This window comes from Streptomyces sp. NPDC058579 (assembly GCF_042718575.1).
Lineage (GTDB): Bacteria > Actinomycetota > Actinomycetes > Streptomycetales > Streptomycetaceae > Streptomyces.
On the sequence record NZ_JBHXPI010000043.1, the window covers coordinates 1 to 53,551 of the forward strand.

General features: G+C 72.3%; 54 protein-coding genes, 7 tRNA genes and 1 pseudogene. 22 read left to right on the forward strand and 40 right to left on the reverse strand.

Annotated elements, in window-relative coordinates; all coding sequences use genetic code 11:
* Positions 1-138: 138 nt before the first annotated feature.
* Together ACFWRO_RS31085 and ACFWRO_RS31090 are read right to left on the reverse strand one after the other, a co-directional pair.
* Positions 139-210, reverse strand: a tRNA-Val gene (locus ACFWRO_RS31085).
* 39 nt (positions 211-249) lie between these two features.
* The gene (locus tag ACFWRO_RS31090) at positions 250-705 is read right to left on the reverse strand and encodes an SRPBCC family protein (protein WP_384516071.1); all 456 of its coding nucleotides are present in this window, start codon (positions 703-705) and stop codon (positions 250-252) included.
* Positions 706-789: 84 nt separating this feature from the next.
* Between ACFWRO_RS31090 and ACFWRO_RS31095 the strand changes: the two genes are divergently transcribed.
* Entirely contained in the window at positions 790-3,225 is a 2,436-nt protein-coding gene (locus ACFWRO_RS31095) for an SCO7613 C-terminal domain-containing membrane protein (RefSeq protein WP_384516073.1), read from the forward strand.
* Positions 3,226-3,286: 61 nt separating this feature from the next.
* Here ACFWRO_RS31095 and ACFWRO_RS31100 read toward each other — a convergent pair.
* Both ACFWRO_RS31100 and ACFWRO_RS31105 read right to left on the reverse strand, forming a co-directional pair.
* Positions 3,287-3,361, reverse strand: a tRNA-Val gene (locus ACFWRO_RS31100).
* Between the two features lie 54 nt (positions 3,362-3,415).
* Positions 3,416-3,838 (reverse strand): TIGR02611 family protein, encoded by a 423-nt coding sequence (locus ACFWRO_RS31105; protein ID WP_384516076.1) that lies wholly within the window; start codon positions 3,836-3,838, stop codon positions 3,416-3,418.
* A 189-nt stretch (positions 3,839-4,027) separates the two neighbouring features.
* Here ACFWRO_RS31105 and ACFWRO_RS31110 point away from each other — a divergent pair, with 189 nt between their 5' ends.
* Both ACFWRO_RS31110 and ACFWRO_RS31115 read left to right on the forward strand, forming a co-directional pair.
* Entirely contained in the window at positions 4,028-4,441 is a 414-nt protein-coding gene (locus ACFWRO_RS31110; RefSeq protein WP_015032345.1) for an SsgA family sporulation/cell division regulator, read from the forward strand.
* 222 nt (positions 4,442-4,663) lie between these two features.
* Positions 4,664-5,221: a CGNR zinc finger domain-containing protein gene (locus tag ACFWRO_RS31115; protein ID WP_384516078.1), complete on the forward strand. Its 558-nt coding sequence runs from the start codon at positions 4,664-4,666 to the stop codon at positions 5,219-5,221.
* An 18-nt stretch (positions 5,222-5,239) separates the two neighbouring features.
* On the opposite strand, the gene ACFWRO_RS31120 is transcribed toward ACFWRO_RS31115, so the two are convergent.
* Complete coding sequence (locus ACFWRO_RS31120) at positions 5,240-5,407, reverse strand: hypothetical protein (RefSeq protein ID WP_384516211.1); 168 nt, start codon at positions 5,405-5,407, stop codon at positions 5,240-5,242.
* Between the two features lie 107 nt (positions 5,408-5,514).
* A complete protein-coding gene (locus ACFWRO_RS31125; RefSeq protein WP_384516081.1) occupies positions 5,515-5,940 on the reverse strand; it encodes a hypothetical protein in 426 nt (141 codons plus the stop codon).
* 258 nt (positions 5,941-6,198) lie between these two features.
* On the opposite strand from ACFWRO_RS31125, the gene ACFWRO_RS31130 reads away from it, so the two are divergent.
* Positions 6,199-6,714, forward strand: coding sequence for a DsbA family protein (locus ACFWRO_RS31130; protein WP_384516084.1), 516 nt, complete (start codon positions 6,199-6,201; stop codon positions 6,712-6,714).
* A 25-nt stretch (positions 6,715-6,739) separates the two neighbouring features.
* On the opposite strand, the gene ACFWRO_RS31135 is transcribed toward ACFWRO_RS31130, so the two are convergent.
* The 3 genes from ACFWRO_RS31135 to ACFWRO_RS31145 are packed head-to-tail and all read right to left on the reverse strand — an operon-like array spanning position 6,740 to position 9,507.
* Positions 6,740-7,573 (reverse strand): GNAT family N-acetyltransferase, encoded by an 834-nt coding sequence (locus tag ACFWRO_RS31135; RefSeq protein WP_384516087.1) that lies wholly within the window; start codon positions 7,571-7,573, stop codon positions 6,740-6,742.
* Positions 7,574-7,615: 42 nt separating this feature from the next.
* Positions 7,616-8,446, reverse strand: a complete 831-nt coding sequence (locus ACFWRO_RS31140) for an aminotransferase class IV (RefSeq protein ID WP_384516090.1) — start codon at positions 8,444-8,446, stop codon at positions 7,616-7,618.
* Positions 8,443-9,507 carry a chorismate-binding protein gene (locus ACFWRO_RS31145; RefSeq protein WP_384516092.1) on the reverse strand — a complete coding sequence of 355 codons (1,065 nt, stop codon included), beginning with the start codon at positions 9,505-9,507 and terminating at the stop codon, positions 8,443-8,445. Before ACFWRO_RS31145 ends, ACFWRO_RS31140 begins: the two co-directional genes overlap by 4 nt.
* A gap of 244 nt (positions 9,508-9,751) precedes the next feature.
* Between ACFWRO_RS31145 and ACFWRO_RS31150 the strand changes: the two genes are divergently transcribed.
* The 5 genes from ACFWRO_RS31150 to ACFWRO_RS31170 all read left to right on the forward strand — a co-directional run bounded on the left by ACFWRO_RS31150 (position 9,752) and on the right by ACFWRO_RS31170 (position 10,248).
* A tRNA-Gly gene (locus ACFWRO_RS31150) sits at positions 9,752-9,824 on the forward strand.
* A gap of 38 nt (positions 9,825-9,862) precedes the next feature.
* Positions 9,863-9,936 (forward strand) — tRNA-Cys (locus ACFWRO_RS31155).
* Between the two features lies 1 nt (position 9,937).
* Positions 9,938-10,009: transfer RNA gene (locus ACFWRO_RS31160), tRNA-Val, on the forward strand.
* A gap of 39 nt (positions 10,010-10,048) precedes the next feature.
* A tRNA-Val gene (locus tag ACFWRO_RS31165) sits at positions 10,049-10,120 on the forward strand.
* A gap of 53 nt (positions 10,121-10,173) precedes the next feature.
* Positions 10,174-10,248, forward strand: a tRNA-Val gene (locus tag ACFWRO_RS31170).
* 59 nt (positions 10,249-10,307) lie between these two features.
* Here the strand turns inward: ACFWRO_RS31170 and ACFWRO_RS31175 are convergent.
* The 4 genes from ACFWRO_RS31175 to ACFWRO_RS31190 form a co-directional block, all read right to left on the reverse strand.
* Positions 10,308-10,607 (reverse strand): zf-TFIIB domain-containing protein, encoded by a 300-nt coding sequence (locus tag ACFWRO_RS31175; protein WP_384516095.1) that lies wholly within the window; start codon positions 10,605-10,607, stop codon positions 10,308-10,310.
* Between the two features lie 40 nt (positions 10,608-10,647).
* Positions 10,648-11,703: a phosphotransferase family protein gene (locus ACFWRO_RS31180; RefSeq protein WP_384516097.1), complete on the reverse strand. Its 1,056-nt coding sequence runs from the start codon at positions 11,701-11,703 to the stop codon at positions 10,648-10,650.
* 386 nt (positions 11,704-12,089) lie between these two features.
* Entirely contained in the window at positions 12,090-12,257 is a 168-nt protein-coding gene (locus ACFWRO_RS31185) for a hypothetical protein (protein WP_384516100.1), read from the reverse strand.
* Between the two features lie 132 nt (positions 12,258-12,389).
* Positions 12,390-12,644 carry a hypothetical protein gene (locus ACFWRO_RS31190; protein WP_384516102.1) on the reverse strand — a complete coding sequence of 85 codons (255 nt, stop codon included), beginning with the start codon at positions 12,642-12,644 and terminating at the stop codon, positions 12,390-12,392.
* A gap of 195 nt (positions 12,645-12,839) precedes the next feature.
* Between ACFWRO_RS31190 and ACFWRO_RS31195 the strand changes: the two genes are divergently transcribed.
* Positions 12,840-13,982, forward strand: coding sequence for a serine/threonine-protein kinase (locus tag ACFWRO_RS31195; RefSeq protein WP_384516105.1), 1,143 nt, complete (start codon positions 12,840-12,842; stop codon positions 13,980-13,982).
* A gap of 46 nt (positions 13,983-14,028) precedes the next feature.
* Here ACFWRO_RS31195 and ACFWRO_RS31200 read toward each other — a convergent pair whose 3' ends face one another.
* From ACFWRO_RS31200 to ACFWRO_RS31240, 9 genes are all read right to left on the reverse strand, one after another.
* Positions 14,029-14,847 (reverse strand): TrmH family RNA methyltransferase, encoded by an 819-nt coding sequence (locus ACFWRO_RS31200; protein ID WP_384516108.1) that lies wholly within the window; start codon positions 14,845-14,847, stop codon positions 14,029-14,031.
* A 73-nt stretch (positions 14,848-14,920) separates the two neighbouring features.
* Positions 14,921-16,177 carry a uroporphyrinogen-III C-methyltransferase gene (gene cobA, locus ACFWRO_RS31205; protein WP_384516110.1) on the reverse strand — a complete coding sequence of 419 codons (1,257 nt, stop codon included), beginning with the start codon at positions 16,175-16,177 and terminating at the stop codon, positions 14,921-14,923.
* Between the two features lie 343 nt (positions 16,178-16,520).
* The gene (gene cobT / locus ACFWRO_RS31210; protein ID WP_384516113.1) at positions 16,521-19,826 is read right to left on the reverse strand and encodes a nicotinate-nucleotide--dimethylbenzimidazole phosphoribosyltransferase; all 3,306 of its coding nucleotides are present in this window, start codon (positions 19,824-19,826) and stop codon (positions 16,521-16,523) included.
* A gap of 304 nt (positions 19,827-20,130) precedes the next feature.
* Entirely contained in the window at positions 20,131-21,333 is a 1,203-nt protein-coding gene (gene cbiE, locus ACFWRO_RS31215; RefSeq protein WP_384516116.1) for a precorrin-6y C5,15-methyltransferase (decarboxylating) subunit CbiE, read from the reverse strand.
* A gap of 71 nt (positions 21,334-21,404) precedes the next feature.
* Positions 21,405-22,040 (reverse strand): GNAT family N-acetyltransferase, encoded by a 636-nt coding sequence (locus ACFWRO_RS31220; RefSeq protein WP_384516118.1) that lies wholly within the window; start codon positions 22,038-22,040, stop codon positions 21,405-21,407.
* 180 nt (positions 22,041-22,220) lie between these two features.
* Positions 22,221-23,078 (reverse strand): MetQ/NlpA family ABC transporter substrate-binding protein, encoded by an 858-nt coding sequence (locus tag ACFWRO_RS31225; protein WP_384516121.1) that lies wholly within the window; start codon positions 23,076-23,078, stop codon positions 22,221-22,223.
* 79 nt (positions 23,079-23,157) lie between these two features.
* Entirely contained in the window at positions 23,158-23,826 is a 669-nt protein-coding gene (locus ACFWRO_RS31230) for a methionine ABC transporter permease (RefSeq protein WP_384516124.1), read from the reverse strand.
* Entirely contained in the window at positions 23,823-24,917 is a 1,095-nt protein-coding gene (locus tag ACFWRO_RS31235) for a methionine ABC transporter ATP-binding protein (protein WP_384516127.1), read from the reverse strand. The genes ACFWRO_RS31230 and ACFWRO_RS31235 overlap by 4 nt, the downstream gene beginning before the upstream one ends.
* A gap of 342 nt (positions 24,918-25,259) precedes the next feature.
* Positions 25,260-25,907, reverse strand: a complete 648-nt coding sequence (locus ACFWRO_RS31240) for an HAD-IA family hydrolase (RefSeq protein ID WP_384516129.1) — start codon at positions 25,905-25,907, stop codon at positions 25,260-25,262.
* Positions 25,908-25,978: 71 nt separating this feature from the next.
* On the opposite strand from ACFWRO_RS31240, the gene ACFWRO_RS31245 reads away from it, so the two are divergent.
* Positions 25,979-26,341, forward strand: a complete 363-nt coding sequence (locus tag ACFWRO_RS31245) for a hypothetical protein (protein ID WP_384516131.1) — start codon at positions 25,979-25,981, stop codon at positions 26,339-26,341.
* Positions 26,341-26,772: a hypothetical protein gene (locus ACFWRO_RS31250; protein ID WP_384516133.1), complete on the forward strand. Its 432-nt coding sequence runs from the start codon at positions 26,341-26,343 to the stop codon at positions 26,770-26,772. Before ACFWRO_RS31245 ends, ACFWRO_RS31250 begins: the two co-directional genes overlap by 1 nt.
* 3 nt (positions 26,773-26,775) lie before the next feature.
* Here the strand turns inward: ACFWRO_RS31250 and ACFWRO_RS31255 are convergent, their stop codons facing one another.
* The 3 genes from ACFWRO_RS31255 to ACFWRO_RS31265 form a co-directional block, all read right to left on the reverse strand.
* Positions 26,776-27,258: a GNAT family N-acetyltransferase gene (locus ACFWRO_RS31255; protein WP_384516136.1), complete on the reverse strand. Its 483-nt coding sequence runs from the start codon at positions 27,256-27,258 to the stop codon at positions 26,776-26,778.
* A 17-nt stretch (positions 27,259-27,275) separates the two neighbouring features.
* Positions 27,276-27,818 carry a sigma-70 family RNA polymerase sigma factor gene (locus tag ACFWRO_RS31260; RefSeq protein ID WP_384516139.1) on the reverse strand — a complete coding sequence of 181 codons (543 nt, stop codon included), beginning with the start codon at positions 27,816-27,818 and terminating at the stop codon, positions 27,276-27,278.
* 139 nt (positions 27,819-27,957) lie between these two features.
* Positions 27,958-29,148, reverse strand: coding sequence for a glycerophosphodiester phosphodiesterase (locus ACFWRO_RS31265; RefSeq protein WP_384516142.1), 1,191 nt, complete (start codon positions 29,146-29,148; stop codon positions 27,958-27,960).
* A gap of 228 nt (positions 29,149-29,376) precedes the next feature.
* Here ACFWRO_RS31265 and ACFWRO_RS31270 point away from each other — a divergent pair, with 228 nt between their 5' ends.
* A complete protein-coding gene (locus ACFWRO_RS31270) occupies positions 29,377-30,048 on the forward strand; it encodes a lysophospholipid acyltransferase family protein (protein WP_362004647.1) in 672 nt (223 codons plus the stop codon).
* A gap of 72 nt (positions 30,049-30,120) precedes the next feature.
* Here the strand turns inward: ACFWRO_RS31270 and ACFWRO_RS31275 are convergent, their stop codons facing one another.
* From ACFWRO_RS31275 to ACFWRO_RS31290, 4 genes are all read right to left on the reverse strand, one after another.
* Positions 30,121-31,665 carry an MFS transporter gene (locus tag ACFWRO_RS31275; protein WP_384516144.1) on the reverse strand — a complete coding sequence of 515 codons (1,545 nt, stop codon included), beginning with the start codon at positions 31,663-31,665 and terminating at the stop codon, positions 30,121-30,123.
* A complete protein-coding gene (locus ACFWRO_RS31280; RefSeq protein WP_384516146.1) occupies positions 31,662-32,213 on the reverse strand; it encodes a TetR/AcrR family transcriptional regulator in 552 nt (183 codons plus the stop codon). The genes ACFWRO_RS31275 and ACFWRO_RS31280 overlap by 4 nt, the downstream gene beginning before the upstream one ends.
* A 178-nt stretch (positions 32,214-32,391) precedes the next feature.
* Complete coding sequence (argH, locus tag ACFWRO_RS31285) at positions 32,392-33,819, reverse strand: argininosuccinate lyase (RefSeq protein WP_384516149.1); 1,428 nt, start codon at positions 33,817-33,819, stop codon at positions 32,392-32,394.
* A gap of 82 nt (positions 33,820-33,901) precedes the next feature.
* Positions 33,902-35,095 (reverse strand): argininosuccinate synthase, encoded by a 1,194-nt coding sequence (locus ACFWRO_RS31290; protein WP_384516152.1) that lies wholly within the window; start codon positions 35,093-35,095, stop codon positions 33,902-33,904.
* A 188-nt stretch (positions 35,096-35,283) separates the two neighbouring features.
* Here ACFWRO_RS31290 and ACFWRO_RS31295 point away from each other — a divergent pair, with 188 nt between their 5' ends.
* Together ACFWRO_RS31295 and ACFWRO_RS31300 are read left to right on the forward strand one after the other, a co-directional pair.
* On the forward strand, positions 35,284-36,693 hold the full coding sequence (locus ACFWRO_RS31295; protein ID WP_384516154.1) for an MFS transporter: 1,410 nt from the start codon (positions 35,284-35,286) through the stop codon (positions 36,691-36,693).
* Between the two features lie 70 nt (positions 36,694-36,763).
* Positions 36,764-37,108 (forward strand): annotated as a pseudogene (locus ACFWRO_RS31300) (pyridoxamine 5'-phosphate oxidase family protein); the annotation flags it as partial.
* Between the two features lie 64 nt (positions 37,109-37,172).
* Here ACFWRO_RS31300 and ACFWRO_RS31305 read toward each other — a convergent pair.
* Genes ACFWRO_RS31305 through argC form a run of 5 tightly spaced genes read right to left on the reverse strand, consistent with a single transcriptional unit; the run spans position 37,173 to position 42,057 of the window.
* Positions 37,173-37,709: an arginine repressor gene (locus ACFWRO_RS31305; protein ID WP_362004631.1), complete on the reverse strand. Its 537-nt coding sequence runs from the start codon at positions 37,707-37,709 to the stop codon at positions 37,173-37,175.
* A 7-nt stretch (positions 37,710-37,716) separates the two neighbouring features.
* Positions 37,717-38,964, reverse strand: a complete 1,248-nt coding sequence (locus ACFWRO_RS31310; RefSeq protein WP_384516157.1) for an acetylornithine transaminase — start codon at positions 38,962-38,964, stop codon at positions 37,717-37,719.
* On the reverse strand, positions 38,961-39,869 hold the full coding sequence (gene argB, locus ACFWRO_RS31315) for an acetylglutamate kinase (RefSeq protein ID WP_384516160.1): 909 nt from the start codon (positions 39,867-39,869) through the stop codon (positions 38,961-38,963). Before argB ends, ACFWRO_RS31310 begins: the two co-directional genes overlap by 4 nt.
* Positions 39,866-41,032: a bifunctional glutamate N-acetyltransferase/amino-acid acetyltransferase ArgJ gene (argJ, locus tag ACFWRO_RS31320; RefSeq protein ID WP_384516163.1), complete on the reverse strand. Its 1,167-nt coding sequence runs from the start codon at positions 41,030-41,032 to the stop codon at positions 39,866-39,868. Before argJ ends, argB begins: the two co-directional genes overlap by 4 nt.
* A complete protein-coding gene (argC, locus tag ACFWRO_RS31325) occupies positions 41,029-42,057 on the reverse strand; it encodes an N-acetyl-gamma-glutamyl-phosphate reductase (RefSeq protein ID WP_384516166.1) in 1,029 nt (342 codons plus the stop codon). The genes argJ and argC overlap by 4 nt, the downstream gene beginning before the upstream one ends.
* A gap of 97 nt (positions 42,058-42,154) precedes the next feature.
* Between argC and ACFWRO_RS31330 the strand changes: the two genes are divergently transcribed.
* Together ACFWRO_RS31330 and ACFWRO_RS31335 are read left to right on the forward strand one after the other, a co-directional pair.
* A complete protein-coding gene (locus ACFWRO_RS31330; RefSeq protein WP_384516169.1) occupies positions 42,155-42,823 on the forward strand; it encodes a helix-turn-helix transcriptional regulator in 669 nt (222 codons plus the stop codon).
* 32 nt (positions 42,824-42,855) lie between these two features.
* A complete protein-coding gene (locus ACFWRO_RS31335) occupies positions 42,856-43,332 on the forward strand; it encodes a DUF3291 domain-containing protein (protein ID WP_384516172.1) in 477 nt (158 codons plus the stop codon).
* 13 nt (positions 43,333-43,345) lie between these two features.
* Here the strand turns inward: ACFWRO_RS31335 and ACFWRO_RS31340 are convergent, their stop codons facing one another.
* Together ACFWRO_RS31340 and ACFWRO_RS31345 are read right to left on the reverse strand one after the other, a co-directional pair.
* Positions 43,346-43,762, reverse strand: a complete 417-nt coding sequence (locus tag ACFWRO_RS31340; RefSeq protein WP_384516174.1) for a VOC family protein — start codon at positions 43,760-43,762, stop codon at positions 43,346-43,348.
* A gap of 47 nt (positions 43,763-43,809) precedes the next feature.
* Complete coding sequence (locus tag ACFWRO_RS31345; protein ID WP_362004610.1) at positions 43,810-44,223, reverse strand: helix-turn-helix transcriptional regulator; 414 nt, start codon at positions 44,221-44,223, stop codon at positions 43,810-43,812.
* Positions 44,224-44,440: 217 nt separating this feature from the next.
* Here ACFWRO_RS31345 and ACFWRO_RS31350 point away from each other — a divergent pair, with 217 nt between their 5' ends.
* The 3 genes from ACFWRO_RS31350 (at position 44,441) to ACFWRO_RS31360 (ending at position 47,485) form a co-directional block, all read left to right on the forward strand.
* Positions 44,441-45,211 carry a YqjF family protein gene (locus ACFWRO_RS31350; RefSeq protein ID WP_384516178.1) on the forward strand — a complete coding sequence of 257 codons (771 nt, stop codon included), beginning with the start codon at positions 44,441-44,443 and terminating at the stop codon, positions 45,209-45,211.
* 75 nt (positions 45,212-45,286) lie between these two features.
* Complete coding sequence (locus tag ACFWRO_RS31355) at positions 45,287-45,766, forward strand: RNA polymerase sigma factor (protein WP_384516181.1); 480 nt, start codon at positions 45,287-45,289, stop codon at positions 45,764-45,766.
* A gap of 93 nt (positions 45,767-45,859) precedes the next feature.
* Positions 45,860-47,485: an ABC-F family ATP-binding cassette domain-containing protein gene (locus ACFWRO_RS31360; RefSeq protein ID WP_384516184.1), complete on the forward strand. Its 1,626-nt coding sequence runs from the start codon at positions 45,860-45,862 to the stop codon at positions 47,483-47,485.
* A gap of 32 nt (positions 47,486-47,517) precedes the next feature.
* Here ACFWRO_RS31360 and ACFWRO_RS31365 read toward each other — a convergent pair whose 3' ends face one another.
* From ACFWRO_RS31365 to ACFWRO_RS31375, 3 genes are all read right to left on the reverse strand, one after another.
* The gene (locus ACFWRO_RS31365; RefSeq protein ID WP_384516187.1) at positions 47,518-48,684 is read right to left on the reverse strand and encodes a methyltransferase; all 1,167 of its coding nucleotides are present in this window, start codon (positions 48,682-48,684) and stop codon (positions 47,518-47,520) included.
* 107 nt (positions 48,685-48,791) lie between these two features.
* Positions 48,792-49,367 (reverse strand): histidine phosphatase family protein, encoded by a 576-nt coding sequence (locus ACFWRO_RS31370; RefSeq protein ID WP_384516189.1) that lies wholly within the window; start codon positions 49,365-49,367, stop codon positions 48,792-48,794.
* 207 nt (positions 49,368-49,574) lie between these two features.
* The gene (locus ACFWRO_RS31375; RefSeq protein ID WP_384516192.1) at positions 49,575-51,014 is read right to left on the reverse strand and encodes a PLP-dependent aminotransferase family protein; all 1,440 of its coding nucleotides are present in this window, start codon (positions 51,012-51,014) and stop codon (positions 49,575-49,577) included.
* Between ACFWRO_RS31375 and ACFWRO_RS31380 the strand changes: the two genes are divergently transcribed.
* Together ACFWRO_RS31380 and ACFWRO_RS31385 are read left to right on the forward strand one after the other, a co-directional pair.
* Positions 51,013-51,948: a DMT family transporter gene (locus tag ACFWRO_RS31380; protein WP_384516194.1), complete on the forward strand. Its 936-nt coding sequence runs from the start codon at positions 51,013-51,015 to the stop codon at positions 51,946-51,948. The two genes, ACFWRO_RS31375 and ACFWRO_RS31380, sit on opposite strands and share 2 nt — an antisense overlap.
* Positions 51,949-52,047: 99 nt before the next feature.
* On the forward strand, positions 52,048-52,242 hold the full coding sequence (locus ACFWRO_RS31385) for a DUF1918 domain-containing protein (protein WP_362004589.1): 195 nt from the start codon (positions 52,048-52,050) through the stop codon (positions 52,240-52,242).
* A gap of 36 nt (positions 52,243-52,278) precedes the next feature.
* On the opposite strand, the gene ACFWRO_RS31390 is transcribed toward ACFWRO_RS31385, so the two are convergent.
* Positions 52,279-53,547 carry a glycoside hydrolase family 10 protein gene (locus tag ACFWRO_RS31390; RefSeq protein ID WP_384516197.1) on the reverse strand — a complete coding sequence of 423 codons (1,269 nt, stop codon included), beginning with the start codon at positions 53,545-53,547 and terminating at the stop codon, positions 52,279-52,281.
* Positions 53,548-53,551 lie beyond the last annotated feature (4 nt).

The following is a 53,551-nucleotide window of genomic DNA, read 5'->3' on the forward strand; positions in this document are numbered from 1 at the left end:
TTACCCGCCCACGGGGCCCCGGTCTCGGGTGAAGCGGGGGGGGCCGCGCCGCCGGGTGTGGCGCCGGGGGGCTTGGGGGGTCGGTTGCTCTTTTTGGCGTTTGGCGGTCCCTTCTGGCCCGGCCCCGGCCTCTCCCGGTGGGCGATACTGGGATCGAACCAGTGACCCCTTCGGTGTGAACGAAGTGCTCTCCCGCTGAGCTAATCGCCCGGGAACGGGTTGAACCATACAGGTTTCCGCGCCCCTCCTTCAAATCCTTCGAACCGCGCGCAGTCGGGCCGCCAGACCGCGTCGGCCCGCGCGCATCATCAGCGCGTGGTTGGCGCGGAAGACGGGCCGGCCCGGGACCGCGAACCGGCGCATCAGGGGGCTGGTCACCTCGACCTCCTGCTCGTACAACGCGCGCGTGCCCGGGCCGTGGGCCGTCAGGGTCCAGCGCGCCCAGCCCTCCAGATCGCCGCCGAGCGCGACCTCGAGGACGCGGGCGTCGGGGTCGCGGCGCCGGGCCTCGGCGGTGACGAAGAGGTCGTACGGCAGGAAGGAGCGGAACCGGGCGGTGCCGGTGGCCTCGTCGACGGGGACGACCTCGCGGACCTGGGGCCACCAGCTCGGGTACTCCTCGGCGCGTTCCAGTACGGCGAAGACCGCGTCGGGCGGGGCGGCCAACTGCCAGACGCTGCGGAAGCGGTAGCGGCACCAGTCCATGACCCCAGTGTGTACGTACTCAGTCGCGGATATGAGTACCCGCGCGCATGGTTCCGGGGTGTGGTCCGGCGCACACTCCGGGACATGAACACTCCTCTCCCACCCGCCGACGAACTGGTGATCGTCGATCGCGAGCTCGCGCGACTCGACGCCCACCGGTCCCAGTTGCTGGCCCGCCGGGCCTGGCTGCTGCGGGTCCTGCAGGCTCCGGTGCCCTCCCCGGCGACCGGGCCCACGACCGGCCGTCCGGTGGCCGACTCGACCCCGCGCAGCGCGCAGAACGTGCTGCTCACGCTGGGCGGGGTGCTGCTGACGATCGCGGCGCTTGCGTTCACGCTGGTCAGCTGGGGGACGATGGGCATCGGCGGCCGCGCGACGGTCCTCGCCGTGGTGACGTCCGCGGCGCTCGCGGTGCCGGTGGTGCTGCTGCGCCGGGGGCTCGGCTCGACGGCCGAGGCGGTCGCCGCCCTGGGCCTGGTGCTGATGGTCCTGGACGCGTACGCGCTGCACCGGGTGGCCCTCGCGGACACCGACGGGCTCGCGTACACGGCGGTGGCCTCGGCGGTGCTCGCGGGCGCCTGGACGGCCTACGGGACCGCGCTCGGCCGGCTGCGGATCCCGCTGCCGGTGGCCGTGGTGACGGCTCAACTCCCCCTGCCCCTCGGCGTCCTGGCCGCCGACGGCGGTGCGCTCGCCCTCGGCTGGGCGGCGCTCGCGACCGCGGTCGCGGATCTGGCGGTGGCGCTGTGGGTGAAGCCGGCGGCGGTACGGAGCACGGCGGCGGTGGCCGCCGGGGTCCTGGGCGGCGGGGCGCTGCTCACGGGTGTGCGGATGTCGTTCACGTCCCCGCTCCCGGCGGGCGCGCTGCTGCTCGCCTGCGCGGCGGTGGCGCTGTGCGTGGCATGGCGGGTGGCCCAGGCCTCGGTGTCCACGTCGGTGGTGGCGGGTGTCGCGGCGATCGCGGCGGTGGGTGGCGCGCTGCGCCCGGTGCTGCCGGGCGACTGGGAAGTGCCGGGGTACGTGCTGTGCGCGGTGGCCCTGGCGGGCGTCCTGCGCTCGTCGGCACCGCGCGCGGTGCGCATCGGTCTGGCCGGTGCGGGCGCGGGGGTGCTCGCGCTGGGTGTGGTGTGGGCGCTCCCGCCGGTGGCGGCCGCGCTGCTGGAGCCGCTGGCACGGACGACCCCCGTCTGGTCGGGTGCCCACGCGGACCCCGCGCTCGCCTCGTACGCGTCGACCGCCCCGGCGGTCCTGCTCGTCGCAGCGGCGGCCTTCGCGGCGCTCCCGCGCCTGTGGTCCCGCTGCGCGGCCCTGTTCCTGAGCTGGGGCACCCTGACCGCCCTCCCGCTCGCCCTGGACCTCGCGTACGCCCCGACGCTCGCCCTCCAGCTCGTGACGACCACGGCGGCGCTCCTCCTGGCGGCGCGCCCGGGGACGCTGACGCGGGGCCTGCCGGCTCCGGCTCCGGCTCCGGCTCCGGCTCCGATGGAGAGCACGTCCGATTCGGCGTCCGATGTCGCCTCCACCCCTGCGGTCGCCTCACGGCCCGTGCCGCCCCTGGAGGTCCTCGGGGCGAGCGCGTTCGGCTGCGGGTTCGCCTCGGCGCTGAGCCTGGTCGCCGCGGCCCTGGACACGCGCGCCGCCACGTTCACCACGCTCGGGGTGCTGCTCGGGCTCTTCGTGGCGGTGGCGTTCCTCGCCGCCGGTGTCCAGCGGGTCGTGTCCGCCTGTGCGGCGGTCGTCGTCGCGGCCGGTCTGGTCTCCGCCGGGGCTGCCGCCGCCGGCTTCCGCGACCACCACACCGCCCTGGCCCTGCTCCTCGTGCCCGCGGCCACGGCCCTGATCGGCGGGCGGCTCCGGCGCCACCCGGTCGCGCTCCCCGTCGAGCTCACCGGCGCCGCCGTCGCGCTGCTCGCGATCGTGATGGCCGTGCCCACGCCCGCCGTCCTGGCGCTCGTCCTCACCCTGACAGGTGTGCTCGCCGCCGCCACGGCCCTGCGGCCCGAGCGCCGTGCGGTCGCCTCGTGGACGGCGGGTGCGCTGTTCCTCCTGGCGACCTGGGTGCGGCTGGCCGTCTGGGACGTGACGACCCCGGAGGCGTACACGCTGCCCGTCACCGTGCCCGCCCTGGTCGTGGGGGCGCTGCGGCGGCGCCGCGACCCGGAGTCCTCGTCCTGGGTGGCGTACGGCCCCGGGCTCGCCGCCACGCTGGTGCCGAGCCTGCTCGCGACCTGGGTGGACCCCGACTGGCGGCGCCCGCTGCTCCTCGGCGTCGCCGCGCTCGCGGTGACCCTGCTCGGGGCCCGGTTCCGGCTCCAGGCGCTGCTGGTGCTCGGCGGGACGGTCCTGGCCCTCGACGCCCTGCACGAGCTGGCGCCGTACGTCGTCCAGGCCGTCGGAGCCCTCCCCCGCTGGCTGCCGCCGGCGCTGGCCGGTCTGCTGCTGCTCGCCGTGGGGGCGACGTACGAGCAGCGACTGCGCGACGCCCGTCGTCTGCGGGAACGGCTCGGCCGGATGCGGTGACCGGATCGGAGCACGCCGAAGGCCCTGAGACTGGATCCAGTCTCAGGGCCTTCGGTCCGGGTGGTGGGCGATACTGGGTTCGAACCAGTGACCTCTTCGGTGTGAACGAAGCGCTCTCCCACTGAGCTAATCGCCCCGGCGCACCGCAAACATTACCGCATGTCAGCCGGTGCCCCGACCGTCCCCAGGGTCAGTCGTTGATCTTCCACGGCATCACGAAGCCGTACTTCCAGAGGTAGAAACCGAGCAGCGCGCCGATGATCACCAGGCCGACCGAGGTCAGGATGATGTTGCGTCGACGCACCTTCGGATCGAGCGCGCGCTGCGCCGCCTCGGTGACCTTCCGCTTGGTCCACCGGAGCACCAGCTGGGCCCAGACGAACTCGGTGGCCCAGATCGCCATGCCGCCGAAGATCACCACCCAGCCGGGCCCGGGCAGCACCAGCATCGCGACACCGGCGCCGACCACGGCCAGCCCCACGATGAAGACGCCGACCTGCCAGCTCAGGTGCAGGGTCCTGCGTGCCTTGATGAAATCGGGGGCCCGGGATCCCAGCTCGGATTCCCCGTCGGCCGCGGACTCCCCGGTGCGCTCGTCACTCTCCGCATTCATGGTCCCAACTTACCGGACGGGGCGCCCTCACTCGTTCAGCCGCATTACCAAAAGTTACACACCCCCATACGAGCTACCTGAACGATCACAAAACAGACAGAGGGGTTTACAACGGCACCGTAGGTGGCATGTCGATTTCGCCGACGTGCGAATCCCCGAGCGCACACTGAGCGAAAGGCCCTGGCGCTTATGAACACCACGGTCAGCTGCGAGCTGCACCTGCGCCTCGTTGTGTCGAGCGAGTCCTCACTGCCTGTACCCGCGGGCCTGCGGTATGACACGGCCGATCCGTATGCCGTGCACGCCACCTTCCACACCGGAGCCGAAGAGACGGTCGAGTGGGTCTTCGCCCGCGACCTTCTCGCCGAGGGGCTGCACCGGCCCACCGGCACCGGCGACGTCAGAGTCTGGCCGTCCCGCAGTCACGGTCAGGGCGTCGTCTGCATCGCGTTGAGTTCCCCCGAAGGCGAAGCCCTGCTCGAGGCCCCGGCGCGGGCCCTGGAGTCGTTCCTCAAGCGGACCGACGCCGCCGTGCCACCGGGCACCGAGCACCGGCACTTCGATCTCGACACGGAGCTCTCCCACATCCTGGCCGACAGCTGAGCCAGGCCGAGAGCCGCACGGCGCCGTCCGACTCGGGGAGACGGCGCCGCGCGGACGACGCGGACAATCACATACCGCAGACATCGGCGTCCTCACCGCGCAGCCGGCGCGGAGGAGGGCGCCGATGTGCGTTACCCGACCCCTCCCGGCGTCGCGCGGCGAAACCGCTAGAGTCAGCGCAATTCCGCGGGCGCCCGCCCGCAGCCGGCCAGGGAGCGAATCGTGCTGATCCCTCACGACACCCGGATCGCCCTCGACAGCGTCGTCGATCTGATGAACACCGCGCCAGAGGGCGACCGTGACGACGAACTCGCGGACATCCCCTCGCTGCGCACCTTCGTGCGGGCCCACAACATCAGCGACGTCGGCGAGCTCACCGACAAGGACCTGAAGGCCGTCCAGGAGGTACGGGCCAGGTTCACGGCGGTCTTCGCGGCTCCCGACTCCCGGATCGCCGCCACGCTGATCAACCAGCTGGTCGCCGCCGCGGGCACGACGCCGCAGCTCACCGACCACGACGGCTACGACTGGCACGTGCACTACTTCGCGCCGGGCGCCTCGGTCGCGGACCATCTCGCCGCCGACTGCGGCATGGCCCTGGCGTTCATCGTGGTGGCGGGCGAGCAGGAGCGGCTGCGGCGCTGCGAGGCCCCCGACTGCGGCCGGGCCTTCGTCGACCTCTCCCGCAACCGCTCACGCCGCTACTGCGACAGCCGCACCTGCGGCAACCGCCTCCACGTCGCCGCGTACCGCGCGCGCCGCAAGGAAGCCGCCGGCTGAGCGAGCGCCCAGCGCCCCTCACGGCAGGAAGAGGTCGTTCACGGCGGCCATCAGGAGCAGACAGCCGATCACCGCGAGGAAGATCATCAGCGGCGGTTGGGAGAGCGCGAACAGGCAACCGCGCGGCTCTTCGGTGGGGGCGGGGGCGTGATCCCGCGAGGTTTCCAGCATCTCGGGGGTGATCATGGCGCAGCCACTCGCGGGAGGGCCCGCAACACGCCCCTCGGCCACGGCAGTTCATCACATCCCGTGGATATTTCCGACGCTCGGACGCCGTCGGATGCCCTGCCTCGTCAGATGCCGTGCTTCTTCAGAATCGCCTCGATGTCGCTGAAGTCTTCCCCGGCCGTCTTCGCCTTCGGCTTCGGGGTCGCGCCGCGCTGCCCGGCGCCGAGGGACGGCGCGGACGCGGCCGGTGCGACCGCCCCGGGCACCTCGCCCCGCTCGGTCTGCTTCCGGCCCGCTCTGCGCCGCTCGACAGCCCGGCTCGTCATGAAGAGCGCCCAGGCCGCGCCGAGCACACCGAAGCCGGCCCACGCCGTCGGGCTGAAGGCCGTGTCGAAGGCCCACTCCACCACCCCGGTCATGACCAGGCCGATGGGCACCAGCGCATAGGCGGCGATCCGCGTCGCGGCGAGGAAACGCTTGCGGTACGCCGTGATCGCGGCGATGCCCAGTCCCGCCACGGACACCGCGGAAAAGATGGTCTCGGCGAGCATGCGATCCTCCTGGGGCGGGCGGTATGTCTCTTCCATCCTGCACCGGCGAGGGGGCCCGCGGCCATGTTCCGAGGCCGACCTCAGGGAGATCTCCGGGTCTCCCCCACGGGATCTCCTCCCCAGGTCCTGGTCAGGACCGTCCCCCGTGCCGGTGGGACCGTCCCCCCGTCCCGGCCAGGGACCCGTCCCTCCCTCCCGGTCGGGACCGTCCCCACGTCCCGGTTGGGACCAGTCCGACCGTGCTGGGAGACTGCTCCCATGAGCGACTCCACCACCCCGTCCGCCTCCCCCGTCACCGTGGAGGCCTGGTTCGACCTCCAGTGCCCCGACTGCTTCCGCGCCCTCGACGACGTGCGCGCACTGCGCGAGAAGTACGGCGACCGGATCGACGTACAGCTGCGGCACTTCCCGCTGGAGAAGCACAAGCACGCGTACGCCGCCGCGCAGGCCGCCGAGGAAGCAATCGACCAGGGCAAGGGCTGGCCGTACGTGGAGGCGCTCCTTGCCAGGACCGAGGAGCTCGGCGAGCGGGGCGAGCCGGTGCTCCTGGACGTCGCCCGCGAACTGGGCCTGGACGCCGAGGAGTTCGACACCGCCCTGATCGACGGCCGGCATCTGCTGACCGTCGACGCCGACCAGGCGGAGGGCAAGGCGATCAAGGTCACCGGCACCCCGACCTATGTCGTCGGCGGCGAGCGCCTCGACGGTGGCCAGAGCCAGGACGGCCTGCGGGCGCGCGTCGAGGAGATCACCGACCGCCTGCTCGCCGGCTAGCCGGCCCCCAGGGGCGGGCGAGTGATTAGAGCAGCGGCTTGTAGCTGTTGACGTGCGTCGTCCGGTAGCCGAGCGAGGTGTAGAGCCGGATCGCCGGGGTGTTGCCCGCGAAGACGTGGAGTCCGAGCAGGCGGTCCCCGGCGCCGAGCGCGACCCGCTCGGCGACCAGCATCAGGGCCCGGCCGTAGCCGTGGCCCCGGTGGCCCTCGGCGACCGCGATGTCGTAGACGTAGCTCCCGTGGACGCCCGGCTCCAGTTCGCGGCCGGCCGTCCAGACATGGCCGACGGTCTCCCCGTCCCGTACGGCCACGTGGACCGCCGTGCCCGGGGAGTCCAGGCCCTCGGGCAGCAGCAGCCGGTGGGCGGCGTCGGACCTGGCGCGGGCCCGGTCCTCGGGGACGCCCCGCTCGATCCAGCTGTGCGCGTAGCTCTCCCTGGCGTTCACCTCCCAGGGGCCGAACTCTGCCTCGGTCATCGGGCGGACCTCGATGCCGGACGGCAGCGCGGGCGGCTCGGCCGGGAGGTCCTTGACCATGTTCCTGCCGCGCTCGGTGTAGCCGAGCATCTGCCCCATCCGCAGCGCCGCCTCCGCCCGCACCGGCACGGAGATCTGGACCTCGCCGCAGCCCCAGCCGCGCAGCACCTCCTCGGCGGCCAGCGCGGCCACCGTGGCCCGGCCCCGGCGGCGGTCCTTCTCGTCGATGCCCAGGTCCGAGATCACCCCGGATCCGGTGCCGGGGGTGGCGGCCAGGCGCACGGAACCGACGCGACGACTGTTCACGCACACGTCGTAGGTGCGTGAACGTCCGCCGTCCGGGGTCTGCTGAAGCGGCACGGACGGCCGCAGGGTGGTGGTCATCACCGGTGTTCTACCCACGCCACGGCTCTCCGTCATCCGGATTTACGCGAGGCGCGGATCCCGGTCCGCCGCCGCTCGCTCGTCGAAGATCCGCATGGCCTTGGCGGTGACCGGTCCCGGCGCGGGAGTGGTCTCGCGGCCGTCGACCCGGTGCACGGCCTGGATGTCACGGAGCGTCGAGGTCAGGAAGATCTCCTCGGCGCTCTCCAGGACGTCCAGCGGCAGATCGGCCTCCACCGCCCCCGTCCACTCGACCGCGAGGGCGCGGGTGATCCCGGCCAGGCAGCCGGAGGAGACGGGAGGGGTGTGGATCCGGCCGTCGAGCACGACGAAGACATTGGAGCCGGTGCCCTCGCAGAGCTGCCCGACCGTGTTGGCGAACAGCGCCTCGGAGGCGCCCTGTTCGCGCGCCCTGGCGAGGGCGACGACGTTCTCGGCGTACGAGGTGGTCTTCAGGCCCGTGAGCGCCCCGCGCTCGTTGCGGGTCCAGGGCACCGTGATCACGGCCGTGGAGTCGGGGCGGCGGGTCGTCTCGCCGAGCCCCACGACGAGGCTGGTCCCGGCGTCGCCACGCTCGGAGCCGAGCGGGGAGAGTCCGCCGGTGTACGTGATGCGGAGCCGGCCGAGCTCCATCGGGTTGGCCTCCAGGACCGCCGCGCAGGCCCGGCGGACCTCGTCCAGGTCGGGGGCGGGAAGGCCCAGGCCGCGCGCTGAGCGGGCGAGGCGCTCCAGGTGGAGGGTGAGGGCGAAGGTGTCGCCGCGCTCGGCCTTGACCGTCTCGAAGACGCCGTCGCCGACGGTCAGCCCGTGGTCCAGGACGGACACCCGGGCTTCCTCCGCTTCGCGCAGTCCGCCGTTGACCCAGAGTTTCATCGCGATATGGCCTTTCCGCTCGCCTCGTACGCGCCCGACGCTACCGCCAGTAGCCGGGACGCCTTCAACTCGGTCTCCGCCCATTCGCGCTCGGGGTCCGAGCCCCAGGTGATCCCGGCACCGGTGCCGAAGCGCAGCACGCCCTCGGGGCGGTCGATCCAGAAGGTCCTTATGCCGACGGCCAGCTCGGCGGTGCGGCGGTCGGCGTCGACCCAGCCGATGCCGCCGCAGTAGGGGCCGCGCGGGGCGGTCTCCAGGGCCTCGATGATCCGCAGGGCGCTCGACTTCGGGGCGCCCGTGACGGAGCCGGGCGGGAAGGTGGCGGCGAGCAGCTCCGGCCAGCCCGCGTGCGCGCCGAGTTCACCGCGCACGGTGGAGACGAGGTGGACCAGGCCCGGGTGGGGCTCGACGGCGCAGAGCTCGGGGACGGTGACCGAACCGGTCGCGCAGACCCGGCCCAGGTCGTTCCGTACGAGGTCCACGATCATCACGTTCTCGGCGTGGTCCTTCTCCAGGAGGTCCTCGGCCGTGCGGCCGGTTCCCTTGATCGGGCCGGACTCGACGGTGGCACCGTCGCGGCGCAGATAGAGCTCGGGGGACGCGGTGGCGATCTCCACCCCGTGCGCGGGGAGCCGAATCGTTCCGGCGTACGGAGCGGGGTTGCCACGGGCCAGCAGCGCGGTGAGGGCGTCGACGTCGGCCGCGGCGGGGTCGGGCAGCGGCGCGGACATCACGCGGCAGAGATTGGCCTGATAGACCTCCCCGCGCGCGATGTGCTCCCGGATCCGGCGGACGCCCGCCGTGTACGCCGCGCGGTCGAGGGAGGACGTCCAGTCACCGGCGGAGGGGCCGCGCCAGGCGCCCGGGGCGGGGGCGGCGACCGGGGCCGGGACGGGCTCCCTGCGTACGTCACCGAAGCGGGCGCAGGTCAGACGGCCCTCGAAGTCCGCGGAGACGGCCCAGAAGCCGACGGAGTCCAGGGCCGCGGGGTCACTGGTGACATCCCGCAGGTCGGTCGCGACGAGGCCGCCGAAGCGGGCCAGAGGAGCAAGGTCGTGCACGGATCGAGTCTAGGGCGGGCGGGGAGGCCGGTGCGGAGGACGAGTGGTGGAGGTGCGGAGCACCGGCTGGGGGCGGCCGGCTGCCACGTCGGGGACACGGGGAGTGAACGGCACGGGAACCCTCTCCCGTGGGACGGCTCCGTGTGCGGGTCAGCACGCTGCGGAAACGCGTTTTTGTGCTGGCCCAGGAATCCGCTAGAGTTCAACACGTCGCCGGGACGCGCAAGCGGAACGGAAACGACAAGCGGACGTGGCTCAGTTGGTAGAGCATCACCTTGCCAAGGTGAGGGTCGCGAGTTCGAATCTCGTCGTCCGCTCGATGTGGGGGATCTTCCCGAACCCCCGTCTCACTCCTGGTGGAGTGGCCGAGAGGCGAGGCAACGGCCTGCAAAGCCGTCTACACGGGTTCAAATCCCGTCTCCACCTCCAAGCGCGATTAGCTCAGCGGGAGAGCGCTTCCCTGACACGGAAGAGGTCACTGGTTCAATCCCAGTATCGCGCACGCAGAACAACCGAAGATCCGGTCCGCATGGACCGTCCCGCGCGATTAGCTCAGCGGGAGAGCGCTTCCCTGACACGGAAGAGGTCACTGGTTCAATCCCAGTATCGCGCACGCAGTACGTAGTACGCAGTAACTCTTGGTCCTGTATTGTTTGGGACCGTCCCGCGCGATTAGCTCAGCGGGAGAGCGCTTCCCTGACACGGAAGAGGTCACTGGTTCAATCCCAGTATCGCGCACCATACGTACGAAGCCCCCGGCCGCCTCTCGCGGCCGGGGGCTTCGTCGTACCCACTCCTCGTCAGGAGGAGAAGAGCATCCGGCCGAAGCCGCGCTGGTGGTGACCGCCGTGGTGGCCGTGGTGGCCACCGTGGTGTTGCTGCGGGGCGCCCCAGGCGGGCGCGGCGGGGGCGCCCTGCGCCGGGTAGGCCGGTGGGGCGGGCGCGGGCGGCGCCTGCTGCACCCACTGGGACTCGAGCCGGGTCAGGGACTCCAGCTCGCCGTAGTCCAGGAATATCCCGCGGCAGCCGCTGCACTGCTCGATCTGGACGCCGTTGCGGTTGTACGTGTGCATCGCTGCGTGGCACTTGGGACACTGCATGGTCGGCTCAACTCCCTGCCGTTCGGATGGTGCTCTCAGCTTATGGGGACGCCGGGCGGGCCAACTCGGTTCGGAGTGAGCCGATTCGGGCGCAGGTGTCGATCATCACTTCCTCGACCTCGTCCAGGGAGCGCCCCTCCGCGGTGGACTTGGCGAGGGCGAGCGCCGCGGTCTGCACGGTCAGCGCGCGGGCCGGGACGTCGAGTTGAGCCCAGGGGTCGGACGCGGAGACGGCCGGGCCGTCCTGGTGCCGGTACGCGTCGAGGAAGCGGGACCAGACGTCCGGGGGCAGGATGCCCGCCGCGAACCAGGCGGCCGGGCGGGCCAGGTCCCAGGCCGGGTCGCCAAGGCCGAGGTCGTCCACGTCTATGAGGAGCCAGGGCGTGGTGGGGTGCGTGGTGGGGTGCGTGGTGGCGCGGGTGTCGGGGTGGCTGGTGAGGCGGGTGGTGGAGCTGCTGGGGGCGCGGACCAGTTGGCCCAGGTGGAAGTCGCCGTGGCAGAGGAGGGGGCGGTCCGCCGGCTCCTCCGGGAGGGTGCGCCAGGCCCGGAGCACGGTCTCCACGGCGGCGCCGGGCGCACCGGAGCGGCGCATCCGCTCGACGGCTAGGGCGGCCTTCACGGGCGCGCGCATGGGCGGGATCGAGAGGTGGTCCGGAGGTGGGGTGCGGTGGAGCCGGGCGAGCAGGCGCGCGGCGTCCTCCCAGGGCGCGGCGTCCGGATCGGCTGGGTCGACCGGGGTGCCGTAGGGCCAGGTGGAGAGGGGGCGGGTGGATGGGGTGGATGGGGTGGATGGGGTGGGGTGGGTGTCGGGGGTTGCGTGGGTGTCGGGGGTGGTGTGGGGCGGTTCTGCTTGGGGTTTGAGGAGGATGCCCGTCAGCTCCGGGAGGGCCGCGACCGCGAGTCGGGTGCCATGTGCGGAGAGGTCCGTGTCGGGGGCGTGGGCCTTGACCACGACTACGCCGTGTCGGACCACCGTGCCGTCGTCACGGTCGGCGAGCACGGTGCCGTCGTGCGGGGCGCACGGGCAGGCGGGGTCCGCCCGGTGCGCCGCCTCGCGCGCGAGGGCGCTGAGATGTTCGAGTTCGGCATGCTCCACCCGGGGAGCGTACGCGCTGCCGCCTAGGGGGTGTCTCGTCGATCAGGCCGGATCAGGGAGCGGCGTCTGGTGCCGTGCATCGCAAGGCGGAGGAGGGAGTCAACGCGGTGGGGGCACCTCCCGTGCCCGAAGGGCTACGGGGGAGTTGGCGACCGACGACAACGCGGCTGGGGGTCCCCCCTGCTCGAAGAGCTTGGGGGAACGGTGCCAGACGCCGCGAGCCCGGCATGATCGACGAGACACCCCCTACGGCCCCGGAAAGCGCGAGGGCCGGTCAGCTCCCCAGCTGACCGGCCACACGCTGCCGTCCGCCGCACCCCCGTCCCCACGGGGTTGTTGGCCGGATGTCCCCGACCCGGGCCGCTCTCCCGGGTCCGGGGCGCCGCTCAGCGCCCCAGCATCACGCCCACGGACGACGCCTGTGTGACCACTGCTTCCCAGCCGCCGAAAACGACGACCAGCAGGGTCGCGAGAGGGAGGACCATGGCGGTCGCCACCAAGGGGTGGCGGCGGCCCGAAGGACGGGTGGTGATCCGCGATACCGGGTACGCCATGGTTCCTCTCCTGTCGTGGTTGGCAGCGGCGGGTGTGTGACCTCGGGGGACGAGTGCTGCACCCGCCGCTTGTCTTCAACACTAGGGACCCGGCGCCACCAGGACGTCATGCCCGCGTACCGATTACCGGGCCTACGGGAGGATGACGCGTACCCCTATGGCGTACTCCCCAGGGTGGAGAGCACCGACTACGTCTGAGGGTCTTCCCTGACTCGCCATGAAGGGGGCCGTGCGCACGACGGCCCCGGTGCGCGTGACTTCGCTCACTTCCAGCACCCCTCTACGTACCGCCGTCTCCACCCTGCGGTTTGTCTTGCTCGCCACTACCTCGTACGTCCATGTCGTGTCCCGCGCGTCCATGGCTGTCTCCACGCGATGACCCTTCATGTGTCGAATCCCCCTTCTGGTATTGGATGTTGGAGAATCCTTCGGTTTGGAGAGGCCGTTCCGCCGGCGTCCTGACCAACCCTCAAGTGTCCTCCCCAGCACTGACAATCGATCCGCGCGCGAGGGCGCGGCCTATGAGCACACCGGGTCGTCAATACGTAAGCTGTGCCACGTCGAACGGACGAGGGGACGGACATGGCGATGATGCGGCTCCGGCGCGAGGATCCGCGGATCGTCGGGTCGTTCCGGCTCCACCGCCGGCTCGGGGCCGGTGGGATGGGGGTCGTGTACCTGGGATCCGACCGGCGCGGGCAGCGTGTGGCGCTGAAGGTGATCCGGCCGGACCTGGCCGAGGACCACGAGTTCCGTTCCCGGTTCGCCCGTGAGGTCTCCGCCGCCCGGCGGATCCGCGGGGGCTGCACGGCCCGGCTCGTCGCCGCCGACCTGGAGGCCGACCGGCCCTGGTTCGCCACCCAGTACGTGCCCGGCCCCTCCCTACACGACCGGGTCGCCGAGGAAGGGCCGCTGCGCGCCGCCGACGTCGCCGCCATCGGGGCCGCCCTCTCCGAGGGCCTCGTCGCCGTCCACGAGGCGGGCGTCGTGCACCGCGACCTCAAGCCGTCGAACATCCTGCTGTCCCCCAAGGGGCCCCGGATCATCGACTTCGGCATCGCCTGGGCCACCGGCGCCAGCACCCTCACCCACGTCGGCACCGCCGTCGGTTCCCCCGGCTTCCTCGCGCCCGAGCAGGTACGGGGCGCGGCCGTCACCCCGGCTACGGACGTCTTCTCGCTCGGCGCCACCCTGGCGTACGCGGCGATGGCGGACTCGCCCTTCGGGCACGGCAGTTCCGAGGTCATGCTCTATCGCGTCGTGCACGAGGAGCCGCAGCTGAACGGCGTACACGACGCCCTCGCACCCCTCGTGCGGGCCTGTCTCGCCAAGGACCCCGAGGACCGGCCCAGCACCCTGCAGCTGTCCATGCGGCTCAAGGAGATCGCCGCCCGCGAGGCCCAAGGGCTGCCCGTCGCGCGGCCTCCGGTCCAGCGGGAACGTACCGAGCAGTCGACCGGCAGCCGGCCCACGGAGCGGTACACCGAGCGCACCACCGACTCGCGGCCGTCCGCGGCGTCGCGTACCGGCGGGCGGTCCCCCTCCGCCTCGCAGTCCCGGCCCAACGGCCGCCCCCCGGCCTCCCGGCCCGGTGGTGCGCGCACCACCTCGACCGGGCGGCGGCCCGCCAATCCCCGGCTGCTGCGGCAGCGGTTGTTCGTGTTCGTCGTGGTGACGCTTGTCGTCGCCTTGGGGATCGCTGCGGCGCAGGCGTTGCAGGGGTAGCGCTGGGGTGGTGGTGGGGGGGCTGCGGGGGCGCGGCCCCCTTCATTCAGTCCTGCGGGCGGCCGCTCGCCACCGCGTAGAAGGCCACCGCCGCCGCCGCGCCCACGTTCAGCGAGTCGACTCCGTGCGCCATCGGGATGCGGACCCATTCGTCCGCCGCCCGGAGCGCCTGCGTCGACAGGCCGTCGCCCTCCGCGCCCAGCATCAGCGCCGCCCGCTCCAGCTTGTGCGGGGCCGCCACGTCGATCGGAGAGGCCTTCTCGTCCGGGGTCAGGGCCAGCAGCTTGAAGCCCGCCTCCCGTACGGCCTCCAGGCCACGCGGCCAGGTGTCCAGACGGGCGTACGGGACCGAGAAGACCGCGCCCATGGAAACCTTCACCGACCGGCGGTACAGCGGGTCCGCGCAGTCCGGGGAGAGGATCACCGCGTCCATGCCGAGCGCGGCCGCGCTGCGGAAGATGGCGCCGATGTTGGTGTGGTCGTTGACCGACTCCATCACCGCGACCCGGCGGGCCGGGCGGAGCAGGTCCTCCGCGCTCGGCAGCGGCTTGCGCTGCATGGAGCCGAGGGCGCCACGGTGCACGTGGTAGCCCGTGACGCGCTCGGCCAGCTCCGGCTGCACCGCGTAGACGGGTGCCGGGACCTCGTCGATGACATCGCGCATGACATCGACCCACTTGGCGGAGAGCAGCATCGACCGCATCTCGTACCCGGCCTGCCGGGCCCGGCGGATGACCTTCTCGCCCTCGGCGATGAACAGGCCCTCGGCGGGCTCGCGCCTGCGGCGCAGCTCCACGTCGGTCAGGCCGGTGTAGTCGCTCAGGCGCGGGTCGTCGGGGTCGTCGATCGTGATGAGTTCGGCCACGTGGTGATACTGCCTTGTCCGGGGTGCGGTGCCAATGTGTCTGCGGTGGGGGTGGGGGTGGTGGGGCGGTTCGTCAGGGGGTGGGGCTCTTTCGCGTGAGCTTCTCCGGGCCCTCCGCCACTACGTCGCCGATCACGATCACCGCCGGCGGGCGGACCTCCTCGGCCCTGACCGTCTCCGCGACCGTCGCCAGCGTGGCGTCCACGCGGCGCTGGGTCGCCGTGGTGCCCTCCTGGACCAGGGCTAGGGGGGTCTCCGGGGACTTGCCGTGCTCGATGAGCGCCTCGGCGATCTTCCCGATCTTGTCCACCCCCATCAGGATCACCAGCGTGCCCGTGAGCTTCGCGAGCGACGCCCAGTCGACGAGGGAGCGCGGGTCGTCCGGCGCCACGTGGCCGCTGACTACGGTGAACTCGTGGGCCACCCCGCGGTGCGTCACCGGGATGCCGGCCGCGCCGGGGACCGAGATCGAGCTGGAGATGCCGGGGACGACCGTGCAGGCGATACCCTCCGCGGCCAGCGCCTGGGCCTCTTCCATGCCCCGGCCGAAGACGAACGGGTCGCCGCCCTTGAGACGTACGACCGACTTGCCCTTCTTCGCGTGCTCGATCAGTGCGTTGTTGATGGCCTCCTGCGCCATGAAGCGGCCGTACGGGATCTTCGCCGCGTCGATCACCTCGACGTGCGGGGGCAGCTCGGCGAGCAGGTCGCGGGGGCCCAGGCGGTCGGCGATCACCACGTCGGCCTCGGCGAGGAGTCGGCGGCCGCGGACCGTGATCAGGTCGGGGTCGCCGGGGCCGCCGCCGACCAGGGCCACGAAGGGGCTGCGGGAGCGGTGCGCGGGGGCGGCGATCGAGCCGTCCCGGAGGCCCTCGACGATCGCGTCGCGCACGGCGGCGGAGCGGCGGGGGTCGTGGCCGGTGAGCACGGCTACCGTGACGCCCTCGCTGCGACCGGTGGCCGGGGTCCAGGCGGTGGCCGCCTCGGCGTCGTCGGAGCGCACGCACCAGGTCTTCGTCCGCTCGGCCTCCGCGGACGCGGCCGCGTTGGCGGCGGGGTCGCTGGTGGCGACGAGCGCGTACCAGGCGTCGGCGATGTCCCCGTCCTCGTAGCGTCGCTTGACCCACGTGATCTCGCCGTTCTCGGCCATCGCTTCGACGGAGGGCGTCGCGGAGGGCGAGACGAGGGTGATCGCCGCGCCCGCCGCGATCAGGGCCGGGAGTCGGCGCTGGGCCACCTGGCCGCCGCCGAGGACGATGACGCGCCGGCCGGAGAGGCGGAGGCCTACGGGGTAGGCGGGGTGCGCGGCGGGGGCTACGGGGTCGGCCATCTTGTGCGGCTCCTCGGAGAGCGGGTCTGCGTCTGCGGGCCGCTGCTGCGGTGGAGCGGCTGGTGGGGCGGGGTGGGTTGGGGTGCGGGGGCCTGTGCCCGGTGACCACGATATCGGTCACCGGGGGTGGGCGACCTGTGACGCGTGTCCCTCCCCCGCGCCGTGGTGCGGTGCCGTGGGGGCCGCTCCGGGTCCGCGTTCGGGACTTCATGATTTACGGCGCGCAGGGGACCTCGAAGGCAGCGCTCTCGCGCGCCACAAATCACGCTTTACGTCCCGAACGCGGACCCTGCGCGGCCCCACTCCCGTTGGATTTGGAGTGGGGCGGCGCGGGTGCCTTCTTTTACTTTTCCGTCACGCCTGCCGAGTCGAAGGTCGCCACCTCGTGCATGGCCCTTGCCGCGCTCTGGACGACCGGGAGGGCAAGGAGGGCGCCCGTGCCCTCGCCCAGGCGCAGGTCGAGGTCGACCAGGGGGCGCAGGCCCAGCTTGTTGAGGGCCGCCACGTGGCCCGGCTCGGCGCTCCTGTGACCCGCGATGCACGCTGCAAGGGACTCGGGCGCGATCGCCCGGGCCACCAGCGCCGCCGCGCCCGTCGAGACGCCGTCGAGGACGACCGGGACGCGCAGCGAGGCCGCGCCCAGAATGAGGCCGACCAGCGCCGCGTGCTCCAGGCCGCCGATGGCCGAGAGGACGCCGATGGGGTCCGCCGGGTCCGGCTGGTGGAGGTCGAGAGCGCGACGGACCACGTCCACCTTGCGGGCGTGCATCTCGTCGTTGATGCCCGTGCCGCGGCCGGTCACCTCGACCGGGTCGACGCCCGTGTACACGGAGATCAGCGCGGCGGACGCCGTGGTGTTCGCGATGCCCATCTCGCCGGTCAGGAGGGCCTTGTTGCCCGCCGCCACGAGGTCGCGGGCCGTCTCGATGCCCACCTCGATCGCCGCCAGGACCTCTTCGCGGGTCATCGCGAGACCCGTGGTGAAGTCGCCCGTACCGGCTCGGACCTTGCGGGGCAGGAGGCCAGGCGTCGCGGGGAGGTCCGACGCCACGCCCACGTCGATCACGCAGACCTCCGCGCCGACCTGGTTGGCGAACGCGTTGCAGACCGCTCCCCCGCCGAGGAAGTTCGCGACCATCTGGCCGGTCACCTCCTGCGGCCAGGCGGTGACCCCCTGGGCGTGCACGCCGTGGTCACCCGCGAAGATCGCGACCGCGGCCGGTTCGGGGATCGGGGGCGGGCACATCCGGGAGAGGCCGGAGAGCTGCGCGGCGATGATCTCCAGCATGCCCAGGGCCCCCGCGGGCTTGGTCATGCGCTTCTGCCGCTCCCACGCCTCGCCGAGCGCCTTGGCGTCCAGCGGGCGGATGTTGGCGACGGTCTCCTGGAGCAGGTCGTGCGGCTCCTCACCGGGCAGCGCCCGGCGGCCGTACGTCTCCTCGTGGACGACCCACGACAGCGGGCGGCGCTTGGACCAGCCCGCCTGCATCAGCTCAGGCTCCTCGGGGAACTCGTCGACGTACCCCACGCAGAGGTACGCGACCACTTCGAGGTGCTCGGGCAGACCGAGGGCGCGCACCATCTCGCGCTCGTCGAAGAAGCTGACCCAGCCGACGCCGAGGCCCTCGGCGCGGGCCGCGAGCCAGAGGTTCTCGACGGCCAGAGCCGAGGAGTACGGGGCCATCTGCGGCTGCGTGTAGCGGCCCAGGGTGTGCCGGCCGCCCCGCGTGGGGTCGGCGGTCACGACGATGTTGACCGGGGTGTCGAGGATGGCCTCGATCTTCAGTTCCTTGAACTGCTTCGCCCGCGCCTTGGGCAGCGACTTTGCGTACGCCTCGCGCTGGCGCTGAGCCAGTTCGTGCATCGACCGTCGGGTCTCCGCCGAGCGGATGACGACGAAGTCCCAGGGCTGGGAGTGGCCGACGCTGGGAGCCGTGTGCGCGGCCTCCAGAACGCGGAGCAGCACCTCGTGCGGGATCGGGTCCGAACGGAAGCCGTTGCGGATATCCCGGCGCTCCCGCATGACCCGGAGCACCGCCTCGCGCTCCGCGTCGTCGTAGGCCGGGGCAGGGGGGGAAGGTTCAGCAGCAACCGGGGCAGCCAGGGCAGGCTCCGGTGCCAGTTCCTCTGCAGGTGCCAGTTCCTCTGTCGCGTCCTGTGCCGGTGCGGACTCCTGTGCCGGTGCCGACTCCGGCTCCGGTGCCGCGGAGTCCTCAGTGGGTTCTGCGACTTCCTCGGCTGCCGGCTCCTCGGCTACTGCTACGAGGTCCTCTGCGGGCGGTTCCTCTGCCGGGGGCTCCTCGGCTGCCGGGGGCGTCACCGGCTCGGGGGTGTCCGTGGCCTCGGTTGTGGGCTCTTCGGTCGGGAGGTCCTGGGCCTGGGGCTCGGGCTCCGTCGGGGCCTCTGCGGCCGGGGGCTGCTCGGGCTCCGGTGCCGGGTCCGGGGTTACGTCCGGCGCCTGGGGATCCTCCGCGGAGGCCTCTACCGGCGGTGCCTGTACGGCGGCGGTCGGGCCGCCGTCGCGGGGGGCCGGGACCGGGGCGGGGACCTCCTCCACGGAGGGCTCCTCCACGGCGGGCTCGGGGGCCTCCGCTGCGGGCTCCTCCGGGGCCGGGGTCGGCGCGAGGTGGGGGGTCGTCGGGAGCGTGCCCTCGACCGGGACGAACTGGCCGACCGTTTCTGCGGGCACGGGTGCCTGCGGCTGCGGGTCCCACGGGACGGCGCCCTGCGGCGGGACCTCGCCGAGCTGGGGCGCGGCCGGTGCGGCGGCCGGCTGCTCCTGGGGGACGTCGAGGTACTCGAGGCCGGAGGTCGGCGGTCCCGCTACCCGGGTCGGCATCGGCGCGGGGGCCGTCGCGGCGACCGGCATCGGCGTCGGCGCGAGCACCGGTGCCGGGGCGGCGGCAGGGCCTCGGTCGGCGAGGGAGCGGACGACGCCGCCGTTCTCCGGGACCGGGGGGCCCATGTGCAGCGGGCGGCGGGCGGGCGGCGGGGTCGCGGCGGCCGGCGGTACGCGTACGGCACCGAGGTCCACGGAACCCGAGTCGCGGCCGGCGGCCTCGTGGGCGCCGGTGTCCAGGATCCCGGGCTCGTACCCGTGATCGGTCACGGCATCGGCCACGAGCGGGACGCCGTGCGCGGGGGTCGAGAGGCCGAGGGGCACGCCGTGGGGCGGGGTCGCGACCGGCTCGTGGGCGACCGGAGCCGGGGTCGAGAGGCCGAGGGACATGCCGTGGGGCGGGGTCGCGACGGGCTCGTGAGCGACCGGAGCCTGGGTCGAGAGGCCCAGGGGCACGCCGTGGGGCGGGGTGGAGACCGGCTCGTGGGCGACCGGAGCCGGCGGGGTCATCGGGGTCTGGGCGGCGAGGGCGTCGGCGATCGGGCCGGCCAGCGGGTCGGTGAGCGGGTCACCGACCGGCGGCATCATGCCCGGGGCCTGGACCGCGACGGGCGGCGCGGGCATGGCGCCCGGCGTGTGCTCGCTCCAGGCGCCCTGGGCGCCCGGCATCAGAAGCAGATCGTCGTCCTCGGCTGCGTGCTCGGAGGGGTCCAGGAAGGTGTACGCGCCCGGAGCGGGGATGCCCGGCTGCTCGACCATGCCTGCGTTCTCCGGCAGCCCCTCGCCCGGGACCTGGCCGGTGTCCGTCATGCGTACCCCTCGCCCATCGCTTGTGCTCCTTCAGACCTTCGCCCGTCAACAAGAACGAGCGTGCGCGCCGTGCGGCACGAATGACGCGCGGGCACCCCAGCATTGTCGCGGCCATCGGCCGTCGTGACAGGCGGATCCGCCACGGTTTGCTGTGGACTGCGCCACGTCGCGCGTCCCCCCGTTGCCCCGTACCACATCAGGGGCCCTCAGGGCCCCTCTGTCCGGATATTGGCGAACAAAACACCGAAGGCCCGGGCGCGGTACAACGATCGGCCAGCCTACCTGGCCCGGTGGGGCGGGGTGGTCAGGGGGCGCGCTCGATCCGGCGTCCGGAGAGCAGGAAGACGACGGTGCGGGCGCGCTCCGACCAGTCGTCCGGGTCGAGGCCGACGCTCTGCAGCAGGGCGCATTCGACGTCGTAGCCACCGTCGGCGAGGGCCGCGCCGACGGCCTCGGCCTCGTCGCGGGTGGAGGCGTGGGCGACGATCCGTTCGGGCCTGCGGGCGGTGCAGGCGGTGACGACGGGGACGCCGCCGCCCCCGATCCGTACGACGTCGGGTTCGGGCAGCCGTTCCAGGACGTGCGGGGCCCGGCCGCGTACGGCCTGGAGCTGGATGCCGTGGCGTCGGGCGGCCGCCTCCGTGCGGGCGCAGGCCTCGGGGTCGGCGTCCACGGCGATGACGGCGGCGCCGAAGCGGGCGGCCTCGACGGCGAGGGCTCCGCCGCCGCAGCCGATGTCCCAGACGAGGTCGCCGACGCGGGGGCCGAGGCGGGCGAGCTGGGCGGCGCGCAGGGTGCGGTCCTCGCCGGTGCCGCCGCGTGCGGGGGCTTCCGGGGGCAGCGCCCAGCCGCGTACGGCCGGGGTCTCCTGGCCCATGAGCCAGCCGCCGGCCGGGGTCCCGGCGGTGCCGCCGATGACGATGACGACGTTGGGGTCGCGCCAGACGTGGTCGGCGGCCTTGTCGGAGGTGAGGACGGTGACCTGTTCGCGGTCGGTGCCGAGTTCCTCGCAGATGACGAAGGTGCGGTGGACGCCTTCGAGGAGGAGGGCGAGTTCGGCGGGGCCCGCGCCGGGCGAGGTGAGGACGGCGACCTTGGGGTGGGCGCGGCAGACGTTGACGGCGCGGCGCAGGGTGCGCTGGTGGGCGACGACGATCCGGGCGTCGTCCCAGGGCATGCCGGCCCGGGCGAAGGCCGCGGCCACGGAGGAGACGGCGGGGACGACCTCGACCTCGAGGCCGTGCTCGGGGGCGCGCAGGTTGCGGACGACGCCGAAGAAGCCGGGGTCGCCGTCGGCGAGGACGACGGCGGTGCCGCGGTGTCCGGCGATGCGGCGGGCGGCGAGGTCGACGCTGCCGAGGCGGATCCTTTCCGCACCGGGCGGGACCTCGGGCAGGGCGAGGTGGTGCGCGGCGCCCGCCACGAGCGTGGCGGCGGAGAGCGCGGACCGGGCCGCTGCGGTGAGGGGCGAGCCGTCCCAGCCGATCACCGTCACCCGGTCGGCCATCGTCGTCTGTCTCCTGAGGTCTTTGTCGCAGGTCGGGGGCGTGTGAAGGGTACCCGGGATCGGTTGCGGGCTCAGCTCCAGTCGGTGAAGGAGGAGTATCCGGCCTCCGCCATCTGGTCCGCGACGCCTTCGAGGTCCTCGGGGAGCAGTCCCCAGACGATGAAATCGGTGCGCAGGTCGGCCCAGGTGCCGTCCTCGGTGCGGGTGCGGGCTATGCAGGCGTTTCTGAGGACGCCTTCGCTGATGCTGCCGATCTTCTGGGCGACCTGCTGGGAGGCGGTGTTGTCGGCTGCGGTGCGCAGCTCGATGCGTTCGAATCCCTGGTCGCCGAAGAGCCATTGGGCGGTGGCGAGGGCGGCTTCGGTGGCGTAGCCCTCGCCGCGGGCCCAGGGGGCGACGATGTAGGAGATCTCGGTGGAGCGGACGCGCCAGTTGGTGTGGCTGAGCTGGATGACGCCCACCAGGCGCTGGGTGAGGAACTCGGTGACGGCGAGGTCGAGGCCCCGTCCGGTGGTGCGTTCGGCGGGGGCGTACTCGGTGATCCAGCGGAGCGCGGCGTCCTCGGTGTAGGGCTGGGGGACGGCCGTCCAGGCGGCGACCATCTCGTCGTTCATCATCTCGGCGAGGGCGGGCGCGTCCGCCTCTTCGAGCGCGCGCAGCACCAACCGGTCCGTGTTGATGGAGATGTCCGGAAAGGTGGTAGTCATGCGCAGCTCCATGCCGTGAACCGTCCGAATCGACCGTGAACGCACAGCATGCAGCATGCTGCTGTCGGTGTGCATGGCCGGGTCCGATGTGGCGTCAGATGACGGGGCGTACGACGGCGAAGGCCCCGCGCACCCGGGCGGGGTGCGGGGGCCTTCGGCACAGGAACCGTACGGCGGGCCTTACTTGGCGACGGCGCCGAAGGCCGGGATGACCGAGCCGTCGTAGGTGTCCTCGATGTACTTCTTCACCTCGGGCGAGTTGAGGAGCTTGGCGAGCTTCTGCACCCGGGCGTCCTTCTCGTTGCCCTCCTTGACGGCGAGGAAGTTGGCGTACGGGTTGCCCTCGGCCTTCTCGATGGCGATGGCGTCCTTGGCCGGGGAGAGCTTGGCCTCGATGGCGTAGTTGCCGTTGATGACGGCGGCGTCCACGTCGTTCAGGGCGCGGGGCACGGTGGCGGCCTCCAGCTCCTTGAACTCCAGGCCCTTCTTGTCCGTGATGTCGGAGAGCTTGGCGTTGGTGCCGACGCCGTCCTTGAGGGTGATGAGACCGTTCTCGGCGAGCAGCTGGAGGGCGCGGCCGCCGTTGGTGGTGTCGTTGGGGACGGCGATGGTCTGGCCGGCCTTGATGTCCGAGAGCGCCTTGACCTTCTTGGAGTAGAGGCCGAGGGGCTCCAGGTGGACGTTGACCACCGGGACGATGGTGGTGTTGTTCTTCTTGTTGAAGTCGTCGAGGTACGGCTTGTGCTGGAAGAAGTTGGCGTCGACCTGGCCGGACTGGGTGGCGGTGTTCGGCAGGACGTAGTCCGTGAACTCCTTCACCTCCAGCTTCAGGCCCTCCTTCGCGGCGAGGTTGTCCTTGACGTAGTTGAGGATGTCGGCGTGCGGCGTCGGGGACGCGGCGACGACGAGCGGCTTGTCGGCGGAGCCGGCCGAGTCCTTCGCGGAGGACGGGTCCGAGGCGGTGCCGCAGGCGGTGAGGCCGAGGGCGAGCGCGGCGGTGGCGGCGATACCGGCGGTGAGCTTGATGTTCTTACGCACGAAGAGTGCCTCTTTCTGGTGGTGCGGTGGACGCCTGGACAACAAGTCCGGGCTCTTCTTCGAAGGACGAAGTCTGGGGTTACGCGGTCCGGCCGCGGCGGGCGAGGAGCCGGACGGCGAGGTCGCCGATGAGCTGGACGACGGTGACGATCGCGATCAGGACGACGACGGTGACCAGCATGAACTGGGTGTCGAAGCGCTGGTATCCGTAGGTGATGGCCTTGGAGCCGAGGCCTTCGCCGCCGACCGCGCCTGCCATCGCGGAGTAGCCGATGAGCACGATGACCGTGGTCGTGGTCCCGGAGACCAGCGAGGGCAGCGCCTGCGGCAGCAGCACCTTGCGGATGATCGTCGGCACGGAGCCGCCCATGGACTGGACGGCCTCCACGAGGCCGTGGTCGACCTCGCGGACCGAGGTCTCGACGAGGCGCGCGAAGAACGGGATGGCGCCGATGGCGAGCGGGACGATCATCGCGGTGGGGCCGATGAAGGTGCCGACGACGAAGGTCGTGAAGGGGATCAGGGCGATCAGCAGGATGATGAACGGCAGCGAGCGGCCGATGTTCACGATCACGCCGACGACCTTGTTGACCACGGTGTTCTGCAGCAGTCCGCCCTTGTCCGTGAGGACGAGGAGGATGCCGAGCGGCAGTCCGCCGAGGACGGTGACGAACGTGGCCCACAGGACCATGTAGAGGGTGTCGACGGTGCCCTGCTCGAGCAGGGGCTGCATCTCCGACCAGGTCACTTGGCACCTTCCTTGACGAGTACGGCGCCGGCGGCGTCGTCCTCTTCGACGACGTCGACCTGGAGGCCCTGCTCGCGCAGGAAGCCGACGGGCACGACGTTCTCCTCGTAACGGCCGGGCAGTTCGATCCGCATCCGGCCGATCTGCTTGCCGCCGACGGTGTCCATGGCGGCGCCGAGGATCGAGATGTCGATGTTGTACGTACGGGAGAGCTGGGAGATCACCGGCTGGGTGGCGGCCTCGCCGTGGAAGGTGACGTCGACGACCGTGCGGTCGGGGCCGGTGGCGGCGCCGCTGACCGGGAAGAGTTCGGCGGCCAGCTCGGAGCCGGGGGTGGCGAGCAGTTCGCTCACGGTGCCGGACTCGACGATCCTGCCCCGCTGCATCAGCGCGGCCGAGTCGCAGATCGTCTTGACGACGTCCATCTCGTGCGTGATGAGCAGGACGGTGAGCCCGAGCTGCTGGTTGAGGTCGCGCAGCAGCTGGAGGATGGAGCGGGTGGTCTCGGGGTCGAGGGCGCTGGTGGCCTCGTCGGAGAGCAGGACCTTGGGGTTGCCGGCCAGGGCGCGGGCTATGCCGACGCGCTGCTTCTGGCCGCCGGAGAGCTGGCCGGGGTAGGACTTCGCCTTGTCGGCGAGGCCGACGAGGTCGAGGAGTTCCAGGGCGCGGCGGGTGCGCTCGGCGCCGGAGACGCCGAGGATCTCCAGGGGGAGCTCGATGTTGTCCTTGACCGTGCGGGAGGACAGCAGGTTGAAGTGCTGGAAGACCATGCCGATGCTGCTGCGCGCGCGGCGCAGGTCCTTGCCGGCGCGGCGGCCGGTGCCGGCGAGCGCGGTGAGGTCGACGCCGTCCACGGTCACGGTGCCGGAGGTGGGGCGCTCCAGGAGGTTGACGCAGCGGATGAGCGAGGACTTGCCGGCGCCGCTCTGGCCGATCACGCCGAAGACCTCGCCCTCGCGGACGTGGAGGTCGACGCCGTCCAGAGCGGTGACCTGGCGGCCTCGCGACTCGTAGACCTTGGTCAGGCCCGAAGTGGTGATCACAGGGGTTTCCGTCACTGTCGAGTGCACGGCGCGGGGTCCGCCGGGCACGGGGCATTCGTCGTTCGGACAGTCAGGCGCAGATCGGCCGCATCGGTGGGTGAACCGGAGGCAGCACGTGCGCGGGGCAGGCACGGTCCGTCGCCTCGGGGCGTACGGATCGGCTCGGCCGTCGGTGTCTCGCTTCGGGGCGCGAGACGCAGGCGGGGGCCCTCAGAAGGCGCACATTCGACACATACAACGAGCACCGGGCGTCGTGATCGCCTCGGTCGCAAGGGTGCGGCTGCTCGTCGTGGTCATGTCTGCAAGTAAAGCACGCAGGGGTACGACGGCTTCGGGGGTGTCCGAATAGCGGACTTCGTTGAGACAGTATGCGGACACCCCTGGCGGGCGTCAGACGCCGAGGACGATCTCCACTCCCCCGTCCGTGGCCTGCGCGGATACCGCGGAGAGGTCGGTCACGACGAAGTCCGCGTCGAGTTCGGCACGGTCGTGGGTTGTGGCCAAGGCCACGGTCCGCATGCCCGCGGCGCGGCCGGCGGCGAGCCCCGCGGGGGCGTCCTCGAAGACCACGCAGGCGGCCGGGTCGACGCCGAGCCTCGCGGCGGCGAGCAGGAAGGGCTCCGGGTCGGGCTTGCCGCGCGTGATGTCGTCGGCGGCGACGAGGGCGGGGAAGTCGATGCCGGCCTCGCGCAGCCGCGCCTCGCCGAGCGGGCGGGTCGCGGAGGTGACGACGGCCCAGCGGTCGGCCGGGAGGGAGGAGAGCAGCTCCTTGGTGCCGGGCAGCAGCTCGACGCCGCCGGGGACGTCCTCGACCTCCAGCTGCTCGATGCGGCGCAGCGCCTCGGGCACCCGGGCGGCGGGCAGCAGGTCGGCGATGATCTCGGCGGCGGGGCGGCCGTGCAGCTCGACGCGGGCGAAGTCCTCGGCCGTGATCCCGTACTCCCCGGCCCAGCGGGTCCAGCAGCGGTACACGGACGCCATGGAGGAGACGAGGGTTCCGTCGTTGTCGAACAGGAGGGCTTCCGCGCGTATCTTCATGGCCCCCGACCCTACGGGGCGGGTGGGGGGCGAGCGCATCGGGCCATTCGGCCCGTAATACCCTCGGGCGCATGCTTGACGCCCTGACGGTCGCGGTCTCGGTGGCCGCGCTCGCCCTCGCCGCCTGGTGCGGCTTCGCCTTCACCCGCGACCAGCCGACCAAGGACTGGCACTTCATCGGCATGGCCGTGGTGACGTTCCTCGCCCTGGTGCAGCTGGTCGTCGGCATCGTGCGGCTCTCCAGCGGCGACAAGGCCGAGGAGGGTACGACGATCTTCGTCGCGTACCTGCTGGGCGCGCTGTGCGCGGTGCCCGCGGCCGGCTTCATGTCGTTGACGGAGCGCAGCCGCTGGGGCTCGGCGACGGTGGCGGCGAGCGGGGTCGTGCTCGCGGTCCTGGAAGTACGTCTCTTCGACATCTGGACGGTGGGCTGATGACCGCGACGGAGGAGACCGGCACGGGCACGCGCCTGGTCACGGGCCCCGGCATGCTGCTGGTCTGGCTGTACGGGGTGATGTCGGTCGGCGCGGTCTCGCGCTCGATCTACCAGATCGCGACCGAGTTCGACCGGGCGCCGCTCGCCTACGCGCTCTCGGCGGTGGCGGCCGTGGTGTACGCCTTCATCACGTACACGCTGGTCCGCGGCGGGGAGACGGCCCGCAGGGCGGCGCTGGTGTGCTGCGCCGCCGAGCTGGTGGGCGTACTGACCGTGGGGACCTGGACGCTGGCCGACCCGTCCGCGTTCCCCGACGCCACGGTCTGGTCGGACTACGGCTACGGCTACATCTTCATCCCGGTCCTGCTGCCGGTGACCGGGATCTGGTGGCTGCGGCGGTCGCGGACGACCGCCGTCCGCGCCGCCTAGGCCTTAAGCCGCCTTCTCCAGGGTCACGAGCGTGAGCCGGGGGCCGATCTCGCGGGCGGCGACCTGCTCGTACCCCTTGCTGCGGTAGAGCCGGAGGTTGCCCTCGCTGCGGTGGCCGGTGAAGAGCTGGAAGCGCTTGGCGGTGGGCGCCGGGTCGCCGGCGAAGTGGCCCTCTATGGCGTCGAGGAGCCGGCCGCCGAGGCCGTGGCGCTGCATGCGCGGGTGGACGATGAGCTTGGAGATCCGTACCGTGCCGGCCTCGTCGACCCGCCCGCGTACGGAAGCGACGATCTCGTCGCCGAGGCGGGCCACGAGACCGTACCCGTCGGAGAGTTCGGCGCGCAGGGCGTCCAGGGTCTGGGTGAGCGGCTCGATGGCGTAGTCGCCGTAGAGCTCGGCCTCGCTCTGGTAACAGAGGTACTGCAACTTCAGTATGTGCTCCGCGTCCTGCGCGTCCGCCGCTGAGATGGTCACGCTCATGCCCATGTGCGCATGCCTCCCGCTCACCTGATCCTTGGGTCGGTCTCCCGCACCCTTCCCCTCGGGGACGCCGCAGGAACCTCTGCAGCCAGCATTCTGCGCAGGCATCCCAGGCAACGGGAACGCATGGGCCCCAGACTGCCCTGTGAGATACCCAACTCTCCTGCGATTTCTCGGTAGGTGGGGTCGGCGGGGTCGAGCATCGCGGTGAGCAGCCGCGGGCAGTGCCCGGGGGTGCGGCGGACGGCGGCGCGGACGGCGCGGCGGCGTTCCGTCGTCAGGGCGGTGGACTCGGGGGTGGCGTCGTGCGGATCGCCGGCCTCCTCGCCCGGGTACGGGCGCTCCCGCAGGGCGGCGCGCCGGGCGCGGCGGGCCTCGGCGCGGACGGCGCGGCGGAGCCAGTCGGCGGGGTGGGTGGGCGCGTCGTCGTCCTGGAGGCGCTCGAGGAGCTTGAGCCAGACGGCCTGTTCGAGGTCTCCGGCGTCCACGCCGGCGGCCGGTGCCTCGGCCTTGGACTCGGCGGCGAGGAGGGGGGCGAGGGTGCGCAGGAGGTGGGGGTCGGTCATGACCGGCACGATGCGGGTGTGTGACCGGGTGGTTGCGGACTTGGGGGTAAACCACTCGGGTGGGTGCCGTTGCCCGTGGTCCGGGCCCAGGGTCTTGGGCTGGACGGACCACGGAACGGCACCGCACCCGTGGGTTGTGCTAGTCGGTCACCGCCAGCAGGGCCGTGTCCGGGTTGTCGGAGAAGATGCCGTCGATGCCCGTCGCCAGGTAGGTCTTCAGGGCGCCGAAGACGTCGCCGTACGCGTTCGGGTCCGTGCCGCGGCGGAAGTCGGCGGGCAGGAAGCTGTTCTCGTTGCGCTGGGTGTACGGGTGGAGGATCAGGCCCTGTGCGTGGGCGTCGCGCACCAGGGTCGTCGGGGTGCCGAGCCTGCCGTTCGCGTCGCGCGGGATGACCAGGTCCAGGGTCGGGCCGATGCCCTGCGCGTACGAGGCGATCCAGCGCAGGCCCTGCGGCGTGACCAGGTCGGCGACGGTGCGCGGGTCACCCGCCTGGACGAAGTCCCAGGGGCGGCTGCTCGCGGCGGAGAGCAGCACGACGCGCGGCGAGTTCACCAGCTTCGCCAGGCGCTGGATGCTGCTGGGCTCGAAGGACTGGAGGAAGACCGCGGAGTCGGCGCGGTGGCGGCCGTAGCGGCGCAGCAGCTTGGCGAGGGGCTCCTCCAGGCCGAGGCCGAGGGAGCGGAAGTAGCTGGGGTGCTTGGTCTCGACGTGCAGCCAGACGTCGCGGCCCCGGCAGCGGCCCTCACGTTCGGCCCAGCGGAGCACCTCCTCGAAGGTCGGGATCTGCCAGCGGCCGTCGTAGAGGGTGTTCTCCTGGCGGGTCGCCGGGATGCGCTCCTTGGCGCGGAGGGTCTTGAGCTCGGCGAGGGTGAAGTCCTCGGTGAACCAGCCGGTGTACGAGACGCCGTCCACGGACTTGGTGGTCCTGCGGGAGGCGAACTCGGGGTGGTCGGCGACGTCGGTCGTGCCGGTGATGTCGTTCTCGTGGCGGCAGACCAGGTGGCCGTCCTTGGTGGGGACGAGGTCCTGCTCGATCACGTGGGCGCCGAGGTCGAGGGCGAGCTGGTAGGAGCCGAGCGTGTGCTCGGGGCGGTAGCCGCTCGCGCCGCGGTGCGCGATGACGGTGGGGACGGGGAGGGAGCGGTAACCGTGCCCGTGGCCGTGTCTGCGGTCCTGGCTCGCGCCCTGTGCCTCGGCCGCCTGCGCCGGGCCGGCGGCGAGGACCGCGGAGGCACCGAGGACGGCGGCTCCGGCCACCCCGGTCACGGCCGCGCCGGCCGCTCCGAGGACCGTGCGTCGAGCGGGGCTCGCGTGCTCACCCTGGGTCATGAAGGCTCCTTCGATGTGATGTCCCGCACCTGTCAAACGCGGCTCCGACAGTAGGCATTCGGTCCCTCCGTGCGACAGACCTGGGCCGAACGCAGTGGAAACACACGTCAACACTGCGTATCCACTCGATGAACCCGATGTGCGGACGAGGGCGACCCGCGAGTATCGTCCTCACCTGCACAGCACCCCCGTACGACGCCGTCACCGCCCCCGACACCGGAGGAACCGTTGTCCCGTCTCGCACTCATCAAGGCAGTGCTCGGACCGCTCCTGCGCCTGATGTTCCGGCCCCGTGTCGACGGCGCGGAGAACATCCCCGGGACGGGTCCGGTGATCCTCGCGGGCAACCACCTCACCTTCATCGACTCGATGATCATGCCGATCTGCATCGACCGGCCGGTCTTCTTCATCGGCAAGGACGAGTACGTCACGGGCAAGGGGCTGAAGGGCCGGCTGATGGCCTGGTTCTTCACCAGCGTCGGCATGATCCCGGTGGACCGCGACGGCGGCCGGGGCGGTGTCGCGGCGCTGATGACGGGCCGCCGGGTGCTTGAGGAGGGCAGGATGTTCTCCATCTACCCGGAGGGCACGCGCTCCCCCGACGGCCGGCTGTACCGGGGCCGTACCGGCATCGCGCGGCTGACGCTGATGACCGGCGCGCCGGTGGTGCCGTTCGCGATGATCGGCACGGACAAGATCCAGCCGGGCGGGGCGGGGCTGCCGCGGCCGGGCCGGGTGACGGTCCGCTTCGGCGAGCCGATGGAGTTCTCGCGGTACGAGGGCATGGACCGCGACCGCTACGTCCTGCGGGCGGTGACGGACTCGGTGATGGCCGAGGTGATGCGCCTGTCGGGCCAGGAGTACGTGGACATGTACGCCACGAAGGCGAAGGCCGCGTAGCCGTCACGACGTGACATGCGGGTGGGCCCCGCACGGCGGTCGTCGGTGCGGGGCCCACTCGTTTGTCATCGCTCAGTGCTCGATGCCGTCTTCCAGCTTCTGGCCCTTCAGGAGGAACCAGGCCGCCACGGCGGTGGCGAGCAGGACCGCCGCGCCGACGCCGGCCGCCAGGTTGAGGCCGTCGACGAAGGCGTCCTGGGCCGTGGACACCAGGGCGTTCGCCGAGTCGGGGGCGAGGCCGGCGGAGACCTCGACCGCGCCGCCGAGCGACTCGTGCGCCGCCGCGGCGGCGTCCGCGGGGACGCCCGGCGGGGTCACGAAGCCCTGGTAGACGCCGGTGACGATCGAGCCGAGGAGCGCGATGCCGAGGGCCGCGCCCAGTTCGTACGCGGTCTCGGAGACGGCGGAGGCCGAACCCGCCTGCTCCTTGGGCACGCTGGACAGGATCACGTCCGCCGTGACGGTGAACGAGAATCCCGCGCCGAGGCCGACGACGAGGAGGGCCGCGCCGAGCAGCGGGTAGCCGGTGTCCTTGTGGATCACGGTGACGACGGCGAGGGCGAGCCCGATCGCCGCGAGACCGCCGGCCACGATGCCCCGTACGGAGAACCGCCGGGCGTACCGGCCCGCGACCAGACCGGTGACCACCGCGCCGATGGCGGCGGGCAGTTCGGCGAGACCGGCCTCCAGCGGCTCACGGCCCTGGACTAGCTGGAGGAACTGGGAGAGGAAGAAGACCAGGCCGGACAGACCGAAGACGGTGAGCAGGTCGGCGAGGACCGCGCCCGAGAAGCCGCGGTGCTTGAAGAGCCGCATGTCGAGCAGGGGTGCGGTCAGCCGGTGCTGACGGCGTACGAAGGCCCACAGGGCGGTGGCGCCGATGAGGGCGGCGGCGCCGATCTCCCAGGACAGGCCGTGGGAGGCGGCTTCCTTGATTGCGTATACGACGCCGATGACACCGACGAGCGAGAGCCCGACGCTGATCAGGTCCCAGGGACCCGTGACCGGGTTCTTGGACTCGGGCAGTAGCTTGATGCCGACGAGGACCAGGGCGGCCATGACGGGCAGGTTGATGAGGAAGACCGAGCCCCACCAGAAGTGCTGGAGCAGCGCTCCGCCGACGACGGGGCCGACGGCCGCGCCGGCGGAGGCGGTGGCGCCCCAGATGCCGATGGCGAGGCTGCGCTCCTTGGGGTCGTGGAAGATGTTCCGGATCAGCGCCAGGGTCGACGGCATCAGGGTGGCGCCGGCGACGCCGAGGAGGGCGCGGGCGACGATCATCATCTCGGGGCTGGTGGCGTAGGCGTTGAGCACCGAGACGGCGCCGAAGGCGGTCGCGCCGATCAGGAGCAGCTTCTTGCGGCCGATCCGGTCACCGAGGGAGCCCATGGAGACGAGGAGTCCGGCGATGACGAAGGAGTAGATGTCGCCGATCCAGAGCAGCTGGGTGCCGGTCGGCTTCAGGTCCTCGCTGAGGGCGGGTGTGGCGAGCCCGAGGACGGTGGCGTCCACCGCGACCAGGAGGACCGCGAGGACGAGAACAGAGAGGGCGAGCCAGCGGCCGGGGCTCTTCACCCCGGTCCCGGTCGTCGGGTTCAGTTGGCGGGTGCCGCTCATTTCTCCACGCTCCGTCGTGCGCCACCGAGCATGAGCTCGGTGATCATGAATTGGAAGTCCTTGGCCGCGACCCGGCCGTCCATGACGGCCCAGGCGCAGGAGGAGGCGAGGCCGTACAGGGCCTCGGTGAGCCACGCGGGGCTCAGGTCGATCCGGAAGGTGCCCTCTTCCTGACCGCGTCTGAAGAGGTCGCTGACGCGGGCGTCGAGCCGGGACCAGCCCTCGTTGATCTGGTCGCCCTCGAAGAGCTGGTTCTCGGTGACGAGGAAGGCCATCAGCTGGGCGTTGGGCTCGATCTCCGCGACGAGCCGCCGCACGGCTTGGTCGGCCGGACCCTCGTCGAGGCGCGCGGCGTCGAGCGCGGCCTCGAACTCCTCGATCCCCATCGCTTCCAGCGCCCTGACCAGGGCGTCCCGCCCGGCGAAGTGCCGGTGCAGGGTCGCCCGACCGATCCCCGCGGCCCGGGCGACCTCGTCCATGGTGGCGGTCGATTTCCGGGAGAGCAGGGCGGCGGCGGCGAGGAGCACCTGGGCGCGGTCGACTGTCATGAGACGACCATACACCGAATGAGACGTTCGTGTCTCATTCGATAAGTCCACGCCTCACGGCGGGTCGGCCCCGGATGCGCGGAAAGGCCCCTCGCGGGGGCCTTCCGGAAGACGCGGTACGAACCACCTCGCCGCCGCCCTGTCGGAGTGGGCGGCGGCGGTGTGACGGTGTTGGGGGTTACTGCTTCGCGGTGGCCCAGGCGTGTTGGATGACCAGGTCGGCCTTGACCTCGATCAGTTGGGCGGCGACCGCCGACGGGGCCGTGCCGCCGCGGCCGTCGCGGGAGGCGAGGGCGCCCGGGACGTTGAGGACCGTGCGGACCTCGGGGGTGAGGTGCTCGGAGATCTTGGCGAACTGCTCGTCCGTGAGCTCGTCCAGCTCCTTGCCCTCCGCCTCGGCGACCTTCACGCACTCGCCGGCCACCTCGTGCGCCACCCGGAACGGCACGCCCTGCTTGACCAGCCACTCGGCGATGTCGGTGGCGAGGGAGAAGCCGGCCGGGGCCAGCTCCTCCATCCGCTCCCGGTTCACGGTGAGCGTGGCCATCATGCCGGTGAAGGCCGGCAGCAGGACCTCGAGCTGGTCGCAGGAGTCGAAGACCGGCTCCTTGTCCTCCTGGAGGTCGCGGTTGTACGCGAGCGGCAGCGCCTTGAGCGTGGCCATCAGGCCGCTCAGGTTGCCGATCAGGCGGCCCGACTTGCCCCGCGCCAGCTCGGCGATGTCCGGGTTCTTCTTCTGCGGCATGATCGACGAGCCGGTGGAGAACGCGTCGTGCAGCGTCACGAAGGAGAACTCCTTCGTGTTCCAGATGATGATCTCCTCCGCGATACGGGAGAGGTTGACCCCGATCATCGCGGTGATGAAGGCGAACTCCGCGACGAAGTCGCGCGAAGCCGTGCCGTCGATCGAGTTGCCCACCGAACCCCGCTCGAAGCCGAGGTCCTTGGCGACCGCCTCCGGGTCGAGCCCGAGGGACGAACCGGCCAGGGCTCCGGAGCCGTACGGCGAGACCGCGGTACGGGTGTCCCACTGCCGCAGCCGCTCCGCGTCCCGGGAGAACGACTGGACGTGGGCCAGGACGTGATGGGCGAAGAGCACCGGCTGGGCGTGCTGGAGGTGCGTCCGGCCCGGCATGGCGACGTCGGCGTGAGCCTCGGCGAGGCCCACGAGCGCGTCCTGGAGGTCGGCGATCAGACCGCCGATGATCCGGGCGTGGTCGCGCAGGTACATCCGGAAGAGCGTCGCGACCTGGTCGTTGCGGGACCGGCCGGCGCGCAGCTTGCCGCCGAGGTCCGGACCGAGGCGCTCCAGGAGGCCCCGCTCCAGGGCGGTGTGCACGTCCTCGTCGGCGATCGTGCCGACGAAGGAGCCGTCGGCGACGTCCGCTTCGAGCCGGTCGAGGCCGCCGAGCATACGCGTCAGCTCGTCCTCGGTGAGCAGCCCGGCCTTGTGGAGCACGCGCGCGTGGGCGCGGGAACCGGCGATGTCGTACGGCGCGAGGCGCCAGTCGAAGTGGACCGACGCGGACAGCTTCGCCAGGGCCTCGGCCGGACCGTCGGCGAAACGGCCGCCCCAGAGCCGTACGTCACCGTTGTTGCTGCTCACAGCTGCTGCTCCTCGGGAGGGTGGGTGCAAGGCCGCCTCCCCGGTCCCTGCGGTGGGGAGGCGGCTGTGGAACGAGTCGTGGTTACGCGAGGTCACGCCGGGCGGCGATCTTCGCGGAGAGCGCGAAGATGTCGATGAAGCCCTGCGCCTTGGACTGGTCGAAGGTGTCGCCCGAGTCGTAGGTCGCGAGGTTGAAGTCGTACAGCGACTCCTCGGACTTCCGGCCGGTGACGACGGCGCGGCCGCCGTGCAGGGTCATCCGGACGTCGCCGGTGACGTGCTGGTTGGCCTCCTGGATGAAGCCGTCGAGCGCCCGCTTGAGCGGGGAGAACCAGAGGCCGTCGTAGACGAGTTCGCCCCAGCGCTGCTCGACCTGCCGCTTGTAGCGGGCGAGTTCACGCTCGACGGTGACGTTCTCCAACTCCTGGTGGGCGGTGATCAGGGCGATCGCGCCGGGAGCCTCGTACACCTCGCGGGACTTGATGCCGACGAGCCGGTCCTCGACCATGTCGATCCGGCCGATGCCCTGGGCTCCGGCGCGCTCGTTGAGCCGCTGGATCGCCTGGAGGACGGTGACCGGCGTGCCGTCGACGGCGACCGGGACGCCCTCCTTGAAGGAGACGACGACCTCGTCGGCCTCGCGCGGGGTGGCCGGGTTCGAGGTGTACTCGTAGATGTCCTCGATCGGCGCGTTCCAGATGTCCTCCAGGAACCCGGTCTCGACGGCGCGCCCGAAGACGTTCTGGTCGATGGAGTACGGGGACTTCTTGGTGGTCGCGATCGGCAGGTCGGCCTTCTCGGCGAAGGCGATGGCCTTGTCGCGGGTCATGGCGTAGTCGCGGACCGGGGCGATGCACGTCAGGTCGGGGCCGAGGGCCTGGATGCCGGCCTCGAAGCGGACCTGGTCGTTGCCCTTGCCGGTGCAGCCGTGGGCGACGATCCCGGCGCCGTGCTTCCTGGCGGCGGCGACGAGGTGCTTGACGATGGCGGGCCGGGAGAGGGCGGAGACGAGGGGGTAGCGGTCCATGTAGAGGGCGTTGGCCTTGATCGCCGGGAGGCAGTACTCCTCGGCGAACTCGTCCTTGGCGTCCGCGACCTCGGCCTCGACGGCCCCACAGGCGAGCGCGCGCTTGCGGATGACGTCCAGGTCCTCGCCGCCCTGACCGACGTCGACGGCGACCGCGATGACCTCGGCGCCCGTCTCCTCGGCGATCCAGCCGATGGCGACGGAGGTGTCCAGGCCACCGGAGTAGGCGAGTACGACACGCTCGGCCACGGGTTTCTCCTTACCTTGCAAGCACTGACAACCTTGCAACCACTGATATGCATGAGTATGCAGTAGTCCGTATGTTTCGTCAATCGAGAGCGTACGTGCCGCTCGGCGTCCGGCACCTGCGAGGTCCTGTCGACGGCCGGGTGGGGCGATGCCACGATGAAGAGGGAGAGCGGGAATCGAGGTGCTCGATGAAGGCTCCTTCCGGGGACCGCGCCACGCGGGGGAAGGGGCTGTTCAGCGGTCGGGACCGGGCCGTGATCGCGGCGGCGGCGCTGTCCATGCTGATCGTGCAGATGGACTGGTTCGCGCTCAACCTCACGCTTCCCGTGATCGCCCGGGACTTCCACGAACCGACCACCGATCTGCAGTGGCTCGTGAGCGGATACATGCTCACCCTGGGCGCCTTCATGATCACCGGAGGGCGGGTCGCCGACGTCCACGGCCGGCGGCGGACGATCGTCTGCGGACTCGTCGGCTTCGGTGCCGTCTCCGTCCTCTGCGCCCTGGCACCGTCCACCGGGTGGCTCGTCGCGGGGCGGGTCGTGCAGGGTGTGACCGCAGCCTTCATCTTCCCCGTCGCCGTCGCCGTCGTCACCGGCTACTTCAGGGACGACCGGCAGGGCCGGGCCGTCGGAACGGTCCTCGCCTTCAGCGCCGTGGGCACCGCCCTGGGGCCCTTCGTCGGCGGGACGCTCGCCGAGCACGTCAGCTGGCGTGCCGTGTTCTACCTCAACGTGCCGATCTGCGCCGCCGCCGTGTTCCTGATGCTCCGCCACGTCCCGGAGACCCGCGACACCCACGCCTCGGGCCGGCTCGACCTGGCCGGCGCGGCCGCGATCGCGGGCGGGCTGACGCTGGTCATGCTCGGCGTGGACCAGGGCGCCTCATGGGGCTGGGCCGCCCCGGCCACCTGGGGCTGCCTCCTCGCCGGAGCCGCGCTGCTCGCCCTCTTCGCCCGTATCGAACGGCGCAGTGAGGAACCACTGCTCGACCTCGGTCTGCTGCGGAACGGCCCGTTCGTCACCATCACCCTCGCCGGGTCCCTGTCCAACGTCGTCTACTGCCTCGTCGCCGTCTTCTCGGCGCTCTACCTCCAGCAGGCGCGGGGCCTCTCGCCCTTCACCGCGGGGCTGATCTTCCTCGCGCTCTCCGTCGGCGCGGGCACGGCCAGCTACTACTCGGGGCACCTGGCGCACCGATGGCGGCCCGAAGTGCTCATGGCCGTCGCCATGTTCCTCAGCGGCACCTCGCTGCTCGCCCTGACCTGGTCGACGCCGATCGGCCTGTACCTGGTGGTCTTCGCCGTGGTCGGCGCCGGGCTCGGCCTCGGCTGGGCCCTGACGAACGTCGCCACCCAGTCGTACGTACCGGAGACCCGCCTCGCCGCCGCGTCCGGCTTCGTCCTGACGTCACTGGTCCTGCTCGGCGCGGTGGCCGTCGCCGTCGCCTCGACGGTCCTCGAGGCACTCAGCGGTTCGGCGTCCCGCGCGGCCTCCGACGGCTCGGCCATCGAGCTGGTGCTCCGCGCCGCGGCCGTACTCGCCCTGTTCGGGGGCGTGCTCCTGCTCCGGCTGGTCCGTGCACCGTCGCGGTCGTAGGGGCGTACGGGCGTAGATGCGTAGATGCGTACGACCGTAGAGACGTACGGGCGTTCGGAGAGAATGCCGGTGCGCCTTCCAGGGCCCGCCGAACATCCTCCGCGTGCACGGGCGCGGGGAGCCGGTCTTCCGTGACGACCCGCGCTGGGAGGGGCTCATGGCGCACTTCCCGGGCATCGACGTGACCCAGCACGGGCTGCGGGCGATCATCGTCGTCTCGGCCGAGCTGGTCCGCGACGCCTGCGGCTACGCGGTGCCGTTCATGACGTACGACGAGGACCGCGATCTGCACCGGAAGCGGTTCGCGCGGGAGGACGACGCGTCGCTGAGCTCGTACTTCGGGAAGAAGGAGCACATCGCCGCCAGCATCGACGGGCTGCCGGGCCTGCCGCTCCCCCTGCCGCCACTGCCGTAAGGCTTCCGGGGCTTGGGCCCGGCGACGGTCGGTCTCATCTACCTACCGACCGTCACCGACTGCCCTAGCGGTCGTTCTGCGCGAGCCTGAGCAGGTGGTCGGCGAGGGCCTGGCCGCCCGACGGGTCGCGGGAGATCAGCATCACCGTGTCGTCGCCCGCGATCGTGCCGAGGATCGGGTGGAGTTCGGCCTGGTCGATGGCCGACGCGAGGAACTGGGCCGCCCCCGGCGGGGTCCGCAGGACCACCAGGTTCGCGGAGGCCTCGGCGGAGATCAGCAGCTCGCCGGAGAGGCGCCGCATGCGCTCCTCCTTGGCGGACTCGCCGAGCGGCGCCTGCGGGGTTCGGAAGCCGCCCTCGCTGGGGACCGCGTAGATCAGCTCGCCGCCCGTGTTGCGGATCTTCACCGCGCCGAGCTCGTCGAGGTCGCGGGAGAGCGTCGCCTGGGTGACGCTCAGCCCGTCGTCCGCGAGGAGCTTGGCGAGCTGGCTCTGCGAGCGCACCGGCTGCCGGTTGAGGATGTCGACGATTCTGCGGTGGCGTGCGGTACGGGTCTGCGGAACGGACGGCCCGCCGTGCTCGGTTTCCTGCGCGTCGGTCATCGTCGTCTCATTCTCCGGTTCGTCCTTGCCCGTTCACCGCTTCGTCGAGGACACCGGGCAGCGCTGCCAGGAACGTGTCCACCTCCGCGTCGGTGATGATCAGTGCCGGCATGAGCCGTACGACATCGGGGGCGGGCGCGTTGACCAGGAGACCGGCGTCCTGAGCCGCCTGCTGCACCTGGGGCGCGAGGGACTCGGTGAGCACGATACCCAGCAGGAGGCCCGCACCACGGACATGGGAGACCAGCGGGTGGTTCAGGCCCTCGATTCCGCTCCGCAGCCGCTCGCCGAGCCGCTTGACCTCGTCGAGGGCTCCGCCGGCCGCGAGGGTGTCGATCACCGCGAGCCCGGCGGCGCACGCGACCGGGTTCCCGCCGAAGGTCGTGCCGTGGTGACCGGGCTCGAAGAGCTCGGCCGCCGCGCCGAAGGCGACGGTCGCGCCGAGCGGCAGCCCGCCGCCGAGGCCCTTGGCCAGGGTGACGATGTCGGGGTCGACCCCGTCGTGCCCTTGGTGCTCGAACCAGTGGCCGCCGGTCCGGCCGACGCCCGTCTGGACCTCGTCGAGGACCAGGAGGGTGCCGGTGGCCCGGGTGATCTCGCGGGCGGCCTGGAGGTAACCCACGGGCGGTACGACCACGCCGTTCTCGCCCTGGATCGGCTCGATGATCACGAGCGCGGTCTCCTCGGTGACCGCGGCGCGCAGCGCCTCGACGTCTCCGTACGGCACGTGCGTGACGTCACCGGGCAGCGGCAGGAACGGGGTCTGCTTGCCGGGCTGGCCGGTGAGGGCGAGCGAGCCCATGGTCCGGCCGTGGAAGCCGCCCTGGGTGGCGACCATGTGGGTACGGCCGGTCAGCCGGCCGATCTTGAAGGCGCCTTCGTTGGCCTCGGCGCCGGAGTTGCAGAAGAAGACCCTGCCCGGCCGGCCGAAGAGCTGGAGCAGCCGCTCGGCGAGCGCGACGGGCGGCTCGGCGACGAAGAGGTTGGAGACGTGGCCGAGCGTGGCGATCTGCCGGGACACGGCCTCGACGATCGCCGGGTGGGCGTGGCCGAGCGCGTTGACGGCGATGCCGCCGACGAAGTCGAGGTACTCGGTGCCGTCGGCGTCCCAGACCTTGACGCCCTCGCCGCGTACGAGGGACAGCTTCGGCGTGCCGTAGTTGTCCATGAGCGCGCCCTGCCAGCGGAGGGTCAGGTCCGCGTTGCTCGATTCGAGCGTGCCCGGTGACGCGTTGCCCGGTTCCGCGTTGCTCATTTCCCGTCCCCCGTGGTCTGGTCGGGCACGACCATCGTGCCGATGCCCGAGTCGGTGAAGATCTCCAGCAGGATCGAGTGCTGGACGCGGCCGTCGATCACGCGGGCCGTGTGGACCCCGTTCCGTACGGCGTGCAGACAGCCCTCCATCTTGGGGACCATCCCGCTGCTGAGCTCGGGCAGCAGCTTCTCCAGCTGGCTCGCGGTGAGCCGGCTGATGACCTCGTCGCTGTTGGGCCAGTCCTCGTAGAGGCCCTCGACGTCGGTCAGGACCATCAGCGTCTCGGCGCCCAGCGCCGCAGCGAGAGCCGCAGCCGCCGTATCAGCATTGACGTTGTAGACATGTCCGTCGTCCTCGGAGCGGGCGATGGAGGAGACGACGGGGATCCGGCCGTCCTCCAGGAGCGCCTCGATGGCGCCGGTGTCGATGGCGGTGATCTCGCCGACCCGGCCGATGTCGACCCGCTCGCCCTCGATGACCGGCTGGTGCTTGATGGCGGTGATGGTGTGGGCGTCCTCGCCGGTCAGGCCGACGGCGAAGGGGCCGTGCTGGTTGAGCAGGCCGACGAGTTCGCGCTGGACCTGGCCGGCGAGGACCATCCGTACGACGTCCATGGCGTCCTCGGTGGTGACGCGAAGGCCGGCCTTGAACTCGCTGACGATGCCGTGCCGGTCGAGCGCGGCGCTGATCTGCGGGCCGCCGCCGTGCACGACGACCGGCTTGAGACCGGCGTGGCGCAGGAAGACGACGTCCTGGGCGAAGGCCGCCTTGAGCTCGTCGTCGATCATCGCGTTGCCGCCGAACTTGATGACGACCGTCTTGCCGTGGTGACGGGTCAGCCAGGGCAGCGCTTCGATGAGGATCTCCGCCTTGGGCAGGGCGGTGTGCTTCCTGGTCTCGGTCATGACGAGTACGCGCTGTTCTCGTGGACGTAGTCGGCGGTGAGGTCGTTGGCCCAGATGACGGCGGTCTCGGAGCCGGCGGCGAGGTCGGCGGTGATGGTGACCTCGCGGTAGCGCATGTCGACGAGGTCGCGGTCCTCGCCGACCGAGCCGTTCTTGCAGACCCAGACGCCGTTGATGGCGACGTTCAGCCGGTCGGGCTCGAAGGCGGCGGCGGTCGTGCCGATGGCGGAGAGCACCCGGCCCCAGTTGGGGTCCTCGCCGTGGATGGCGCACTTGAGGAGGTTGTTCCGGGCGATGGAGCGGCCCACCTCGACGGCGTCGTCCTCGGTCGCGGCGTTGATCACCTCGATACGGATGTCCTTGCTGGCGCCCTCGGCGTCGCCGATGAGCTGGCGGGCGAGGTCCTGGCAGACGGCCGTCACGGCCTCGGCGAACTCGGCCTGCTCCGGGGTGATGCCGGAGGCGCCGGAGGCGAGGAGGAGGACGGTGTCGTTGGTGGACATGCAGCCGTCGGAGTCGACCCGGTCGAAGGTGACCTTGGTGGACTGCCGCAGCGCGGCGTCGAGGTCCTTGCTGTCGACCTCGGCGTCGGTGGTGAGGACGACGAGCATGGTGGCGAGGCCGGGGGCGAGCATGCCCGCGCCCTTGGCCATGCCGCCGACGGTCCAGCCGTCCTTCGTGACGACGGAGGTCTTGTGGACGGTGTCGGTGGTCTTGATGGCGATGGCGGCCTTCTCGCCGCCGTGCTCGGAGAGCTCGCCCGCGACCTTCTCGACACCGGCAAGGAGCTTGTCCATGGGCAGGAGGAGACCGATGAGACCGGTGGAGGCGACGGCGACCTCGCCGGCGCCGATGTCGGTACCCCGCGCGGTGAGCACTTCGGCGACCTTCTCGGCCGTCGCGTGGGTGTCCTGGAAGCCCTGGGGGCCGGTGCAGGCGTTGGCGCCGCCGGAGTTGAGGACGACGGCCGCCAGCTCGCCGGTGCCGAGGACCTGCTGGGACCAGAGCACGGGCGCGGCCTTGACGCGGTTGGAGGTGAAGACTCCCGCGGCGGCGCGGCGCGGCCCGGTGTTGACCACGAGGGCCAGGTCCGGGTTGCCGTTCTGCTTGATCCCGGCCGCGATGCCCGCCGCCGTGAATCCCTTCGCCGCTGTGACGCTCATGGAGCGACTCCAATCGTGGAAAGTCCGGTGTCCTCGGGGAGCCCGAGGGCGATGTTCATGCTCTGCACCGCACCGCCGGCGGTGCCCTTGGTCAGGTTGTCGATGGCGCTGATCGCGATGATCCGGCCCGCCGCGGCGTCGTGGGCGACCTGGATCTGAACGGCGTTGGAACCGTATACGGACGCGGTGGCCGGCCACTGCCCCTCGGGGAGCAGATGGACGAACGGCTCGTCCGCGAAGGCCTTCTCGTACGCGGCGCGCACGCTCTGCGCGGTGACCCCGGGCTTCGCCTTGGCGGAGCAGGTGGCGAGGATGCCGCGGGACATGGGCGCGAGGGTGGGCGTGAAGGAGACCGCGACGCGCTCGCCGGCGGCGGCGCTGAGGTTCTGGATCATCTCGGGGGTGTGCCGGTGGCCGCCGCCGACGCCGTACGGGGACATGGAGCCCATGACCTCGCTGCCGAGCAGGTGCGGCTTGAGGGACTTGCCGGCGCCGGAGGTGCCGGTGGCGGCGACGATCACCGCTTCGGGCTCGGCGAGGCCGTTCTCGTACGCGGGGAAGAGCGCGAGGGAGACGGCGGTGGGGTAGCAACCGGGCACGGCGATGCGCTTGGAACCGTCCAGTGCGGTGCGGGCGCCCGGCAGTTCCGGGAGGCCGTAGGGCCAGGTGCCGGCGTGCGGGGAGCCGTAGAAGGTCTCCCAGTCGGCGGAGTCCTTGAGCCGGAAGTCGGCGCCCATGTCGACGACGAGGGTGTCCGGGCCGAGCTGCTCGGCGACGGCCGCGGACTGCCCGTGGGGCAGCGCGAGGAAGACGACGTCGTGGCCCGCGAGCGCCTCGGCGGTGGTCGGCGCGAGGACGCGGTCGGCGAGCGGCAGCAGGTGCGGCTGAAGGCCACCGAGCCGCTGACCGGCGTTGGAGTGGCCGGTCAGGGTGCCGATCTCGACGTGGGGGTGGGCGAGGAGAAGACGCAGGAGCTCTCCGCCCGCGTATCCGCTCGCGCCCGCCACTGCTGCTCGTACCGTCATCAGAACCCTCCTCATGGATGGCATGACTATACGCAGAGCCGCACTTTTATGCAAAGCGCCTTCTATCTCCGATGTGCGTTGTTCCTAGACTGGCGCAATGGAGGACATCGACGCGATCGCGATGCTGCAGGACCCGGTACGGCGGCGGCTGTACGAGTACGTGGTGGCCCAGGGGCGCGAGGTCGGCAGGAACGAGGCCGCCGAGGGGGCCGGGGTGGCGCGCACGCTCGCCGCGCACCATCTGGACCGGCTGACCGAGGCCGGGCTGCTGGAGAGCGGCAGCCGGCGTCTGACCGGGCGCTCGGGGCCGGGGGCGGGGCGGCCCGCCAAGGTGTACACCCGGGCGCGGGCCGAATGGTCGGTGGCGCTGCCCGCCCGCGACTACCGCACCGCCGCCGAGCTGCTCGCCGAGGCCGCCGAGCAGGCCGGGCTCGACGCCGGGCTCTGCGCGGCCGCCCGCCGCCGGGGCGAGGCCCTGCGCGGCTCCGAGGCGCCCTGCGGCGACCTCGACGAGGCCGTGCGGGCACTGGCCGCCCGCGGGTACGAGCCACACATGGAGGACTCCGAGGGGGCCGCGCCTGTCGTCCGTATGCGCAACTGCCCCTTCCACGCCGTCGCCGAGCGCTTCCCGCCCCTCGTGTGCGGGATGAACCTAGCCCTCCTGGAGGGCCTGCTCGGCACGGACGGCCCCCTCCGCGCCCGGATGGACGCGCGGCCGGGAGAGTGCTGTGTCGTGGTCGAGAACTCTAAAAACAATGACGATTGACATAGAAAAGCGGGCCGTGCTGGGATGACGCCATGACCTCACCCGTGCGCGCCCTCCACCTCGCCCAGCTCAACGTCGCCACGCTCCTCCACCCCTTCGACGACCCGCGCATCACGCCGTTCGTCGAGCTGCTCGACCCGGTCAACACGGCGGCCGACGGCGCGCCCGGCTTCGTCTGGCGGCTCGTGGAGGAAGGGGCGCCCGACGCCACGGGCCTGCGCCCGGCGGGCGAGGACGTCATCGTGAACCTGTCGGTGTGGGAGAGCCAGGACGCCCTGTGGGACTTCGCGTACCGCAGCGGGCACCTGGAGGTCATGCGGCGGCGCCGCGATTGGTTCGCCCGGCACGTCGAGGCGCACCTGGTGCTCTGGTGGGTCCCGGCCGGGCACCTCCCGACGGTCGGCGAGGCCCTGTCACGGCTGGCGGAGCTGCGGGCGAACGGGCCGTCGCCGCGCGCGTTCACCTTCGCCGCCTCGTACACCGCCGACGAGGCGGCCTCGCACCTCTAGAGGGTCGGTGAGGTCAGGGCGTACGGGGCTGGTTGAAGCGGAGCATGTTCCCGGAGGGGTCGCGGAAGGCGCAGTCGCGGACGCCGTAGGGCTGGTCGGCCGGCTCCTGGAGGACCTCTCCCCCGGCGGCCCTGATGCGCTCGAACGTGGCGTCGACGTCGTCCGTCTGGAAGATCACCCCGCGGAGCAGGCCCTTCGCGAGCAGCTCCGCCATGGTCCGGCGGTCCGTCGGTGAGGCGTTGGGGTCGGCGAGCGGCGGTTCGAGGACGATCTCCACGTCGGGCTGCTCGGGCGAGCCGACGGTGACCCAGCGCATCCCCTCGAAGCCGACGTCGTTGCGGACCTCCATGCCGAGGACGTCCCGATAGAAGGCGAGGGCCTTGTCGTGGTCGTCGACCGCGATGAAGCACTGTGCGAGCTTGATGGTCATGGCTCCGACGATAGGAGCCGGTGACGCATTCCGCTTCCGCTTCCGCACTACGGGACGTGCACCGCCGCGCCGTTCCTGACCGGGCGGGTGTGGATCTTCGCGAGACAGGCCGGGATCGGGGCGCCCGCCTCGTGGCAGCGGGCCCGGTACGCGCTCGGGCTCTCGCCGACGAGCTCGGTGAAGCGCGTGCTGAACGAGCCGAGGGACGTACAACCGACGGCGAAGCAGACCTCCGTGACGCTCAGGTCGCCACGGCGCAGCAGCGCCTTCGCCCGCTCGACGCGACGGGTCATCAGATAGCTGTACGGCGTCTCCCCGAAGGCGGCACGGAAGCTGCGGGAGAAGTGCCCGGCCGACATGAGGGCGATGCGCGCAAGCGCCGGGACGTCCAGCGGCTGGGCGTAGTCGCGGTCCATCGCGTCGCGTGCGCGGCGCAGGCGCACCAGGTCTTCGAGCGTCATATCAACCAGCATCGCAGACGGGTGTGACAGCGGCGGATGACGACGGAGCCCCCGGGGGGACGCTGACGGGCGGCGGGGGCGGGGGATGAAGGCGGAGCCCCGGGGGGGGTGACGCTGACGGGCGGCGGGGCGCGGACGACTGCGGCGGGGCGGCAGATCACGGTGGAGCCCAGGGGGCGGCGGCCTCCGGCCGGGTGCGTTCTGCCCTTGTTGCGCCGTGCCTCAGCCCGAGTCCGTCGTGCCCGACGCCCCCGCCCTCATACGCGACCCGCTCCTCACCCAGGAGTGGCTCGACCTCGCCTTCGTCCACTGGGCCGTCGATCCGGACGTCGTGGCCCCGCTCCTGCCGAGCGGAACCGTGCCGGACACCCACGACGGGCTCACGTACGTGGGGCTCGTGGCCTTTCGGATGCACAAGGTCGGGTGGCTGCGGCTGCCGGGGATCCCGTACCTGGGCTCCTTCCCGGAGACCAACGTGCGCCTGTACTCGGTCGACGCGCACGGGCGGCGCGGTGTCGTCTTCCGGTCGATGGACGCGTCGCGGCTGCTTCCGGTGGTGATGGGGCGCCTCGGCTTCCAGCTGCCGTACCTGTGGTCCCGGATGAGCGTCCGTACCGAGGGCGACACGGTCGACTACGCGAGCTCCCGCCGCTGGCCGGGCCCGCGCGGGGCGTACAGCCGCCTCCGGGTGGAACGGGGCGAGCGCATCGAGGAGCCCACCGAGCTGGAACACTTCCTCACCGCCCGCTGGGGCCTGCACAACGCGTTCTTCGGCACGTCGGCGTATCTGCCCAACGACCATCCGCGCTGGCCGCTCTACCGGGCCGAACTGCTCTCCTGCGAGGAGAACCTGCTCACCGCGGCCGGGCTCCCGACGCCCCGCGAGGCGCCGGTCAGCGTCCTGTACTCGCCCGGGGTCCCGGTCCGCCTCGGCCGGCCGTCCCGGTCCGCCCCGACCGTGCCCCACCCCCGCAGGCCGCCACGCTAGGGACTTGGGGCTGTCACATCGCCCTCCGAGGACGCGTCATCGCTTCGAAGGACGATGCGGAGGAGTGAGGGCCCCATGGACGGCGACGCGTTTCTGGCCTGGCAGTTCGACCTGCACCACGAGCGGCTGTGGGCGCTCGCCCGGCGGCTGCTGGGCTCGGGGCACGAGGCCGAGGAGGCCCTGAGCGCGGCCAGGGCGGCGGCCGGGCTCGGCGGGATCGACTCCTGGCTGGCGGCGGTGGTCGCGCGGGTGTGCGTTGAGCGGCTGCGGACACGAGCGGCGGGCGCGCCGCAAGGGCCCTCGGCGCTCGAGCCGGATGCGGCTGCCCTCGCGGACGGGACAGGACTCGCGCTCTTCGTGGCCCTGCACTCGCTCACCCCCGACGAGCGGCTCGCCCTCGTCCTGTACGACCTGTTCGCCCTGCCGCTGCCCGAGGTCGCCCGTCTCACCGGCCGTACGACGACGGAGGCGGCGCGCCTCGTCCGGGGCGCCCGGCGGCGCGTCCGGGGCGGTCCCGCGGAAAACGGCATGCGCCCTGTCAGAGGCCTCCGTTAGCCTCGTTCACATGTCTACGCCCCGAGTTTCCTAGCTCAAGGACCCGCTTCCACGCCACCCGTGTGTCCTTCTGCTTTCTCGGAGCGTTACCCCATGATCACCGTTCGTGCCGCCGACGTGCGCGCCGGCGCCCGGCTCCTGCTGTCCGACCTCTCCTTCCACGTCGCCCCCGGCGACCGGATCGGCCTCGTCGGTCGCAACGGAGCCGGGAAGACCACCCTGCTCGACACCCTGGCCGGGCTGCGCCCGCCGGCCGCCGGAACCGTCACCCGTACCGGCGAGGTCGGCCATCTCGCGCAGGATTCCCGCGCCGCCGACCCCACCGCTTCCGTCACCGACCGCATCCTCTCCGCGCGCGGCCTCGACCGGGCCGTGCGCGCCCTGCACACAGCCGCCGTCGCGCTGAGCGAGGCCCCGGCACTGGCCCCGGCCCAGGCCCCCGACGAGCGGCGCATGGCCGCGTACGCCCGCGCCGAGGCGGAGTTCGAGGCCCGGGGCGGGTACTCCGCCGAGGCCGAGGCCGCCCGGGTCGCGGCGGGCCTCGGGCTGCCCGCCGACGTCATGGACCGGGCCGTCGGCACGCTCTCCGGCGGCCAGAAGCGCCGGGTCGAGCTGGCCAGGATCCTGTTCGCCGGGCACGGCCGCGAGGGCACACTCCTCCTCGACGAGCCCACCAACCACCTCGACGCCGACTCGATCGGCTGGCTGCGCGGCTTCCTCTCCGCCCACCAGGGCGGACTCGTGCTGATCAGCCACGACGTGGCGCTCCTCGCCGACACGGTCAACCGGGTCTTCCACCTCGATCCGGCGCGCGCCACGATCGACGTGCACAACACCGGCTGGGAGCGGTACCTCGCCCAGCGGGACGCCGACGAGCGCCGCCGGACCCGGGAGCGCGCCAACGCCGAACGCAAGGCGGCCTCGCTGCACGCCCAGGCGGAAAGGATCAAGGCCCGCTCCGCCACGGCGACGACGGCCCGGAGCATGGCGCGCCGCGCCGACCGGCTGCTCGACGGGCTCGACCCCGCACGGCAGGCCGAGCGCGTCGCGCGCATCCGGCTGCCCGAGCCCGCACCGTGCGGCCGGACGCCGCTGGGCGCGGTGTCGCTGACCAAGTCCTACGGTGGCGGCCGCCCGGTCCTCGACGGCGTCGACCTCGCCGTGGACCGGGGCAGCCGGCTCGTCGTGCTCGGGCTCAACGGGGCGGGCAAGACGACCCTGCTGCGGCTGCTCGCGGGGGTGGAGGTCCCCGACTCGGGGCGGGTGGTGCGCGGGCACGGGCTGCGGATCGGGTACTTCGCGCAGGAGCACGAGACGCTCGACCACGGTCGCACGGTCCGCGCCAACCTGGCCGCCGCGGCGCCCCATCTGACGGACGGTGAGGTACGACGGGTCCTCGGGGCGTTCCTGTTCCGGGGCGACGACGCCGACAAGCCGGCCGGGGTGCTCTCGGGCGGCGAGAAGACGCGGCTCGCGCTGGCCGGTCTGGTCCACTCGGGCGCGAACGTCCTGCTCCTCGACGAGCCCACGAACAACCTGGACCCCGCCTCCCGCGACGAGGTCCTGGCCGCCGTCGGCACGTACCCGGGCGCGATCGTGATGGTCACGCACGACGAGGGGGCGATCGACGCGCTGCGTCCTGACCGGGTGCTGCTGCTCCCGGACGGCGACGAGGACCTGTGGAGCGAGGAGTACCGGGAGCTGGTCGCCCTGGCCTGACGCGCTGACGCGTACGGGAGTACGTACCGGGGTCAGGCCCCGCCCGTCCGCTTGACCGCCCTCAGGACCACGAACTTCGGGTCGCTCGCGACCAGTTCGCAGGAGCCGAAGATCCGGCGCAGCGTGACGTGGTAGCCGAGGTGCCGGTTGCCGACCACCCACAGCTCGCCGCCCGGCCGCAGGACGCGCCGCGCGTCGGTGAACATCCGGCGGGCGGTGCGGTCGGTGGTGGCCTGGTGGCTGTGGAAGGGCGGGTTGTTCAGGACGAGGTCGACCGACTCCGGGGCGAGCCCGGCCGTCCCGTCGCCGACCAGGAACTCGGCGGTGCGGCCGGGCGCCGCGTGGGTACGGAAGTTCTCCTCGGCGGAGGCGACGGCCGGGTACGACTCGTCGGCGAAGACCAGGTCCGCCTCGGGCTCGGCCAGTGCGACGGCCAGGCCGACGACCCCGTTCCCGCAGCCCAGGTCCACGACCCGGGCGCGGCCGAGGTCGCTCGGCAGGTGCTTCAGGAAGAAGCGGGTGCCGATGTCGAGGCGGTCCGCGCAGAAGACGCCGGCCTGGTTGGCGACGGTCCGCCCGGCGACGGTACCGGCGTCGGCGGGGAGGTCGTAGCGGTACGGCCAAGGGTTCGCGGCCCGGTCCCGCGCGGGGTCAGGGGTGCAGAAGATCAGCCGGGCCTTCTTGACGGCGAGCGAGGTGCGGGTGGGGCCCAGGATCGACTCGAAGAGCTGGAGCGTGGAGGTGTGGATCTCCTTGACCATGCCGGTCCCGACGACCACGGTGCCCTCGTGCAGGGCGGGTGCGAGCCGGTGCAGCTGGTCCTCCAGGAGCGCGAGGCTCTTGGGGACGCGGACGAGCAGCACGTCGATCCGCTCGGGCGGCGCGTCCAGGGTGGTGAGCAGCCGTACCGCGTCCGGTTCGGCGCCCGCGCGGGCCAGGTTCTCGGTGGTCGCCCGGCGGCCGAGGTAGGAGTCGGTGATCTGCGCGAGCGCGCCGGGGCGGCGGGCCGCGAGCGCCGTCGTGAGGGCGCCCCAGCGGTCGCCGACGACGGCGACCGTGCCGGACAGATCGGTCTCCGTCTCGGCGAGGTGGCGCAGCAGGTACTCGTCGGACGCGTCCCAGGCACGGAGCTGGTCGCGCGGGTCCTCGGGGAAGCGGGTGAGCGGGAACTCGCCCCATGACGTGGTCAGACGGTTCATCGTGCTCTCAGGCTAGCCGGTCACCGAGCACCGCCCGGCCGCAGCCGACCGCGACGGCCGACCGCAGCCGACCGCGTCGCCCTTGCCGACCACACCAACCGACCGCTCTACCCCACCGCCGCCTGAAGGTGAAGGTGCCAGAGCCCCGGGCGGCCGGTGAGGGTGACCGTGGACAGCGGGCGGACGTCCACGTTCCAGAAGGTGGCGGGCGGTGCCTTCAGCGCGTAGACGAGGGCGGCCCGGACGACGGAGGGTTCGGCGACGGCGACGATGGCGCCGTCGTCGGCGGGGCGGGTGTCGAGCCAGCCCCCTATCCGCGCGATGAAGGCGAGCAGCGTCTCGCCGCCGTGCGGGGCGATGCGCGGGTCGGTGAGCCAGGCGTCGACGGCGGCGGGTTCGAGCGCCGCGACCTCCGCGAGGGTCAGTCCGCGCCAGCGGCCCATGTCGCACTCGCGCAGGGCGGGCTGGGCGAGCGGGGCGTAGCCGAGTGCTGTGCCGGTGGCCCTGCTGCGGGGCGTCGGAGAGCAGTAACGCAGCTCGGCCGCGCCGAGCGGGACCAGTAAGTGCGCGGCGAGCTGTACCTCGTACCAGCCGGCCTCGTCGAGCGGCCGGTCGTCGTCGAAGCGCTCGGCGAGCAGGGAGGAGCTGCGCGCCGCTGCGACGAGCGTGACCCGTAGACCCATGGGCGCGATCGTGAGGCCGGACGCCTGGCAGGTCAAGAGGGCATATGCGCGGGCTCAGGTCACGACCGCGGGCGGGTCGGAAGAGGGTGCTGTCCGGCAAGCGCCCCCATGTCCGGAATCCGTAGGGGATCGAATCCGGCCTTCCCGTACACACCACGCGCATCGCCCGTGGCCGGAAGAGTCCCTGGAGCCCTTCGTTCGGTGGTCTCAGCCGGTCAGCTCGTCGACGGCCGTCCGCAGTCGGCGCACCCCCTCGGCGATCTCGGCGGGCCCGGCGACGCCCGCGAAGCTGAGGCGGACGTGCCCTGCGGGCGGTTCGGCGCTGAAGTACGGGCGGCCGGGGGCAATGGCGACCCCGGCCCGCAGCGCGCCCGCGACGAGCGCGGCCTCGGGCAGGGTGTCGGGGAGCCGGAGCCATAGCTGGTAACCGCCGACGGGGATGTGCGGCAGGGCCAGTTCGGGCAGGTGCCGGGCGACGGCGCCTGCCATGGCGGCCCTGAGGTCCCTCAACTCCCGCGAGACGGACCGCAGGTGGCGGCCCCAGGCGGGCGAGCCGACGAGTTCCAGGGCGGTCTCCTGGAGGGGGCGCGGGACGAAGAAGCTGTCGACGACCTGGATGGCTCGGAGCCGTTCCAGGACGGGTCCGCGGGCGGCGAGGGCGCCGACGCGCAGGCTGGGCGAGGTCGGCTTGGTCAGCGAGCGGATGTGGACGACGACGCCGTCGGGGTCCTCGGCCGCCAGGGGTACGGGGAGCGGTCCGGCGTCCTCGTGGACGAGCAGGCGGGCGAAGTCGTCCTCGACGACGAAGGCCCCGGCGGCCCGGGCGATCCGGACGACGGCGCGCCGCCGCTCGGCGTCGAGCACGGCGCCGGTCGGGTTCTGGAAGAGCGGCTGGCAGACGAAGACCCGGGCGCCGGTGGCCCGGAAGGCGGCTTCGAGCAGCTCGGGGCGGACCCCGTCGGCGTCGGCCGGTACGGGTACGGGGCGCAGGCCGGCCGCGCGGGCGACGGCGAGCATGCCCGGGTAGGTGGGCGACTCGACGAGGACGGGGGTACCGGGCGGGGCGAGGGCCCGCAGCGCGGTGGCGATCGCGGGCTGGCCGCCGCCGGTGACGATGACGTCGGCGGCGGCGGTGACGGTGCCGCCGATCTCGCGGGCGAACCACTCGCGGAGTTCGGGCAGGCCGTCGGTGGGCGGCCGCCCCCAGGCGCCGGGGCGGCGGCCCGCGCGGGCGAGGGCGGCGGCCATGGCCCGCTCCGGCTGGAGCGAGGGGTGCAGATAGCCGCCGTTGAACTCGATGACTCCGGCCGGCGGCGCCGACAGGGTCGCGAGGACTCCGGACGCGTCGACGCTGCGCGGGACCAGCTCGGTCGCGGCGTCGGCGCTCAGGGCGACCTCCTGCCAGGAGGTGTCGCCGGCCACGGCCGTCGCCTCGCGCGGCTCGGCGCGGTACGCCCCGGCTCCCGGCCGGGTGACGACGAGGCCTTCGGCGGTGAGCTGGGCGAGGGCGCGGGTGACCGTCACCGGGGAGACGCGGTACCGCTCGACGAGGGCGCGACTCGATGGCAGCTTCCCACCGGGTGAGTAGCGGTTGAGTTCCGCCCGCAGGGATGTGGCCAGTTCAGCGACACTGCTACGCTCGTGCATGACAGCACAGGATAGCGCTACTCCGACTTCGACGATAGCGGTCGGCTCCACCGGAGCCCTCCCGAAGGCGCCCTCCCCGCAGAGCCGCGGCACACTCCTCGCCGGCCTGGGCGTGCTCTCGTTCTCGCTCACCTTCCCCTCCACCGCCTGGGGCCTGGAGAGCTTCGGCCCCTGGTCCCTGGTCGCCGTGCGCTCGACGCTGGCCGCGCTCATCGCGGGCGCCTTCCTGCTGGCGATGCGGGTCCCGCTGCCCGAGCGCCGCCACTGGGCGGGCCTCGCCGTCGTCGCGGGCGGAGTCGTGACGGGCTTCCCGCTCCTGACGACCCTCGCCCTGCGCACCTCGACCACCTCGCACGCCGCCGTCGTGGTCGGTCTGCTGCCGCTCACCACGGCGGCCTTCGCCGCGATCCGCACCGGCCGCCGCCCCTCCCGCCGGTTCTGGATCGCGGCCGTCGCCGGCGCGGTGGTCATCCTCGCCTTCACGCTCCAGCAGAGCGGCGGAGCCCTCTCGACGGGCGACCTGTACCTGTTCGGCGCGCTGCTCGTCTGCGCGGCCGGCTACACCGAGGGCGGCCGGCTCGCGGGGCTCATGCCTGGCTGGCAGGTCGCCGGCTGGGCCCTGATCCTCTGCCTGCCGTTCATGCTCGTCGGCGGGGCCGTCGCCCTCTCCCTCGAACCCGTCCACCTGAACACCCACGGTGTCGTCGGCCTGGTCTGGGTCGCGGCCGGCTCCACCTTCTTCGGCCTGTACGTCTGGTACCGGGGCATGGCGGCCATCGGCATCCCCAGGGCCAGCCAGCTCCAGCTCGCCCAGCCGCTGCTGACCCTGGTCTGGTCGGTGACCCTGCTCGGCGAGTCGCTCTCGCCCGCCGCGCCCCTCGCGGCCTGCGCCGTACTCGTCTGCATCGCGGTGACCCAGCGCGCCAAAAGCTGAAGGGCCGCGGACTGGACGCGCGCCCGCGGGTGACGCGGGTCACAATGGCGGACATAGGCTCGGATCGAGGACAAGCACGGCCGCGAGGAGGTCACCCCGATGGAAGCGAGCGTGGGCGACAAACTGCTGGTGCACGGCCGGACCGTCGGTCAGCACGACCGTACGGCCGAGGTCCTTCAGGTGCTCGGCGAGAACGGCAACCCCCCGTACCGCGTCAAGTTCGACGACGACGGCCACGAGGCCCTGATGGCTCCGGGCCCCGACACCGTCGTACGCCACCACGAGAAGTCGTGACCGGAAGCCATATCCAGAGGTCGTAACGAACAGTCGTCAGGAGGGCCGGACCGAGGTCGGGTAGTGATCGGCCACCACGGCCGCCATCGCCCCGATCGGGTCCTTGTCGATCTCCAGCGCCGCGAAGAAGCAGTGCCCGCCGACCCCCGGGTACCGCTTGGCGAGGGTCAGATGGCGGGAGAGTTCCTTCTTGTCCTGCCAGACGGCGGGCTGGGCGGGGTCGCCGGCCTTGTAGAGGGCCTCGCCGATGTAGAGCCCGACGCCGGTGTCCCGTACCACCGCCTCCCACCAGGGCACGAGCTTGGCGTAGTCGGTGGCGGTGTGGCCGATGTGCCAGTACAGCTGCGGGACGATGTAGTCGATCCAGCCCTCCTTGACCCACTTCCTGGTGTCCGCGTGCAGGCTGTCGTAGCTCTGCACGCCCAACCGGGTGTTCGAGCCCAGGGGGTCGCTGGTGGAGTGGCGCCAGACGCCGCAGGGGCTGATGCCGAAGCCGACCTGGGGAGCGAGCTGCTTGATGCGGGCGGAGGCCTCGGAGACGAGCAGGTCCACGTTGTTGCGCCGCCAGGCGGCCCGGTTGCCGAAACCCCCGCCGTACCGCGCGAAGGCCTCGTCGTCGTCGAAGGTCTCCCCGGCCACCGGGTAGGGGTAGAAGTAGTCGTCCCAGTGGACGGCGTCGATCTCGTAGCGGCCGACGGCGTCGAACATCGCGTCCTGGACGAACTGGCGCACCTCGGGCAGCCCGGGGTTGTAGTGCAGCTTCCCGCCGTACGGAACGATCCACTCCGGGTGTCGTCGGGCCGGATGGTCCGCCGAGAGCCGGGTCGGGTCCGTGTGGTTCGCCACACGGTAGGGGTTGAACCAGGCGTGCAGCTCCAGGCCGCGCGCGTGGGCCTCCTCGACGGCCGTCCCCAGGGGGTCCCAGCCGGGGTCGCGCCCCTGGACCCCGGTCAGGCACTCCGCCCACGGCTCGTGCGGCGAGGGCCACAGGGCGTCGGCGGTCGGCCGGACCTGGAGGAGGACGGCGTTCAGCCGGCGGGCGGCGGCCCGGTCGAGGTGGGCGAGGAGTTCGGCCCGCTGCGCCTGGGCCGAGAGGCCCCTACGGGAGGGCCAGTCGCGGTTGAAGACGGTGGCGATCCACACGCCGCGGAACGCGTTCGCCGCCCGCCGCGTCCGCTCCGCCGGATCCGCACCCACATCCGCACCCGCCTCCGCGCTCCCACCCTCGCGCGCGCTCGCACCCGTCGAGGCGAGCATCGTGAGGGCCGCGCCCGCCACGAATCCCCTTCTCCCGATCAGACCCATATGT

Excerpts from the sequence above, each read along its gene's own strand:
- ACFWRO_RS31090 (WP_384516071.1), bottom strand. The coding sequence starts at position 705 with ATGGACTGGTGCCGCTACCGCTTCCGCAGCGTCTGGCAGTTGGCCGCC.
- ACFWRO_RS31095 (WP_384516073.1), top strand. The coding sequence starts at position 790 with ATGAACACTCCTCTCCCACCCGCCGACGAACTGGTGATCGTCGATCGC.
- ACFWRO_RS31105 (WP_384516076.1), bottom strand. The coding sequence starts at position 3,838 with ATGAATGCGGAGAGTGACGAGCGCACCGGGGAGTCCGCGGCCGACGGG.
- ACFWRO_RS31110 (WP_015032345.1), top strand. The coding sequence starts at position 4,028 with ATGAACACCACGGTCAGCTGCGAGCTGCACCTGCGCCTCGTTGTGTCG.
- ACFWRO_RS31120 (WP_384516211.1), bottom strand. The coding sequence starts at position 5,407 with ATGATCACCCCCGAGATGCTGGAAACCTCGCGGGATCACGCCCCCGCC.
- ACFWRO_RS31125 (WP_384516081.1), bottom strand. The coding sequence starts at position 5,940 with ATGCTCGCCGAGACCATCTTTTCCGCGGTGTCCGTGGCGGGACTGGGC.
- ACFWRO_RS31130 (WP_384516084.1), top strand. The coding sequence starts at position 6,199 with ATGAGCGACTCCACCACCCCGTCCGCCTCCCCCGTCACCGTGGAGGCC.
- ACFWRO_RS31135 (WP_384516087.1), bottom strand. The coding sequence starts at position 7,573 with ATGACCACCACCCTGCGGCCGTCCGTGCCGCTTCAGCAGACCCCGGAC.
- ACFWRO_RS31140 (WP_384516090.1), bottom strand. The coding sequence starts at position 8,446 with ATGAAACTCTGGGTCAACGGCGGACTGCGCGAAGCGGAGGAAGCCCGG.
- ACFWRO_RS31175 (WP_384516095.1), bottom strand. The coding sequence starts at position 10,607 with ATGCAGTGTCCCAAGTGCCACGCAGCGATGCACACGTACAACCGCAAC.
- ACFWRO_RS31185 (WP_384516100.1), bottom strand. The coding sequence starts at position 12,257 with ATGGCGTACCCGGTATCGCGGATCACCACCCGTCCTTCGGGCCGCCGC.
- ACFWRO_RS31190 (WP_384516102.1), bottom strand. The coding sequence starts at position 12,644 with ATGAAGGGTCATCGCGTGGAGACAGCCATGGACGCGCGGGACACGACA.
- ACFWRO_RS31195 (WP_384516105.1), top strand. The coding sequence starts at position 12,840 with ATGGCGATGATGCGGCTCCGGCGCGAGGATCCGCGGATCGTCGGGTCG.
- cobA (WP_384516110.1), bottom strand. The coding sequence starts at position 16,177 with ATGGCCGACCCCGTAGCCCCCGCCGCGCACCCCGCCTACCCCGTAGGC.
- cobT (WP_384516113.1), bottom strand. The coding sequence starts at position 19,826 with ATGACGGACACCGGCCAGGTCCCGGGCGAGGGGCTGCCGGAGAACGCA.
- cbiE (WP_384516116.1), bottom strand. The coding sequence starts at position 21,333 with ATGGCCGACCGGGTGACGGTGATCGGCTGGGACGGCTCGCCCCTCACC.
- ACFWRO_RS31220 (WP_384516118.1), bottom strand. The coding sequence starts at position 22,040 with ATGACTACCACCTTTCCGGACATCTCCATCAACACGGACCGGTTGGTG.
- ACFWRO_RS31240 (WP_384516129.1), bottom strand. The coding sequence starts at position 25,907 with ATGAAGATACGCGCGGAAGCCCTCCTGTTCGACAACGACGGAACCCTC.
- ACFWRO_RS31245 (WP_384516131.1), top strand. The coding sequence starts at position 25,979 with ATGCTTGACGCCCTGACGGTCGCGGTCTCGGTGGCCGCGCTCGCCCTC.
- ACFWRO_RS31250 (WP_384516133.1), top strand. The coding sequence starts at position 26,341 with ATGACCGCGACGGAGGAGACCGGCACGGGCACGCGCCTGGTCACGGGC.
- ACFWRO_RS31255 (WP_384516136.1), bottom strand. The coding sequence starts at position 27,258 with ATGGGCATGAGCGTGACCATCTCAGCGGCGGACGCGCAGGACGCGGAG.
- ACFWRO_RS31260 (WP_384516139.1), bottom strand. The coding sequence starts at position 27,818 with ATGACCGACCCCCACCTCCTGCGCACCCTCGCCCCCCTCCTCGCCGCC.
- ACFWRO_RS31265 (WP_384516142.1), bottom strand. The coding sequence starts at position 29,148 with ATGACCCAGGGTGAGCACGCGAGCCCCGCTCGACGCACGGTCCTCGGA.
- ACFWRO_RS31275 (WP_384516144.1), bottom strand. The coding sequence starts at position 31,665 with ATGAGCGGCACCCGCCAACTGAACCCGACGACCGGGACCGGGGTGAAG.
- ACFWRO_RS31280 (WP_384516146.1), bottom strand. The coding sequence starts at position 32,213 with ATGACAGTCGACCGCGCCCAGGTGCTCCTCGCCGCCGCCGCCCTGCTC.
- ACFWRO_RS31295 (WP_384516154.1), top strand. The coding sequence starts at position 35,284 with ATGAAGGCTCCTTCCGGGGACCGCGCCACGCGGGGGAAGGGGCTGTTC.
- ACFWRO_RS31305 (WP_362004631.1), bottom strand. The coding sequence starts at position 37,709 with ATGACCGACGCGCAGGAAACCGAGCACGGCGGGCCGTCCGTTCCGCAG.
- ACFWRO_RS31310 (WP_384516157.1), bottom strand. The coding sequence starts at position 38,964 with ATGAGCAACGCGGAACCGGGCAACGCGTCACCGGGCACGCTCGAATCG.
- argB (WP_384516160.1), bottom strand. The coding sequence starts at position 39,869 with ATGACCGAGACCAGGAAGCACACCGCCCTGCCCAAGGCGGAGATCCTC.
- argJ (WP_384516163.1), bottom strand. The coding sequence starts at position 41,032 with ATGAGCGTCACAGCGGCGAAGGGATTCACGGCGGCGGGCATCGCGGCC.
- argC (WP_384516166.1), bottom strand. The coding sequence starts at position 42,057 with ATGACGGTACGAGCAGCAGTGGCGGGCGCGAGCGGATACGCGGGCGGA.
- ACFWRO_RS31330 (WP_384516169.1), top strand. The coding sequence starts at position 42,155 with ATGGAGGACATCGACGCGATCGCGATGCTGCAGGACCCGGTACGGCGG.
- ACFWRO_RS31335 (WP_384516172.1), top strand. The coding sequence starts at position 42,856 with ATGACCTCACCCGTGCGCGCCCTCCACCTCGCCCAGCTCAACGTCGCC.
- ACFWRO_RS31340 (WP_384516174.1), bottom strand. The coding sequence starts at position 43,762 with ATGACCATCAAGCTCGCACAGTGCTTCATCGCGGTCGACGACCACGAC.
- ACFWRO_RS31345 (WP_362004610.1), bottom strand. The coding sequence starts at position 44,223 with ATGACGCTCGAAGACCTGGTGCGCCTGCGCCGCGCACGCGACGCGATG.
- ACFWRO_RS31355 (WP_384516181.1), top strand. The coding sequence starts at position 45,287 with ATGGACGGCGACGCGTTTCTGGCCTGGCAGTTCGACCTGCACCACGAG.
- ACFWRO_RS31360 (WP_384516184.1), top strand. The coding sequence starts at position 45,860 with ATGATCACCGTTCGTGCCGCCGACGTGCGCGCCGGCGCCCGGCTCCTG.
- ACFWRO_RS31365 (WP_384516187.1), bottom strand. The coding sequence starts at position 48,684 with ATGAACCGTCTGACCACGTCATGGGGCGAGTTCCCGCTCACCCGCTTC.
- ACFWRO_RS31370 (WP_384516189.1), bottom strand. The coding sequence starts at position 49,367 with ATGGGTCTACGGGTCACGCTCGTCGCAGCGGCGCGCAGCTCCTCCCTG.
- ACFWRO_RS31380 (WP_384516194.1), top strand. The coding sequence starts at position 51,013 with ATGACAGCACAGGATAGCGCTACTCCGACTTCGACGATAGCGGTCGGC.
- ACFWRO_RS31375 (WP_384516192.1), bottom strand. The coding sequence starts at position 51,014 with ATGCACGAGCGTAGCAGTGTCGCTGAACTGGCCACATCCCTGCGGGCG.
- ACFWRO_RS31385 (WP_362004589.1), top strand. The coding sequence starts at position 52,048 with ATGGAAGCGAGCGTGGGCGACAAACTGCTGGTGCACGGCCGGACCGTC.
- ACFWRO_RS31390 (WP_384516197.1), bottom strand. The coding sequence starts at position 53,547 with ATGGGTCTGATCGGGAGAAGGGGATTCGTGGCGGGCGCGGCCCTCACG.